We start from the raw sequence: 47,114 nt of genomic DNA on the forward strand, positions 1-47,114 counted from the left end.
GGCAGATGGCGGTCGCGGTGAACCTGCAGAGGTGGAACGGGTTCGACTCCGCCGGCAAGCCGCAGCCCCATCCCATCGACGACGCGCTTGCGACGCTGTATCGCGTGGCGATGTACGGCTGACCGGACCGGGGAGGCCGCGGCCCGGCTGTCGATCTGTCCGGTCTGCCACCGGCCTACCTGCCCCAAGCCCTACACCCGACCAGATCAACGATGACCGCAGAATGGATGTGTCGGCATGACCGTTACCCCGATCGATCTCTTCGCTTCCTTCATCCAACTTGACCAAGACGGCCAAGTGCGCGCCACGCAGCCGGTGTTCGACCCGGAGCGGGACGGCTGGCAGCTGATGACCTTCCATGTGGAGACCGACGCCGACGTCCACGGCGACCACTGGGAAGTCCACTCCGCCGCGGACGAAGTCGTGTCCTGCCTCAGCGGCGGGATACGTCTCTGCCTCCGGCCGCAGCAGCCCGGCGAGAAGGAGGAGGAGGTCGAGCTGGCGGCGGGAACGGCGGTCATCGTCCCGCGCGGCCGATGGCACCGCATCGCACTGGACGCCCCCAGCGACATCATGTCCGTCACCCTTCCGCGCGGCAGCCGCCTGGAGAAGCGAAGCGATGCTTAGCGGGGCCCTCACATCCGGTCCGTATCCGTGGAGGCGCGCTCGGCACAGGCCGCCGCCCACGTCCGCGCCCCGGGCCCCGGCTCCCCGGACCGCCCACATCGCTCCTGATGTGGGCGAGGCCTGAGACAGCGGCAGGATCTAGGAACGGGTGGCGGTCGCGCAGTCGTTGCCCTCGGCCTTGGTGCCGTCGCTCGTGACGATCGGCTTGCTGCGGTCGTAGGGATCGATGCGGTGATCCTCGTCGGTGGACTGTTCGTCGGCCGTGCCGAAGGGGGGCTCGAAGTAGCCGGTCGGGGCGGAGCAGCCGCCGTTGGTCATGTCGAGCGCGTACGAGTCGAGGGACATCGTGCCCGGTTCCGTGATGATTTTGGCCGGGTCGTCCCAGCTCATCACCACCTCGCGCCGCACGATCGTACGGATGACCTCGGCGTCGCGCCCGCCGTCGCCCGTCGGCGTGACCGGGTACACGAAGGTGACGTCCGCCGTCACCTCGACCGCGCCCCGTCTCCCTTCCCGGTACGTGAGCCGGCCGTGCGTCTTGACCACGTCACCGACCGGTTTGGCCTGTTCCGGCCGGAAGCGGCTGAACAACAGCAGCGGGTCCGTCTTGGGAGTGGGCGCCTTCGAAGACAGCGCGGTACGGAGATACTCCTGCACGTCCTTCTGGTGCGGGTTCAGCAGCGCGATCGCCTTCTTCGGGCGCTCACCGCGCAGTACGCGGGAGTTGAGCCCCGTGGCGACCAGGAAGTCCCGGCTCTTGAGCAGGGCCCGCTCCACCTGGGCGGCGTCCATCCAGCCGGTCGCCTTGGCCGGTGGCACCGTGATCCCTGCTGCTCCGTCGGCCCAGCGGGCGGCGGGCGAACCGCGGAAAGGGTCGGCGCGGGTAGGGTCCCGATCCGATTCGGTCGCCGATGGCGTCTCGTCCCGCCCGCTGTCGTTGCCGCCGAACAAGCCGAGGACCTGCTGCGGAAAGAGCCCCACGATCAGCAGAGCGACCGCCGCCACCAGCCCGGCCACGTACCAGCCGGTTCTGCGCCGGGGCCGGGCCGGTGAGTACGTACGCCAGCCCTCCGGCTGCCCGGAGCGATCCCGCAGTCGCCGCTGAACCTCACGGGCGCGCGCCGACGGTTCCACAGGCGCCCCGGCCTCACCCGCCACCGATTCACGGAGGAACCGCTCCCACTCCTCATCGGACACGGACGATCCGTCCTGCCCCCCAGCCCCACTCACGCGCACTCCCGCCCTCGCTCGATTGCTCAACGCCCCCGACGGCCCGCCCGACCGTCCGTCAGATGACGTGTACCGGTCGACCGAGAGCCGCCCGAATGATCGCATGAGCAAGCCGCCGGGCCGAACGTCCGGCAGGGGCCGAGGTGGAGCGCGGCCTTGGAGCGCGGCCACTCCAAGGGGCCTGCGCCGGCACACCACCGACCTCGAGCTCGTCGTGCGTCTCGAAATTCGGTCGACAGGCGGAGGCGCGACCCACTGTGATGGCCCTGGATGCCCGCCACACGGAGCGGGCCGATCACAGGAGCTGTCTTGGCAATCGCGGGAACCGCGGACTCTCGCCCCGAGATCGATGCCGCACTGGTCAGGCGCCTGGTCGACAGCCAGTTCCCGCAGTGGGCGGGGCTGCCCCTGAAGCTGCTCGATCCGGCAGGATCCGACCATGCGATCTACCGGCTCGGCGAGGAGCTGTCCGTCCGGCTGCCCCGCCACGCCGAGGCCATCGGGCAGGCCAGGAAGGAGTTCCGGTGGCTGCCCCGGCTAGCACCGCATCTGCCGCTGGACATCCCGGTGCCGGTGGGGGTGGGAGAGCCCGACTTCGGCTATCCGTGGCCTTGGGCCGTATCCCACTGGCTGGACGGCGAGGTGGCGGCCGTCGACGCACTGGCCGACTCCTCCACGGCCGCCATTGAGCTGGCGCGGTTCTTGGCAGCCCTGCAGCGATTCGCGCCCGAAGACCTTCCGGCCGAGAACACCCACGCAGAGCTCACCGGCGAACCGTTGGCCGAGCGGGACCGCGAGACGCGGGCCGCCATCGCCAAGGTCGACGGCGTGTTCGACGCCGCGGCGATGACCGAACTGTGGGACGCGGCGCTGAGCGCCCCCGGATGGGATCGCCCTCCGGTCTGGTTCCACGGTGACTTCCACACCGGCAACCTGCTGACCGTCGACGGCCGCCTCAGCGCCGTCATCGACTTCGGCGGGCTCGGCATCGGTGATCCGGCCTGCGACCTGATGATCGCCTTCACGCTGATGGCGGCCGACAGCCGAGCCGCCTTCCGCGACGAGCTCGGCGTGGACGACGCCACCTGGATGCGGGGCCGCGGCTGGGCCCTGGCCACCGGCCTGAACGCCTACACCACCTACGCCGCCGTCAACCCCCGGGTCGCCGCGCAGACCACCCGGCAGATCACCGAGGCCCTCATCGGCTAGGGCGTGTCTTTTGGATCGGGCCCGGGCTGATCCAAAAGACACGCCCTAGGGCAGGCCGCCGGGTGCGGTGGCGGCCTGCCCTCGGAACGGTGTGGAACGGCGCGTCAGGGTGCCGACGCGGTCAGCGGAAGTTCACATCGCTGCACAGGAAATAGGTCTGATCCATGTGCGAGGCCTGCCAGATCGTGTAGACGACATGGCGACCGCTGTAACCGGACGTACTCACAGGGATCGTGTAGTTCTGGCTGGGCGCGTACTTGCCAGTGCGGGCCACCAGTTGCAGGTCGCTCCAGCGCAGCGGCTGGGTGGTGGGGTCGAAGCCCTGCCGGGTGACGTAGACCTGGAAGTAGTCCGCGCCGTGACTGGCCTGGTCGTACAGCTTGACGTCGAAGTTGGCGCCGATGTCCGTGGTCTTCCACGCGCCCACGGCGTCCAGTGCGTTGTAGCGACCGCCCTCGGTCCGGCCGCCGCTGCACAGCTGGCCGTCGGGGACGGCTGCCGGGAAGTTGCCGCCGGAACCATTGCGGTACAGGCCGTTCCAGTTCCACATGGCGTTGGGGTCGGCCCGCCATGCCTGCCAGCACATGGGGTCCTGAGTGGCCATGGCCGGATTCTGGAAGTCGCTGCCCCAGCGCTGCCAGCAGCCGTAGTTGCGCGATGCGGGGTCGACGACCGATCCGTGGGCCACTGCTGTGCCACTCCAGGGGATCAGGCCGAGCAGCACGGCGACGAAGGTACTCAGGACGAGCGTCAGACGGCGCTGTTTGCTATGGGCATGTATATGACAACGCATGATCTCCTTCTTTCCGGTCCTTTCCGCGTTCCCTTACGGATACGGATACGGCTACGGCTTGACGCAAGTGATCGAGCCGACCGGCAAGTTGCTTCCGGTCGAGGTGGCGGTGAAGCCGAACGTCACGGTGCCGTCCGGCGGGATGGTGCGGTTGTGGTCGACGTTCTTGACCGTGACCGCGCCGTCGGATCCGGTACTGAGGGTGCCGTTCCAGACCTGGTTGATCTTGGTGCCGGCGCCCGGCTGCCAGCGCACGGCCCATCCGTCACGGGCGGTGGTGTTGTGGTTCATCACCTCGACGGAACCCTGGAAGCCGCCGTTCCAGGCGTTCGTCACCTTGTAGAGGGCCATGCACCCGGTGTGCGGGTCGCTCGGGGTCGGCGTAGGGGTGGGCGTGGGCGTGGGGGTGTTCCCCGGGTCGCGGATCCCGGTCACCTCGCCGTTGCCGCCGTCGAAGACGATGTCGGAGCAGGAGAAGAAGTTCTCCTGACTGTCCGACCGCACCCACTGGATGAACATCATCGCGTCGCCGGAGCGGCCCGAGGGAAGCTTCAGATCCCAGTAGTAGTGACCGGACTCGCTGCCCACCTGGCCGGACTGCGGTGGGTTGGTGACGGTCTGGATGAGCTCCAGGTCGTCCCAGCCCAGCGGCTCGGTGGGCGAGTAGCCGGGCTTGGACATGTACACCCGGAAGTCGCCGGGGTGCGCCGCCCAGTTGCTGTGCTTGATCTTGATCGTCGCCCCGGAGGTGAGGTGCGTCCGGGGCCAGTCGGCGCGCGCGGCGTTGTAGCCGGTGAAGTTGTACGGGGAGCGGTCACCGGCGCTGCACAGCTTGCCGTCTGGGACGTAACCTGGGCCGCGTCCTCCCGCGTTGGAGTCGAGCACGGCGAACCAGTTGTACAGCGCGTTCGCGCCGCTCTCCGCGAGGGCCGCCTTGCACGCCGGGTTCGTCGGGTCCAGCGCGCCGGTGCTGGTCTTGGCGTCCAGGTAGCACAGGTAAGTCCGCGAGCCCGGTGTCATCGTCACACCGTGCGCCTGCGCGCTGTTCTGGCCGAGCAGGGTCAGACCGAGCCCGCTGAGCAGGGTGGCGAACACCGCCAGTAAGGACAGCGACCGTTTCCTGCTGCGGGTGCTGCGGGTGCTGCGGGTGCTGCGGGTGCTTCGAGTGCCGCGCGCGCTTCGGGTACTTCGGGCGCTCAGCGTTCTTCCAGTGGTTCGAGAGTTTCTGATCATGGCGTCTCCTTCGCCGTGGCATCAGGGGCGGTTGGGGCGGCCGGGCCGGTCGGCACGGCCGGGTAGGCGTTCTTCACCAGCATCGAGAACTGGTCGTGGAACCAGTGACCGGCCAGAGGTGCGCCGGGCAGGGCGCCGGTCTTGCTGTTGCCCGCGTTGGGCACGGTGTAGTTGGGGTCGCACATCGGGTCCTTGCGCTTGCCCTCGTCGTTCGGGATGTCCTCGCCGGCTCCATCGGACTCACCCGGCGGCTTGACCCACAGGAAGGCGTCCAGGTGCGAGTCCGGGGCGCCGGACGGCGCACTCCGCGGCGGCTGACCGAGCCCCGCGCCGTCGACGTTGCACCACAGGCCGCGGTGCGCGCGCCGGTCGGCCTTGGACTCGGTGACGTAGGTGTCGAGCGTGGTGCTCGTGCTCTCGGCGGTCGGCCGGGCGGAGCCGCCCCAGCCGTTGCGGGAGGTGTCGATGACCATGCCGGTGGAGGCGGGCCAGCCTGCCGCGACCAGGGCCCGATGCAGGTTCCTGGTGAAGTCCGACTCGTCGAAGTTGGCGTTCCACCCGTAGAACGCGCCGGACTTCACCATGCTGCCGCCGACCACCTTGTCTGGGTCGGTCAGGAACGGCTCCTCCAGCGGCGTGTAGTTGGAGACGTTGGTGACCAGCCCGTCGACGCTGCTCAGCCCATCCGCGGTGCCCTTGGCCACCTCGGTGTACAGCTGCGCGGTCTGCGTGAGGTTGGTGTCCCAGCCGAGCCAGCCGGAGTGGGCGACGTCCAGATACGTGTAGACGTTGGGGATGGCGTGCAGCTTGTCCAGCGCGTACTGGGCTGCCTTCACGTAGATGCCGCTGCTCTTGGCCTGGGCGCATTCCGGGTCGGCTGTGTTGGTCACCAGGTTCGGCAGACCGTCCGGTTCGATGACCGTGGTGATGCGGATGTTCCGGTACTTGGGGTTCTTGAAGACCTTCGCGATGACGTCGATGTAGTCGCTCTTGTAGCGGTCGAGACCGGCCTGGGTCAGCGGCAGTTCACCGTTGGAGGCCAGGGACGCGCAGTCCCGCCCCGGCAGGTCGTACACGACGAACGTGGCCGTGATCGGTTTCCCGCGCTTCTTCTGGGCCAGCGCCAGGTCGAGGTGGTCGGCCAGGCTCTTGCGGCCGGCGTTGGCGTCGCCGCCGTGGATCGCCGCGATCCGGTCCAGCCAGACGGCGGTGGGATATCTCTTGACCTTCTCCATCCTGGCCTTGAGCGCGGTGTCGGAGGTCTTGGCGATGGAGCCCTTGACCTTGGCCGCGTAGTCGGGGTTGACGTAGAAGCTCGCCCCGGCGAACGGGTTGTCGACGTGCGCCTTCGCAGTGCGCGCTTCCGCGGCGGCCGCGGGCCCTCCCGTGACCTGGCCCGCCGCGCCGAGCGTCAGGGCGGCCAGGGCGGTGGCCAATGCGGTGGTCAGGGCCACCGACCGGCGTCGGCGCGAACGCCCCGAGCGCGGGTCGGCCATGCGGTTCGGGTCGGTCATCGTGTCTCCTCAGGGATCCGGAGGGCGTCGGGGCGTGCCCCGGGGCGGGCGGCGGCGCCGGTGAGGACGGTCGACGAGAAGGAGTTCACCGACAGGCCCGTGCCGTTCTGCCACGGCTCGAAACCGGCCTGGACACTCGTCAGGTACCAGTCGTTGCCGGCCATGCCGCGGGCGACGGCCTGCCGGACGAAGTCCATGACGTCGAAGCTCCAGCTCGTGATCGTCGATGGGGCGACGAAGGTCAGCACGTCGTTGCCGCCGTTGTTGCCCGACCAGACCTGCCAGCCGCGGCCGGCCACCGTGGCCGTGCCCACCTGGGAACCCACGGGCTGGACCGGGCCCGTCCTGTTGAACCAGACCATGATCTCGGTCCGGTTCACGCCGTCCTTCCGCGGCGTCGGGTCGAGCCAGATGTCGTACGAGGCGTTGTAGACCGCGTCGCCGACATAGCCGTACGAGATGCTGGTGGGCGCGCTGGAGATGGTGCTGAGCCGCGCCGGAAGGTTGGTGCCGGGCGAACAGTTCGTGTAGTGGCAGCCGTTGAAGATCGACGGGTACGACTTGGGAGCGCCGCTGGTCGGCACGGAACCGTCGGCCCGGGTGACCTTGAAGCCCGTGTTCGAGACGGAGACGCATTGCGTTTCGCTGGTGCCCCAGCGATTGTTCTGGACGACGTAGCGCCCCTGGACCATGGTCGAGCCGTATCGTTCGCAGATCGTGGTGTCGGCCTGCGCCGGTGCCGTCGCGGTGATGAGCGCGGCGACGAGAGCGGCGGCGAGGGCGAGAGCCGTGGGGAGCCTTTCCGACAGGCCGCGCCGGGCGCGGAAGTGCTGCGGTATCGGTCGCATGCGGGGGCCTCTCATGAGAGTGCGGGGGCGACCTCGTGGGTGCGCGCCCGTCTCCCCCATGATGGGAGCGCTCCCACAGGTGGTTCGGTCGGGGACTCTAAGAGGCCCGCATGCTCCTGACAAGAAGAAGCGCGGTAAGTGTGGGACGGTATTTTTGAAAGAGCAGGTCAAAGGAGGCGCAAATACAGGCTCCTTGCACTGTTGACGAGGGCGGTCCTGGTCCTGCCCCTACGATGAGCCCATGCCGGAGCGCGCCAAATCCTCACCTGCACACCATGGGCACCAACGGAGCCCGGGCAAGGAGCAGTTGGAGACCGCCACGACGGTGTTCGCGCTGCTCGCCGACCCGACCCGGCTGCACCTGCTGTGGCTGCTGGCCGGGGGAGAGGCGGACGTGACCGAGCTGGCCACCGTGAGCGAGGCCGCGCGGCCCGCCGTCAGCCAGCATTTGGCCAAGCTGCGGCTCGCCGGCCTCGTCCAGGCCCGCAAGGACGGGCGCCGCATGGTGTATTCGCTGCGTGACGGCCATTTGCGCCGCCTGGTCACCGAGGCGCTGAACCACGCGGACCACCAGGTCACCGGGGCGCCCTGGCACCCTTGATCGAGGAGGGCCTGGCCACCGACACAGGGGACGCCCCATGCGCTCAGTGCTCCAGAACCGCACCTACCGCCGCGCCGCCTGTTCACCGCTCAGGTCATGGCCCTCGTCGGCACGGGTCTTGCGACCGTGGCGCTGAGCCTGCTGGCGTACGACCTCGGCCGACGCCCACGCGGGACCGCACGGCTGGCGGCATGCGCACGACTACGTCATCGACGTCCGTCACCCGCCCTGGCCCGCCCCGGGCCACGCCCCTTGAGCCCGCCGGCTCCCACCTCGGCCAGCTCCTCGCCGTCCGCCAGACGCGCCCGCACCGTCACCCGCGCGTCCTCGGGGGCCCGCACGGCCAGGAAACGGCCGCGTTTTTCGGCGTCGACCTCCCCGGTGACGGAGATCCGGGTGACGTCGCGGCTGCCCGCGGCGAGGAGGTACCGGTGTCCGGAAGCCGCCGTCCACCGAGCGCTCGCCACCACGTGCCGGCCGAACCGGCTGCAGGCGGCGGTCGGCCCGGCCCGCCCGACGACCTTCGCCTGCGCCGTCGAGGACTTCGAGGACTCCGAGGCATCCGCGGACGTGCGGAACCGGAGCAGCACGCTGCCGGGGCCGCGCCACGTCGAGGCGCGCGTGCAGGACCACACGGCGCGACCGCCGTCCTCGGGCAACTCCTGTGCCGCGAAGTCCCATTGGTTGACGGCCCGTACGCCGTCCTCCCGCAGCTCGGAGAGGTGGCACGCGTTCCGCGCCCAGCCTGCCAGCGCCGCACTGCCGGTGGCCTCGCGCGGCTGACGGGCCGGCGCGTCGGTGCCGGGCAGCGGTGTGTGGCTGAGGTGCGCCGGGGCGAGGTCGCCCAGGTCGGCGACGAGGAAGGCGTGCTTCTCCACGATTCTGGCGGAGGACCGCAGGTGCAGTACGGGCAGGCTGTCGCACGCGCCAGCGGCCGACGGCGCGTCGACCGCCTCGGTGAGACCCTCGCCGGACACGTCGAGCGGGCGACTGGGCGCGTCGGGCCGCAGCAGGTCACGCGTGCGGGCCTCCGCGATCCACGGAGCGGTGAGGTAGCGGGCTCTGGCCCCGGCGCGGCTGACGGCGAGTGCCGCCGCCGTGGTGACGTCGGCGTCGTCGGCGCGGGCGAAGTGCAGGGACGCCGGTTCCGTCACGGAGCGCGGCTCGCCGTAGCGGACCACGCGCCGGCCGTCGTGGAACAGTACGACCGCCTCTCCGCCCACGTCGTCCGCGTACAGCAACTGCGTTGCCTTGGGCGGGGGTTCGGTGGTCGTGGTTCGGGTCGCCTCGACGCGGGTGCCGCGCGGCGGGTCGGTCCACGCCGCGAGCGCGCGCGTGAGCAGGGCGCGGTCGCCGACACGGGAACCACGGGCCGGCCACGCGGTGAAGTCCACCCGCGAAGTGTCGGCCCACGCGTCCGGCGAGGCGCGGAGCAACGCGTCGGCGCTGATCGCGGGGCGACCTCCGGAGGGCCGTGCCGGATCGTCCCCGGGCGCGGAGTCGAGCGTCGTCAGGACCGCGCAGCTGAGCGCGGCGATCCCGACGGCGCACCAGCCGAGCCGGAACCGGCGTCTGCGGCGCAGCAGATCGGTGGGCCGGGTCTGCACGGAACACGCGTCGAATTCCTGCGACCGCAGGAGCGCGCCCGCCGCATCGCCCACGGCCTCCTCGACGCGGCAGGCGGCGCGCACCGCCTCATCCGGGTCCGGCACCCCGGCCGACGCCAGCAGCCCGACGACTTCGGAGCGCGGCAGACCGTCCAGGCTGCCCAGCACGAACGCGGCGCGGGCAGGCGCGGAGACCCTGGACAAGGTCTGCGCCAGCGCGATCTCCTCGCTGCCACCTGCACGCGGGAACAGTCGCAGGCCCCAGACGACCGGCAGTGCGGGACCCAGTGCGCGGGGCGGTGGCAGACGGCTCGGCCACCCGCGCGGCCGGCGCTCACGCGCCAGCGCCGCGCCCAGCACGCGCGCCGTCATCCACGCCGTCTCCTGCCCGCGGTCGGCCGTCCGCGGCCGCGGAATCCGCGACGTCGCCCGCCGCGTCCGGAAGCCGGGCAGAGCGCGCTGCACGAGGGCGTGCGCGGCAAGGACGCGGCGGTGACGGCTGAGAGAGCTGGGCAGGGTGAGATAGGCGAGGCGCACGAGCCGGGTGTACTGGTCGACGATGACGGCCTCGGCGCGCTCGAGGGTCGCGGGCGCGGATCCCTTCCTCCGGCGCCGTTGCGATGTGCTCATCGATCGAAGGCCTTCCGAAGGCTGCCGGTGTTATGTCCTGACCTCCGTCAAACGAGTGAATGAAGCGATGGTCACAGCCGGGGAGGCGTCGGGCATCCGCCGGACCACGAGCCGCGCTGTTGCTGTTCGGTGACATGCCGGACAGGGCTGTGACGTCGGAGAGGGCAACGAGCGTACGGGGTCGCTGGTCGTATGGGGTGTGGGACCACAGGGCGGCTGTGAACGCCCGAACAGACAGGCTGATCAAGCGAGATGGGGCACATCATGGAGACGAAGATGAACAGGCGCGGGACCAAGGGGATGTTCGTCATGGGAGCCGTGCTGGCAGCGGCGGGCGTCGCGGCAGGAACGGTGCCGGCTGCCGCAGCGGGCACTCCCCGCTTCCTGTCGCCGTCCGAGCTGCCGCCGCACTCCTCGTCGGCGTGGACCGCGGGTCCGGTCACGGCGGGACAGCCGGACCCGCTGCCGATGTGTGTCGGCGAGGCGCTGCCGTCGATCTCCGTGCACCGCGCCTACCGCACCGACCTCGACACCGGTGCGCTGCAGGTGACCGTGGTCGAGCGCAGCGAACAGCGGGCCAAGGACTTCGCGGCCCTCCTGCGCAAGAACCTCGACGGCTGCGCGGAGAAGGTGATGCAGCAGTACCCCGACATCACCGCGAAGCAGAAGTACTACGGCAAGGTGAGCGCCGAGGAGGGCGCCCACGTCTACGGCGTCCACACCACCGCCACGTGGGGGGCGTCCGACATCAACATGTTCTCCGTCGGCCGTGACGGGAACACCGTGACGCTCGTGCAGTGGGGTCAGATGGGAGGCTTCGCGGACGCTCAGGTCACCGACTTCAAGACCACGACCGCCACGGCCGTCAACAAGCTCTACTGATCTCCCGGCTTCGGCCGGGCCCCACCGTCGCGTGACGCGATCGACCTCGGCATTCGCGGTCCGGGGTGGGAGAATCGGCCGACAAGACCGCGACCCCGCCCGGCTCGCTGCCGGTGCGGTGGTCGCGTCGCACGAGGATTCGGCCGGGGAGAGGCCGGGCGCCGGCATCGCACCCGGCGCCCGGTGTGGGGAGGAATCGACGGTGGTGGAGTGGCGGTACATCGCCAAGGGTGCAAAGGCCGTTCCTGAACCCATGGGCACCCCGTTCGTGTGGACGACGGCCTGCTCGGGCTCCCTGCTGCTGGTCATCACGTTCGACCTGCTCGGCGCGCTCGACCGCCCGGGGTTCGCCCTCGCGGCCCTGTCCGTCCTCGCGGCGCTGGTCGGCATGCTCGGCCGGTTCGCCGCGGCGCCGGGCACGGCCCTGCTCTGCTGGGCGCTCCTTAACGTCTTCGCGACCCATCCGATCGGGGAACTCTCCTGGGCCGGGCACCGGGACCCCGGCTGGGTGGCGTGCCTGCTGGCCGCCGCCCTCATCGGCACGGCGACGGCCCGGGTGCGGTACGCCCGGGCCGCGTACCGCCGTATCACTCCCTTCGACGGGGCGGCCTGAGTTCCACGGGGCGGCCTGAGTTTCCGTATGCGAGCAGCCGATCACAGCCTTCGTACGACCGTCTTTGCATGACCATGCGAGATGATGCATACTCTTCCTATGTCTAAGGTCCTCACCTCCCTCCCCGCCGGCGAGCGCGTCGGCATCGCCTTCTCGGGCGGTCTCGACACCTCGGTCGCGGTCGCGTGGATGCGCGACAAGGGCGCCGTCCCCTGCACCTACACGGCCGACATCGGGCAGTACGACGAGCCCGACATCGCCTCGGTGCCCGGCCGCGCCAAGACCTACGGCGCCGAGATCGCACGCCTGGTCGACTGCCGTGCGGCGCTGGTGGAAGAGGGCCTGGCCGCACTCACCTGCGGCGCGTTCCACATCCGCTCGGGCGGCCGCGCGTACTTCAACACCACCCCGCTCGGCCGCGCCGTCACGGGCACGCTCCTGGTCCGGGCGATGCTCGAGGACGACGTGCAGATCTGGGGCGACGGCTCCACCTTCAAGGGCAACGACATCGAGCGGTTCTACCGCTACGGCCTGCTGGCCAACCCGCAGCTGCGGATCTACAAGCCCTGGCTGGACGCGGACTTCGTGACCGAGCTCGGCGGCCGCAAGGAGATGTCGGAGTGGCTGCTCGCCCACGAGCTGCCCTACCGCGACAGCACGGAGAAGGCGTACTCCACCGACGCCAACATCTGGGGCGCCACCCACGAGGCCAAGACGCTGGAGCACCTGGACACCGGCGTGGAGACCGTGGAGCCCATCATGGGCGTGCGGTTCTGGGACCCCGAGGTCGAGATCGCCGCCGAGGACGTGACGATCGGCTTCGACCAGGGCCGCCCGGTGACGATCAACGGCAAGGAGTTCTCCTCCGCCGTCGACCTGGTGATGGAGGCCAACGCCATCGGCGGCCGCCACGGCATGGGCATGTCGGACCAGATCGAGAACCGGATCATCGAGGCCAAGAGCCGCGGCATCTACGAGGCGCCGGGCATGGCCCTGCTGCACGCGGCGTACGAACGCCTCGTCAACGCGATCCACAACGAGGACACCCTCGCCCAGTACCACAACGAGGGGCGGCGCCTCGGCCGGCTGATGTACGAAGGCCGCTGGCTGGACCCGCAGGCGCTGATGGTGCGCGAGTCCCTGCAGCGCTGGGTGGGCGCGGCCGTCACCGGCGAGGTGACGCTGCGGCTGCGGCGCGGTGAGGACTACTCGATCCTCGACACCACCGGCCCGGCGTTCAGCTACCACCCGGACAAGCTCTCCATGGAGCGCACCGAGGACTCGGCGTTCGGCCCGGTGGACCGGATCGGTCAGCTCACCATGCGCAACCTCGACATCGCCGACTCGCGCGCCAAGCTGGAGCAGTACGCGGGCCTCGGCCTGATCGGCACCGCGGCGGGACCGTCCGTCGGTGCCGCGCAGGCGGCCGCGACCGGCCTGATCGGCACGATGCCGGAGATGCCGCAGGGCGGCGCCGAGGCCATCGCCTCGCGCGGCCGGGTCTCCGCGGACGACGAGCTGCTGGACCGCGCCGCGATGGAGTTCGGCACGGACTGACCGTTCCAGACGCGGGCATACAGGGCCGGCTCGACACCTCCGGGTGTCGGGTCGGCCCTGTGCTTTTGGGTACTCGTGTCGTCCGTTCTTGTGGGGAGGGCTATGACCAGTGGGTTTTACGCGACTGTAGAAGTATCGCTAAGGTGCCCGAGATGTTCTGCGATGACGCGACACCCGCAAGTGACGCACGATGCGGTCTCGCAGGCCCCGGTCCCCTGTGGGAGGCATCTTGAGTGACACCTCACGGCAGACAGGTCGGCACCGTCGGGCGGCGCCCCTGCCTCCCCTGCGGCCCATCGAGCACCCTCCGCCCCCTCCGTCTCCTCCTCCCCCTCCGCACCGTCCTCCCGCTCCGGCCGTCGCCCGGAGGGCGGCCAGGAAGGGAGCGCGGCCCGCCAAACAGCGCGACGCGTTCTTCGACAACGCCAAGTACCTGGCCATCGTCCTCGTCGCCATGGGGCACGCCTGGGAACCGCTCCGCAGTGACAGCAGGGCCGCCGCCGCGCTCTACATCACCGTCTACGCCTTCCACATGCCGGCCTTCATCGTCATCTCCGGCTACTTCTCCCGCAGTTTCGACGCGAGCCCTGACAGGATCAAACGCCTGGTCACCGGGATCGCCGTGCCCTACGTGATCTTCGAAGTCGCGTACACGTTCTTCAAGAGGCGGTCGGGCGACGACCCGGACTACCCCATCAGCCTGCTCGACCCCTGGTACCTCACCTGGTTCCTCGCCGCGCTGTTCATCTGGCGGCTCACCACCCCGCTCTGGAAAGTCGTGCGGTGGCCGCTGCCGCTCGCGCTCGCCATCGCCGCGCTGGCCTCCGTCTCCCCGGACATCGGCGACGACCTCGACCTCCAACGCGTCCTGCAGTTCCTGCCCTTCTTCGTCCTCGGCCTCGTGCTCAAGCCGGAGCACTTCCAGATGGTGCGCCGCCGCGAGGCGCGGATCCTGGCCGTACCGGTCTTCGCCGCGGCGCTGGCCTTCGCCTACTGGGCCGCTCCGCGGATGAGCGCGGCGTGGTTCTACCGCCGAGACAGCGCCCAGGAACTGGCCGCGCCCGGCTGGTCGGGCGCCGTCATGACCCTCGCGCTCTTCGGCTGCTCGCTGGTGCTCGTCGGCTGCTTCTTCGCCTGGGTGCCGGGGCGCAAGCTGTGGTTCACGGTCCTGGGCGCCGGGACGCTCTACGGCTACCTCCTGCACGGCTTCCTCGCCAAGGGCTCCCGCTTCTGGGACTGGTACGAGGCCGACTGGATCCACCGGCCGCTCGGTGAGATCACCGTGACCCTCGTCGCCGGGACCGTGATCACCCTCCTGTGCACCCCACCGGTGCAACGCATGTTCCGCTTCGCCATGGAGCCGAAGATGACGTGGGCCTTCAAACAGGACGCGACCGCCCTCGCCCGAGAGGGCAGAACCGAGTGAGCCGTCCGGCCCGGCCGCCCGCCATCCACTTCGAGCACGTCGTCGAGACGGTGCCCGCGGGCCGCAGGGCCGTCACCATGCTGGACCTCGACCACCGGCAGGTCGGCATCCTCGAATACCAGCTCTGTCACCCGTGCCGGCTCGGCCACATCGCCAACATCGCCGTCGCCGCCCACTGGCAGGGCCAGGGCCTCGGACGGCACGCCGTGCACACGGCCCTCGCCGCGGGCGCGGACTACACCTGGTCCACGTCGCGGCAGTCGTCCGAGGGGCGGCGCTTCTTCGCCGTCATAGAGGACGAGACGGGTGTCGACTTCCCATCGAGCGGGGACCGGTGCGCGCACATGGACCCGTGCGTCCTTCCGCTCGCGGCCGAGGCCGGGCACGGGATCGGCCGCCACGCGGCGCTCTGGTGGCGGAAACGGAAAGCAGTAGAGGACAGAACCTGACCGCAACCTCTGGGACTGTGGTCGTCGACCGGCCGACGGACCCCTGGTCGGACCGACAGACCTCAGGAGCAGCCCCATGCCTGCGCACACCCCGACCGTGCTCGACGCCCGCGCCCTGGGCCGCGCCACGCTCGCCCGGCAACTGCTCCTCGAACGCGTCGACATGCCGGCCCTGGACGCGGTCGCGCACCTCTGCGGACTGCAGGCGCAGGAACCGCAGGAGCCGTTCGTCGGACTCTGGTCGAGGCTGCGCGGCTTCGAGCCGGGGGTCCTCTCCGACCTGCTCGTCGAGCGGCGCGTGGTCCGTACGCATCTCATGCGCCGTACGATCCACCTCGTCACCGCCGACGACGCCCTGGCCTGGCGGGCCCGGCACGACCCGATGCTGCGCCAACGGGTGCTCGGGGTCTACCGCAAGGACCTCGAGGACGTGGACCTCGACGAACTCGCCGCGGCGGGCCGCGAGGTCATGGCCGACGGGGAGCCGCGGTCCATGGCCGAACTCACGCGAGCCGTCGCCGACCGCTGGCCGACGACGGCGCCGCGCGCGCTGGGGGAGATGCTGATCGCCGGACTCGTGCCCATGGTCCAGCTGCCGCCGCGCGGCCTGTGGCGCACCAAGGCCGGCGTACGCAACCTCCCGCTCTCCTCCTGGCTGGGCAGAGACATCGACCCGCCCGCTCCGGACGGCTCAGACCCGGTCGGCAGGCTCCTTGTGCGTCGCTACCTGGCCGCGTACGGCCCAGCCGCCACGGCAGACCTGCGCGCCTGGAGCGGCCTCGCCGGACTCCCGGCCGCGGTCGCCGCGACCCGCGCGGAGCTCGTCTCCTTCCGCGACGAGCGCGGCCGCGAACTCCTGGACCTCCCCGAAGCACCGCGCCCGGACCCCGACACCCCCGCGCCGGTGCGCTTCCTGCCCGCGTTCGACAACGCGATCCTCGGCTACGACGACCGCGGCCGGATCATCGACGACGCCCACCGCGGCCTGTCCGTCGCCGGAGAACGCGTCGTCCTCGTCGACGGGCGCGTCGCGGCGACGTGGTCCGTGGCGGAGGACACCGTACGGGTGACTCAGCTGCGGCGCTTCTCCCGCGCGGAGCGTGCCGACGTCGAGGAGGAAGGCCGGTCGGTGGCGGCGTTCCTCTCGGACAAGGCGAGCGAACGCGTCGTGCTCGACTGAGCGCAGTCGCTCCGGGCCGGGGGCGGTGCCGTGTCGCCCGACTCCGCCTCCGCCGTGGTCAACACCCGGGCGTTCAGCGCGCATTCGATCTGTTTCACCGAGTGGAACACCACCAGGTCCTCGGGCCCTCCCTGGCGGCGCGGCCCGCCTCCGACCAGCATGCCGACGAGCATCACCCCGTACACCTTGTGCCCGTCGATCTCGGTGTCGATCGGCACGAACACGGGTGCGCCGGAGTCGCCCTGCGCCACGATGTTCACGCCTTCCTTGCCCGCGAGGACCAGCCCTCTGGTGCAAATGCGTGGCGGCTCGTCCTCGCAGGACTCGCCGCTGGTGAGGTTGTACACCTCGATGTCGCAGACCAGCTTGGTCACCTTGCCGCTGACACACACCTTCTGGTACTTGACCGGCCCGTCCGCCTTGCCGAGGACGCGCCGGGCCACGGGGGTGCTCGGCGTACCGCCGTTCGTCCAGAGGGTCGGCGCGTACAGCTGTGGTTTGGCGGGGGTGCCGCCGATCAGCGCGGCGTCCACCTCGTTGTCGTGGAACGACCTGACGAACGTGCCGAACGGGTGCTCTCCCGAGGTCGCCTCCGTCGGGGTCGGCGCGCAGTGTCCCGCGGTGGTCATGGCGCGCTTGCCGTCCTCGACCCTGCGCACGGCGAACCCCGACGAACAGGCGTGCGTCCGCCCGCCGTAGGTCATGCGGACCTCGGCGCCGCCACGGTGCGGCGGCGGATCGTTGAACCTGCTCGCCGGCGCACCGGACGCGGGCGAGGACCACAGCAGAGTCAGGGCCAGCGCCGCCAGGCAGCTGACCAAGGGCCGTGGTGACATCAGTTTCCGTCGTGACATCAGCTCTCCCCTAGAGCTCGAAGTCGACGCGGCCCAGCAGGCCGACGCTCAGCCCGAAGTAGTCCGCGTGCACCAGCCGCCGGGCCGCGGGCAGCGCGGTGCCGTTCACGGTCACGGTGTCCGTGGCCGTGTCCTGGTCGGTGCGGTAGAGCTCGTACTCCTGCACCAGGAGCCGGTACGAGGTCAGCAACTGCCCGACGGGAGCGGTGATCCCCCCGCTCCAGGCGAACGCGCCGCCGTCGGGCCGGTACGTCAGCTCCACCGGAGTGCCCACCTGCCGCCAGTCCATCTCGTCCGACTGCAGGTTCGCCCGGCTCTGCACGCTCACGACGACCCGGCGGCTCGCGGCCGCGGCGACCGCGCCGGTGCCGCCGAGCTCACCGAGTTCGTTGTACGTCGCGGGGCCGGTCAGCCGGACGGTGAGCAGGTCGCCCTCCCGGCGACCGGTGACCGACCTTGGCGGGACGAGCTGCGCGAACTCGGCGCGCTCCACCTTCGACAGGTGCAACGGATCCACCGAGTACGGCTGATAGCGGGCCAACGCCAGCCGCACATACGGGAAGTACGTCGTCCCGGCCGCGCGCGCGTCGGCGAAGTCCACGTCGATGTCGGCGTACCAGAGCCGCCGTTCCGGGTGGTACGTGGGCGCGAAGGCCACCGCGTCGACCGCCACCGGCGCGGAGTCGGGCGACTCCGCGAGGCGCATCCCGGTGAGCCGCTTCGCCGCGTTCGGGAAGTGCGCGGCCGCGGGGTCCGGCAGCACCGTCGTGTCGGCCCAGACGGGGTCCACGCCCCAGCGCGTCGCGACGGTGTCCGGCAGGACCGTGCCGCCCGGATCAAGGAGAACGGCCAGCATCTCGTCGTCGCCGGAGGAGAACCACGGCCGGTTCAGATAGACACGGAGGCCGGCGACCGCGCGGTGCCGGGTGACGGAGCCGTGCGCGTCGTCGACGGTCCTGCGCCAGCGGAAGGTCGGCACGACATAGGCCACCGCCGGTGGCTCCGGCCGGCGCGAACTGGGCACGGCCAGGAGCTCGGCGGCCGGGCCGACGCGGGTGACGTTGGTCCGGTCCTCGGTGAGGCTGGGGTGGAAGTACTCGCGGAACCGGGTGACGGCGGTCGGGGTATAGCGGACATTGCGGTGCCTCGTGTCGCCGAACTCGTGGACGCGGTCGACCTCTGCCTCATCGGCCAGGTAGGCCGGCTTGATGTCCTCGAGGTGTGTGTGCCCCGCGATCCGGGCGGGCGCGGGCCGGGTGACGTCGTCCAGCCACTCGCTCCAGTGCGCGTCCAGCTCGACGTGACCGCTGCTGGCGGCATGGCTGGTCAGCGTGCCGGTCAGCTGGGCCGCGGTCTGCTCGGCCGTGCGGTGGGAGGCCAGGCCGCCGAGCCTCGGTGGGCGCACGGGCTTCTCCACCGCGTGCACCAGGGTCAGTTCGACCCACGGCGTCAGCATCCAGTTCTCGCCGTCGGCGCTCGCCCGGGTGACGAAGGCCTTGTCCCGGTCGGGGAGGTCCGCCCAGAACGGCGAAGCGGTGAGCAGGCTCCACTGCCGCAGCAGCGGCAGCTTCCGCGCGTCGACGTAGCAACTCAGCCGGACCGTGGCGATCTCGCCCTTCGTGAGGAAGACGTCGAGCACCCGCTCGATGAGACCGTCGCGCCAGCGGGGTTCTCCGTCGCCTTCCCTGATGCGCAGCTTGAACGGCTTGGCCTGTGGCCACGGGCCGGGGAAGGGGATCTTTCGGTTCTCCGTGTCACCGGGCAGACCGCGCAGCATGACGCCCTCGGCCAGCACGTCCGGCAGATACGGCAGGAGCAGCTGGTCGGCGCTGTGCACCACGAACTCGCCCTGCGCAAGGCAGGCCCCGCGGCGGGGGAGTGGCAGCGGGGTGAGGGGCAGCGGGTCGTGCACGTCGTGTTTGGCGATGTGGATCTCGCCCGCACGCAGCAGATCGTGCTCCCGGTGGGGCCACTCGGGCTCCCGCACCTTGGTGTCCAGGAAGGACCCGGCCTCGCGCGCCGCGACCGCGGCGTACTCCTCACGCACCTGGTCGGACTTGTCCGCGCCGAAGACCGCGTCGAACACGCCGTGCTCCTCGGCCATCTGCAGTGCGGTCTTCGGCGGTGCCACATGCCGCTCGGAGACCGGCTTGTACCGCCGGTCCAGACCGTCCACCTCCGAGCGCGCATCGTGGTCGGGGACGTCCGAGCGCCGCAGGGCGTACTCGTCGGTGGAGACCTCCCGGCCGTCGTCGGTGACGGTGCTGCGGATGACCAGGCGCTCGGTGGACTCGCCTTCGTTGAACGGCAGGAGCGGCATCACCACGGGCTGGGGGACCGGCTCCCAGCGGCCGTACGTGATCGCGTCGGAGTGAACGGCGTCCGGTGTGCTCACCGTGTGGTCCGGGCCGTTGCCCGCCAGGTCGACGATCCGGGCCCGCATCCGGTAGGTGCGGCCGAAGCGCAGCGCGGGCAGCGAGCCGGGCTCCGGGGCGAACTTGGTGTCCAGCGGCACGTCCGGCGACACCGCCGGGGCGGGTGCTTCCGGCTGGTCGTCCAGGCCGATGGTGCGGCCGGGGCGCGGCGCCGCCAGGCTCCAGCCGTCCCAGCCGAACACGGCCTGATGTCCGTACAGTTGGCGGTCGTCGGCCGCGTCGACGGTGACCGCGCTGGCTCGTACGAGGCCTTCGTCCGGGCGGACCTGGATCTCGACGGGCTGCTGTCCCGGGCGGCGGACGGTGTAGCGGCCCCTGCGCCGCAGCAGTGAACGCCACTGGGCGACCCGGCCGGTGGCGGGGTCGACGACGCCGACGTCGACGCGGTAGCCGCGCAGCAGGTCCATGGCGGTCAGGACCGCGTCGTCCGAGGCGACCTGGCGGCTCACGTCGGCACCGATGAGGCCGGCCAGATGCCGGTCGCGGTCGGTGTGCAGGAGAGTGATCCCGGCGCCGCGGGCCGCCGGTGTGCCGGTGCCCGACACCAGCTGCGCCACCGATTCCGGGCCCGTCGGCAGGTCGCTGTTCCACAGGCTGTCGATCGAGCGGGCGTAGTCGACGTGCTTGAGCGCGGCCCCGTCCACGTCGAGCTCGGTGAGGTGCCAGGCCTCCGGGTCGCCGAGGTTCAGCATGCGGTCGCTGATGACAGCGCCCTCCGTGACGGCCGCCTGGAACACGCTGCCCCGGGTGAACCGGATCTGCGTCCAGGGGCACTTGCCCGGAGCGTTGAGCGTGGCCGCGTCGGCGAGGCGGTCGTCGAAGCGCACGCGCACCTTCGCGCCGTCCGCGACCCCGGCCGGCATCGCGAAGCTCAGGTCGAGCACGAGCCCGAACCGGCGCTGCAACTCCGGATAGTCGCCCAGCAGCCCGCACGCCTCATGGAAGTCGATCCGGTGCACCGGCTCCTCGGCGAGCCCCGGGGAGCCCGTTTCCTTGCCCCGGTCGTAGAAGCGGGCGGCCTCGGCCAGCGGCAGCATCCTCTTGTTGTCGCCGGTGTACGCACCGCTCGTACGATCCATGAAACGCGGCCGGTGACCGTCGTCGTCCGCCGCGTGCACCCCGCGCGGACGCAGCGCGTCCTCCAGAGCCGTGTACCCGCACCGCAGGTCGCGCCCCAGTTCGAGCACCCGGTCCGAGATCAGGTCGGTCACCCGGAACAGCGCGGGCAGCTCCCAGCCGCGGTGGTCCGTCGGCGGCTCCTCGCACAACAGCCGCTCTTCGCGCGCCCATTCGCTCCGCAGCCTGCTCTGTGTGGTGTACACCGCGACTGCCTCGTACAGCCCTGTGACCTCGTCGTGCACCAGCTTGCCCGGATACGAGCGCAGCGTGCGCCGCTCCTCCGCGGCGAGCGTGGCAGGCGGCCGCCGCGGAGGCCGCACGAAGGTGTCGTCGTTGAACAGGGTCCGCCACAGGGTGGGATCGGCGGCCGGGTGGCGGCCGGTCGGCCGGAGCGTCTTCACGACCGTGCCCGCCGGGCTGTCGAACTGCAGCCACAGCGCGGGCAGCAGAGTGGCGAGCCGCTCCGGCCACTTTGCGAAGTACGCGGACTGGCCGAGTGCGTCGATCCCGGTCAGGCTGGGACTGACGAGCACGGACACACGTACCGTGTCCGTGTCGGCGACGCCGTCGGGCAGCACGGTCCAGCGGATGCTGTCCATGGTCAGTCCACCTCCGCGAACGCGGTGCAGTAGTCGAAGACGGGGTCGACCAGGGCGCCGGTCACCGGGTCGGTGTACGGGGACATGAGGTCGACGAACGAGGGCGGGCTGATGGCGGGGCACTCCGTGCCCGGCGCGAACGCGGTGGCCCCGGTGCCGCTGCCCGCGAACTTCTTCTCGCAGCGGATCGTCACCGACGTCTCGAAGAAGCCGATCTCGATGCTGATGGTCAGGCTGGCCCGGCCGATCGCGTAGCCGTCCTTGTAGCCCAGCTCCATGTAGAGCTCGATGGAGGCGGAGATGATGCCGAGGACGTCGACCTCGCCACGGGCGCGGAGATAGCCGACGAGCGTCACGCTGTTCTGGGCGAGGTCGAGCCGGAAGTAGATCCCGGCCATCACCGACAGGCTGCCGCTGGCCACCCCGAAGTTCATCGACACGGCGGCCCCGAACTCCAGGGCAGCGTCCAGTACGGCGATCTCTTTCGGGTTCAGTACGATCCCGAAGTAGCCGCCGCCGCCCAGCATCGACACCGTGAGGCGGAACGGCGCCTCACGCCGGCAGAAGGCGAACCCGGCCTGCAGCGGTGTGTCGCCGATGAACGGGATGGAGATCGCGGCGTTGAGCGAGAGGTTCTCCAGGCTGAAGACGCCGACGGCCGCGTTCGGCAGCTGCATGGAGTAGTTCGCGTGGATCCCTGACCCGTCGACGGTGATCGCCGGTGGATCACTGAATCCGTCGAGCGGAATGATGTTGCGCAGGGTCTGGACGAAGTCGAGGTTCCCCACGAAGTCGACGCCGCCGAACTTCACCTCGACATCGGGCTTCTGCCCGGCGCGCATGCTGAACCGGATCTGGTCGAAGTGCAGCACGATCGCGTCGAAACCGGGCACCATGCGCAGATCGAACTTGCCCAGGGTGCACGTGACGTCCGCGGCCTGCGGCACGTCCGGGCGCAGCGAGCCGCGCAGGTCGGTGACGAGTGTCAGCTTCCCCGTCGGCCAGAACACGGCGTCCTCCGCTCTGGTCGGCGTCGGCTTGCCCGGCGTCCACGCCTTGATGTCGGGCTGCCACTGCAGACGGGAGTTGACGACGTCCGGCAGCTTCGCGCCGAGCGCGGCGAGTTCCACCGCCTTCTTCAGCGCGAGGGCCTGGCCGACCGCGCTGTCCCAGGTGGCGGCCTGGTCGGCGATCCGGCCGAGCAGCTGCCGCACCCCGGTGTCCACCGCGGCGGGCAGACCGGCACGCAGCGCGGCGAGAGCGTCGGCGAAGGCGGCGAAGGCGTTCTCGACCTCCTCGATGGTGGGGTCCGGTGCACCCTCCAGCTGGCTGACGATGTAGTCCACGAGGATCTGCGCGAAGGCCGCCGCGGCATCGGTCGCGCGCAGCACCAGGTCCACGGTCTCCGGGAACTGCTCCTCGACGGATGTCAGCAGATCACGCAGCCCGCGGAGGTCGCCGAGGAAGCCGGTGACCGCGTCGACGGTCGCGGTGAAGAAGTTCGGCGCCTTCAGATTGTCGAGGCCGATCTCGCTCAGGATCTCGGTGAGCGGGAACATCCCGAAGAGCTTCGCCCCGGCCAGCTCCCCGAAGTAGTCGAGGGGGTTGAACCTGCCCTGGGCGAGCTTCGCCCACTTGTCGACGGGAGCGGCGCCCGCCGACGGGCTCGGTGTCGCGGCGACCGGTCCGGTGAGACGGGAGAGCCCGGCGACGGGGAAGTTGGGCTGGGCGAGCGCGCCGGCGGTCTGACCGGCGTGTCGGAAGGACAGGTCGACGGGCGCGGCCAGCTCGACGAAGACCTGCCCCTTGTTCGCCTCGGCGAAGGCGCTGCGCACGTACGGCTCGGGATAGAACACCGACTGCGTCAGGTCACCGACGGAGCCGCCGAACCGGGAGAGCGCGGGGATCACGGCCCGCGCCCAGCGCACGGTCGGCAGGAACCGTGGCTGGTCCGTGGGGTCCAGCGCCAGGATGGAGTCAGTGGTCGCGGCCCCCCAGATCAGCTGCCCGGTGGAGAGTGTCGTGTCGCCGGGCTTGCGGCTGGGCGCGTAGGCGATGGACTGGCCGCGCACGTCGGCGACGGTACGCCTGACGTTCGGGCTGTTGAGGTCCGGGGGCTCCGGCGCCGGCTCGGAAACCAGACTCCGGTAGTGGTCGACGACGACCCGCACATCGGCCTTGTTCTCGTGGACGAGCTTGCCGACGAAGGCCATCGGCGTGCGGAACTCCACGAGGCGGCCTTCCAGGTCGGTCATGCTCACCTGGAACTGGAAGGGGTCCTCGGTGGCGGACGCGGGGAAGAAGGCGAGCTTCTCGTCGGGGTCACCGCCGATCGAGGAGAGGCCGGGGATCGTCTGCGGCTTCTGCAGATCCGGCGTGACCAGCGTGAGCAGCCGCACGGCGGTGAACGGGAACAGCCGCCGCAGCCGCTTCTGGTCGTCGTTGTCCCCCAACTCCCCGTAACCGCGCACCGGTTCGCGCACCATGATGAAGAACCGCTGGTTGAGGTAGGCGGCGTGGTCCGGCCGGGTGTGGTCGAACTTGCGCTCGGTGACCCTGACCAGGTCCGCGAGGTGCCCGAACGGAAACAGCCGACCGCGGTACATGACGCGTACGTAGTGGTCCCGGCCCAGCGCGGCACGGTGCCGCCACTGGGTGACGTCGAAGCCGGTCGGCGGCCTGTTCCACTGGCCGAAGGAGTCGAGCCAGCCGCCCATGGCGGACAGGGCGAGATGGCCGACGTCGAGCGGTGCGGGGAAGAAGCCGCCCGGCAGGTTCCGGTTGGAGCTCAGGTGCACCACCGAGGACCGGTCCTTGCGGTCCAGCGCCATCGTGAACTCGTTGCCTCCGGCGGGCAGGGCGCGCGGGTCGGCCGGGTCGAAGCCGGGGTCGCGGGTCCACACGGCGCGGGCGTGGCCCGCCGCCATCCGGGTGTGCCACAGCTCGACCCGGTCGTCCGGGCCGCCCGGGTCGGGCAGCGAGGTGGTGTGCGTCCAGGTCGCCGACCGGGGCGGGGACAGGAGCAGCCGGTAGGGCAGTTCGATGCCGGTGCGCGGGTCGGCGGGGTCCGCCAGCGGGTTCTCCGGGCCGGGGCCCGCGGCGGAGTGTGGGATGGAGGTCGGGCCGGTCGCGGCGAGGAGCCCGGCCGCGAGGGGCGCGTCCGGCCCGTACCGCGCGGTCATTTCCGCCGTCGTACGGGCCAGTCGCAGCGCCTCGAACACATCGAGGGACCGGCCGGTCACGGTAGGGGCGAGGCGGGCGGCGGAGGCGGGTTCCGCGGCGGCGTCCACCACGCGCAGCGGGAGGGCCCGCATGGCGGTGAGCAGGCCGGATTCGGTGTACTCGACGACGGCGTCGGTGGCGACCGTGAACACCAGGAGGCTGCGGCCGCCGATGCGCGAGGCGACCGGTGGCGGCTTGTGCGGTTCACTGCCGGCCGGCGTCGCGGGTTCCGGCAGGCCGGGGCTCACTTCGAAGAAGGCTTGTTCGGCGACATGCTGAGGCCCGAACGTGACCACCAGGAAGGCCGGTTGGGCCGGGTCCTTGCGGACCAGCTGGCGCGGTCCGAGGAGAGGGCGCTCCAAGCGCAGCCCCAGGAACGCGAAGTGCAGATCGAGCAGGTCGGTCGCCCGCAGCAGCCGGTACGGCTCGGGCGAGGGGGACGCGGCCATGTGACTCTCCCGTCAAGCGAGTCAGAAAAGCTTCGGAGCGTGCTGTCCCGTACCGCGCAACGCCGACTGCGCAATGGCGTCCCTCAAGGCTCCCGGACCCGCCCGACGTCACCCCGGTCGGCCCCCTTTTACCACCCGAACGAGTGACGGCGTCGCGTGCGCGCGGAATACCGGCCGCTGCAGGGGAGTTGGGGATCACCAGCAGCGGAAACCGTCGAAGGAGACACGCATGCCCCTCAGCGTCGAAGAGCGTGAACAGTTCCTGGCCGAACCGCACATCGGAGCGCTGGCCGTGACGGCGGGCGAGGGCCGGGCGCCGCTCACGCTGCCGATCTGGTACCAGTACACCCCGGGCGGCGAGCTGTGGGTGATGACGGGCCGGCACTCCAAGAAGGGCCGGCTGATCGCCGCCGCGGGGCGCTTCTCGCTGATGGTCGACCGCCTGGAGCCGACCATCCGGTACGTCTCCGTGGAGGGCCCGGTGGTCCGCTCCGAGGACGCGACCATCGAGCAGCTGCGGGAGATGTCGGCGCGCTATCTACCGGCTGAGAAGGTCGAGCCGTACGTGGAGTTCGCCCTGAAGGAGCACGGTGAACAGGCCGTCTACTACCTGCGGCCCGAGCACTGGTACTCGTCGGACCTCGGCTCCGTCTGACTCCGGGCACGGCTCACCGGGGCGTCACGGCTTGCGGGCGAGACCGCCGTGTTCGCCGATGGGCTCCTGGGCGGGGGAGCCGGGGTCCGGGCGCCAGAAGGGCACCGAGACGACCCCCGGGTCCAGGAGCTCCAGGCCGTCGAAGAATGCCTCGATCTTGTCGACGGGGCGCAGAAAGTACGGGACGGCACCGGACGCGTTGTAGGCGTCCTGAGCCTCTTCGTAGGCCGCGTCGACGCCCCGTGAACCGTCGTTGACGGAGAGGTAACTGCCCGACGGCAGACCGTCCATGAGCGTTGCGACGATGGCGCGTGCCTGGTCGTAGTCGGCGATGTGTCCCAGGATGTTGCTGAGGATCAGGGCGGTGGGGCGGCTGAGATCCAGCGTCTCGGCGGCGGCCGCCAGGATGCGGTCGGGGTCGGACAGCTCGGCGTCGATGTAGGCGGTCGCCCCCTCCGGGGTGGAGGTGAGCAGGGCGCGGGCGTGGGTGAGGACCATGGGGTCGTGGTCCACGTAGACGATCCGGGCCTGCGGGGCGAGGCGCTGGGCGACCTCGTGCGTGTTGTCCACCGTCGGCAGTCCGGTCCCGATGTCCAGGAACTGCCGGATGCCTGCCTCGGAGACGAGGTGTGTGATGTTGCGGCGCAGGAAGGCGCGGCTGCTGCGGGCGACGGTGACGATGCCGGGGAAGACGGCGCTGTACGCGTCGCCCGCCGCCTCGTCGACGGGGTAGTTGTCCTTCCCTCCCAGCCAGTAGTTCCAGATCCGGGCCGAGTGCGGCACCGAGGTGTCGATCTTCTGGTGCGCCGCGGGACCGGGCGTCGTGGCGTGGTCGGTCATGGGTACCGTCCGTCTTTCAACCGTGGCGTGGACTGTTTGACGCACAACCTACGTCGCAACAGCTGTGCCGTGCACATCAGTTCACGTACCCGTACTGCTGGTACTCCCGGACTGGCAGTACCAGCGGTACTCAACGAGTCATGTACGCACCCCCGTTGACGTGCAACACCTGACCGGTGATGTGACGAGCTCCGGGGGAGGCGAGGAAAGCGACCGTTTCCGCGATGTCCTCCGGCGAACCGGCGCGACCGGTCGACGTCGCGGCCACGAGCTGCTCGCGCCGTTCGTCCGCGAGGCGGTCCCGGAAGAACTCGGTGTCCGCGATGTAGCCGGGCGCGACGATGTTGGCGGTGATGCCGCGCGGCCCGAGCGCACGGGCCAGGTCCAGGTTCCAGGCGGCGAGCCCGGCCTTGGCGGCGCCGTAGGCCCCGGCACCGGACCCCTGGGCTCCGGCGATCGACCCGATGTGCACGACCGCCCCGCCGGCCGCGAGGCGACCGTCCAGCGCCCTGGTGGTCAGCGCGGCGCCGACGAGATTCGCGTCCAGGTTGTCGCGGAAGGCCTGCGCGTACGCGGCCAGGTCGGCCTCGCCGCCGACGTCGAGCTCCTCCTTCGGGTCGGCGTCGAAGTCGGTATTGCCGCCGGCGTTGTTCACGAGGACGTCGACCTGCTCCGGCAGTGCGGAGAGGAGCGCGGTGAACGCCTCGGGGCGAGTGTGGTCGCACACCACACCTCGTACGCCGGTCTCCGCCGCCAGCCGGTCGAGCGGTTCGGCGCGGCGGCCGGTGACGAACACGGTGTCGCCGTGCTCCGCGAAGTGCCGGGCCGCCGCGCGGCCGATGCCTGTGCCGCCGCCGGTGATCAGGACGGTGCGGGTGCGTGCGCGTGCCATAAGCTGAACTCCAGACGTCCATTGAGGCCTAAATTTAGACCTAAACGTACCACTGGAGAGGCGGGACATGAAGAAGGGGCAGGGCAAGAAGGGGGCAGGAGAGGCCCGGCGGGATGACGGCGGCGACGCCGTGCCGCGCGGGACCGCCGCGTACACCGCACGGGACATCGCCGCCGCCTGGGAGCGCGAGCGCCCCGGCACCCCCGCCACATCGATCGGGATCGTCACGCCGATCTGGCAGCTGGCCAAGCTCTTCGGTGACGACCGCCGACGGGTTCTCGCCCGCGCCGGTGTGGACACGGCGACACTCGACCTGCTCAGCGTGTTGCGCCGCAGCGGTACGCCGTACACGCTGACGACCCGCGAACTGGGCCACCTCTCCATGGTCACGGCGGGCGCCGTCTCCCAACGAGTGGCCCGCGCCGAACGCGAAGGGCTCGTCACCCGCCGCCCCGGCGAAGGCCGCCCCCGTACGGTCGAGGTCACCCTCACCGAAGCCGGTCACGCACTCGTGGAGTCGACGGTGGACCAAGTCCTTGGCAGGGAGGCGGACTTGGTGAGCGGCCTGACGCCCGCCCAGCAGGCGAAGCTCACGGAGCTGCTGGGTCTGCTCCTTGAAGACGTCCAGCGGAACCTGGGGGACGAGCGGATCACGCAGGTGGGGGACGTCTGAGGCCGTGACGGCGCCGAGCGGGAACGGCCGCCGACCGACAGCGGGCGCCGCCGGAAATGCGCGATGCGATGGGGGAGACCCCGAACCCGCCCTCACTGCCCGGATCTGCACGTGGTGATGTGCTGTGCACTGTGCACTGTCACCTGTACGCGGTGCTGAGCTGCACTGTCATCGGGGAGTCGAACCCCCGCGTTGCTCTTCACGCGCCAGGCGTGGGCCGGAAATCCGCCGGCCCTCGGTGTGTGCACGCCTCCGGAACAGCTACCTGCTCCCCATCGTCATCGTCCGCTCAGTCCAGCAGGTCGGCCTCCCAGTTCGCGCGCTGGATCCGTACGTCGATCTCGCGTATCTCCCGGGCGAGCGCGTCCGCCTGACCACGCAGTTCCGCGACCGGGAGGGCCGAGAGCATCAGCAGCTCGGACCGCAGCTGCCGCCCGTAACCCCGGTCGCCCGTACCCGCCGCCGCGTCCGCCGCCGCGGTGACCACCGAGTGGCGCAGCCGCAGCACGTCCCGGCGCGCGAGCGCGTCGGTGAGCGTGCCGACCTCTCCCAGATCCACAGACGCGTTGGTCCGGTTGATACGCCGGATCAACGACTCGAGGGTGTCCAGTACTTCACCGGCATCAGCCAGCAACTGGGCCGCGTCTTCGGGAGGAGTTTCACCCTCCTGGTAACGCGCACTGCTGACCACACGCGCCCGCAACTGCTCCACGCGGCGTGTCGCCTCCGCGCGCTCTGCCAGCGCCTCGGCAAGTTTCACCGTCTTCCCCCGTTCTCTGAGCTCGCACGAGTATACGAAGTCAGGTCGCCCCGTCCGCACGAGCCGCTGCACGGGGCCACGGACGGGTCCTACTTCTTCGGCTCCCGGAAACGCCCGAACGCCTTCGTCAGCGCGTTCAGCGGCGAGCCCTCGGTCTTGGCCGGGCCCGCTGCCGGCGGCCGGGGCACGCCGTCTCCGCCGGTCACCTCGGCCAGTGCCGCTTGCGCCGCCTCGGCCGCCTCCCGGTACAGGTCGCGGGAGGTCGTCATGGCGTCGAGCGCCTCGGCGTACTTGGTGACCATGTCCTGGGCGTGGACCAGCTCCTCGTCGGGGGTGAGCAGGTGCCAGCCCTGGCGCAGCCGCGTCAGAGCCCGCTCGGCCTCGGGTGACATGGGGCGGGGGAGGGCGGCGAACTCCCGCACGCGGTCGAGGAGTTCGGTCGGCTCGGACCCGTCCAGGAAGACCGTGCGTACGGTGAAACGCTCCGCTTCGTAATCCGCGCCCTGCGGAACCGTGGGCAGGATGACGGCGCCGCCGCGCGGCATCCGCACGCTCAGCTCGCGCTTCATCGCGAAGTCCGCGATCTGTGCCTGCTCCGGCGTGCCCCGGTGCTCGACCACCCGGTGCCGCAGGCTCGGCGGCAGGAACGTCGAGATCGGCTGCTGCCCCTTGGCGTCCGGGGTCATCGCCTCGTGCACCACGACGTGGATGAACCAGCTCTGCCGGGTGCAGTCCCGCAGCAGGTGGCGCAGCTCGTCGTCGTCCTTCGGCAGATGGTTCGTGGTACGCAGGCGCACGCCCGCCACCGTGTCGTGGTCCCAGGCGACCTGATCGCTGTCGGGCCAGAACATGAGCGCGGGCGAGGGCCAGTGATCGTCCCACGCCTGCTCCGCCTCGGCGGCGAGGACCCAGGTGACGCCCTCGTCCTCCTTGCGGCGCGCCTCGGGATCGTAGGTGGTCAGCTGGGCGCGCACCGTGACGTCGTCGGCCACGCGCCAGCGGGCCTCGAAGAGGCGGCGGGCCGACGGACCGGGGTCCGCGGACTCGTCGCGCGGGTGCAGGACGGTGGAGGCGGCCGCCTCTACGGGGTCGAGGTCCAGGAAGTCGTCGAGCACCCCGGCCGCCTTCAAGGCGATCAGGTTGCGCCGGACGTCCTGCTCGGGCTCGGGGCCGAGGTGGCGCCCGCGCCCGAGCCACGCGGTGTCGGGGACGGCGGTCGATGAGGTGCTGTTCTTGGCCATGGATTCGTTCTGTAGGCGATCGGGGCCCGACCAGTATGGTCCGTTGAGCTGTCGATGGAAGACGCCGGTGGAGGTCGGTGTCATGGTTTGGGGGCGGTTTGTGGGGTCTCGCTCGACTTCTTCGGTGTGAGCGTGGGGCGACGGCCGCGTAACCGCCGATTGACGGCCAGGTGTCACTGCCGGTGGCAGCGCCGTTCGGTGCGTGAACCGGGTGGGATACCCGACAGTTGTCGGGCGATCTCGGGGCGGTCGCCGATGAGGATGGCCGGTATGCACCCCGACCTCGAAGCACCTCAGCCCAGGCAGGCCGCGCCGCCACCGAGCGTCGCGTCCCTGCTCCGCCCGTACGCCGGGAGATTCGCTGCCGTCGTGATGCTGCAGGTCATCGGCGCTCTCGCGGGCCTGGCGCCGCTGCTGGCCGTCGTCGAACTGGGCCGGGCCCTGCTGTCGCCCGCTCCGGTCGATCACGACCACGTCTGGTTCGCGGTGACCGCGGGGGCCACGGGTCTGTTCGTCCGCCTGCTGTGCACGGCCGCGTCGTCCGGGATCGGGCACCTGCTCGACGGGCAGGTGCAACTGTCGTTCCGCCGTCGGCTTGCCGCGAGCCTCGGCCGCGTACCGATCGGCTGGTTCTCCCGGCGCCGGACGGGCGAGGTGGCCAAGGTGGTGGGGGAGGACGTCGGCGCCGTACACCCGTTCATCGCGCACGCCCCCGGCGAGCTCGTCTCCGCGTTCGTGGTCCCTCTGGCGTCCCTGGTCTACCTGTGCACGATCGACTGGCTGCTCACCCTGATCACGCTGATACCCGTGGTGCTCGCGGTGGCGCTGGTCCCTCTGATGATGACTCCGACCCGGCTGCGGGAGCAGGAGGAGTTCGACGCGGCCATGGGGCGCGTCTCGAGTTCCGTCGTCGAGTTCGTGCAGGGCATAGCGGTGGTGAAGACGTTCGGTGGTTCCGGCCGCGCGCACCGCAGGTTCCTGACGGCCGCCGACGATTTCGTGGCCACCTTTCGACGCTGGGTGCACGGCCTCTCCAAGATCGCCGCGGGGATGCAGCTCGTCCTCTCACCACCGTTCGTACTCCTGGTCGTACTGACCGGCGGCACGGCCCTGATCACCAGCGGTGACCTGGCCCCCGCCGACCTGCTGCCCTTCCTGCTGCTCGGGCTCGGCCTGACCGCTCCCGTGGAGGCCTTGGGCCACGGCTTCGACGACATGCAGGCCGCGCGGCGCGCCGTCGGCCGCATCCGCGACGTACTGGAGGTGCGACCCCTGCCGGAACCCACGCACCCCGTCACGCCACACGAACACTGCCGGGGACGAGTCGAACTGCGGGACGTCCGATTCGGCTACGAAGCCGATCACGAGGTCCTGCGCGGCATCGACCTGGTACTCGAACCGGGAACGGTCACCGCGATCGTCGGCCCGTCGGGCAGCGGGAAGTCCACGCTGGTCCAGCTGCTGCCGCGGTTCTTCGACCCGACCCACGGTTCGGTCCTCCTCGGCGGCGTCGACCTGCGTGAGCTGGACAGTCGGGAGCTCTACCGGACGGTGTCCTTCGTCTTCCAGGACGTACGGCTGCTGCGTGCGTCCGTCGCGGACAACATCGCCCTGGCAGTACCGCACGCCGGCCACGACGACGTCGTACGCGCCGCCCGGGCGGCCCACATCCACGACCGGATCCTCGAGCTGCCCCGCGGCTACGAGTCGGTGATCGGCGAGGACGCCGGACTGTCGGGCGGCGAGGCACAGCGCATCTCCCTCGCCCGCGCGCTGCTCGCGGACACGCCCGTTCTCGTACTCGACGAGGCGACGGCCTTCGCCGACCCGAAGACGGAACAGGCGGTACGCCGGGCCCTGGGGGAGCGGACGGGATCGGCGGATGAGCGGACGACCGTCGTCATCGCCCATCGCCTGGAGACCATCGCGGACGCCGACACCGTCGTGATGCTGGACGGCGGAACGATCGTGGAGCGCGGCCGCCCGGGCGAACTGCTCGCACGAGGAGGCAAGTTCGCCGACTTCTGGCACGCGCACCGCTCGGCTCAGCCGGAGGCGGCCATGGGGTTCGCGGAGCCACTCGAAGCGCACGACCACATACCGAACGGTGATGTACGGAGAGGAGGCGAGCCCCGATGATTCAGCTGCTGCTACGCGTACTGGGACGCGAGTACGGCCGGCCGCTGCGCCGCGCCGTGGCCCTGATGACGACGACCGCGGTGGTCGAGGGCCTGTCCTACGCCCTGCTGGTCCCCGTACTGCGGGCACTGTTCGGGAAGACGCCCGAAGACGCCTGGCCGTGGCTGCTGGCCTTCGGCGCCGCGGTGGCGGTCTGCGCCGGGCTGCGCTACGTCAGCGAGCTCGCCGGGTTCCGCGTCGGCGCCGCGCTGCTCCGCGGCATGTACCACCGCCTCGGTGACCACCTGGCCCGCCTGCCCATCGGCTGGTACGGCGCGGGCCGCATCGGGGAAGTGTCCGTCCTGGCAAGCCGCGGGGTCCTGGAGGCGATGGGCGTGATCGCGCACCTGCTGGTGCCGTTGATCTCGGCCGGTGTGACACCGCTGACGATCGTTGCCGTGATGCTCGCCTTCAACTGGCAGATGGGACTGGCCGTGCTGGCCGCGGTGCCGGCCGTGGCGGCGATCCAGCTCTGGACGGCGCGCTCGATGGCCACGAGCGACGCGGAGCGGTCCGCGCGCGACGACGAGGCCACCGGCAGGGTCATCGAATTCCTGCAGGCCCAGCCGGTACTGCGGGCCGGCGGACGCACGGCCGAACGATTCCACCTGCTCGACGACTCGCTCCGCGAAGTCGAACGAGCGTCTCGCCGAACCACCCTGTCGGCGCTGCCCGGTGTCGTGGGCCTGACGCTCGTGGTGCAGGTGGTGTTCACCGGAACGCTGGTACTGGGCGCCCATCTCGCACTGGGCGGGAACATCGGGACCGCCGAGGTCCTGACGCTCCTGGTTCTGGCCGCCCGCTGCGCGGATCCGCTGCTCTCACTGGCGGACCTCGGCGGCCAACTGCGCGGCGCGCGAGCCGTGTTGACCCGCCTCGACACGGTGCTGCGCACCGAACCGCTGCCCGAACCTGCCACGCCGGTCCTGCCGGTACGGCATGACGTGGAGTTCGAGTCGGTGTCCTTCGGGCACGGTGACTGCCCGGGCGGGGCCGGCGGGACAGGTGGCCGCGCCGGCCGGGGGAGCCGGAAGGTGATCGACGGCGTGTCACTGTCCGTGCCCCAGGGACAGCGCCTCGCCATCGTCGGCCCGTCGGGCGCGGGCAAGAGCACACTGCTGCAACTCCTCGCCCGTTTTTACGACGTGGACGCGGGGGCCGTACGCGTGGGCGGTGTGGACGTACGCGCGATGGACACGGAGGAGCTGATGGCGCAGATCTCCTTCGTCTTCCAGGACGTCTATCTCTTCGACGGCACGATCGAGGAGAACGTACGCCTCGGCCGCCCCGACGCGGACGGCGCCGAAGTGCACGCGGCAGTCCGCGCGGCGCGGCTGGACGAGGTGATCGAACGGCTGCCAGCCGGGTGGGCGACGAACGTCGGCGAGGGCGGCGCGCTGCTGTCGGGCGGTGAGCGCCAGCGCGTCTCGATAGCGCGAGCGCTGCTGAAGGACGCGCCCATCGTGCTGCTGGACGAGGTCACCTCCGCACTGGACCCGCTGAACGAGGCGGCCGTCCACGAGGGCATCGACCGCCTGATGGCGGGCCGGACGGTCGTGATGGTCGCACACCGGATGCGGACCGTCCGACGCGCCGATCGCGTCGTCTTCCTCGACAGGGGCCGCATCGTGGAGGAGGGCAGCCACGACGAGTTGCTGTGCCTTGGCCGCCGCTACGCCGAGTTCTGGAACGTGTCTTCGAGGGCGGAGGCAGAGTCGGTGGAGGCGGTGGGCGGCGAGTGAGCGGGTGATGGTGAGCCCCTCGTGAGCTCCGCGTTGTCAAGAGGGGCTCACCGCACGCTCGGACGCACTGCGCAGAACACAGAACTCGTTGCCTTCGGGATCGGCGAGGACGGCCCAGCCCGTGCCATCCGGCTCCCGATGGTCGCTGACGAAGGTGGCTCCAAGGCCCAGCAGCCGTTCGACTTCCGCGTCGCGCGTGGTCCTGGGCCGCAGGCACAGATGGAGCCTGTTCTTCCCCGTCTTCGGTTCGGGCACCTGCTGGAAGTACAGGAGGGGCCCGGTCGGCAGCATCACCTGGGTTTCCACGTCACCCGGCCTGTCCTCAGGGTGCAACGGATGCCCGGTCGCCGCACTCCAGAAGCGCGCCAGCCCATAGGCATCCGCACAGTCGACCGCGACGTTCTGCAACTCTGAGACCACGGCGACTCCACACATCCTCGAACCAGTACCAGGAATCAGGCGGCGACGAGCTCCCGCTCGCGGTCCGGCATTTGAACCTTGGGCTTCTTGTTCGGCAGCGAGAGCCGGAAGACCTTGTGCCACGCGGAGAATACCTGCTTGGGCAGCGGGCCGGTGACGTACTCCAGCTCGTACTTCTCGAACAGTGCGCGCACCTTCACGGCGACCTCGGCGTACCGGTTGCTCGGCAGGTCCGGGAACAGGTGGTGCTCGATCTGGTGCGACAGGTTGCCGGTCATGAAGTGCATGGCCTTGCTGCCGCTGATGTTCGCCGAGCCCATCATCTGGCGCAGGTACCACTGGCCGCGCGTCTCGCCCTTGATCGACCGGCGCTCGAAGACCTGTACGCCCTCGGGGAAGTGCCCGCACATGATCACCGAGTGGGACCAGACGTTGCGGACCAGGTTCGCGGTGAACGTGGCGGCGAGCGTGGGGAGGAACGACGGGCCCGAAAGGAGCGGGTGGATCACGTAGTCCTTGAGCACCTGCTTGCGGATCTTGCGGCCCACGGCCTTGGCCCGCGCGCGGAACTCCGGGTTCTTGCGGCGGCGCTTGTTCAGGTTCTTGCCGAGTTCAAGGTCGTACGCTGCGATGCCGTACTCGAAGAAGCAGGCGTTGATGAAGTTCCACAGCGGCTGGCCGAGGTGGAACGGGTGCCACTTCTGGTCCTCGTCGACGCGCATGATGCCGTAGCCGAGGTCGTTGTCCTTGCCGATGACGTTCGTGTACGTGTGGTGCAGCTCGTTGTGCGAGTGCTTCCACTGGTCGGACGGCGAGACGTGATCCCACTCCCAGGTGGTGGAGTGGATCTTCGGGTCCCGCATCCAGTCCCACTGGCCGTGCAGGACGTTGTGGCCGATCTCCATGTTGTCCATGATCTTCGCCACGGACAGTCCGGCGGTGCCGAGCAGCCACGCGGGAGGGAAGATCGAGAACAGCAGTACGCCCCTGCTGGCCAGCTCGAGCTTGCGCTGCGCCGAGATCACCTTGCGGATGTAGGCGGCGTCCTTCTCGCCGCGGCCGGCGATCACCTCGTCACGGATCGCGTCCAGCTCGCGGCCGAGCTCCTCGATCTGTTCCGCGGTCAGGTGGGCGGTGGGGTCGATGGCGGTCAAAGTGCTCCTACCGTTCGATGTCGCAGGGGCCCGCCGCGGCGGACACGCAGGTCTGGATGAGGACGCCCGGTTCGGCCTCGGTGATCTCGCCGGTGCGCAGGTCGCGGACGACGCCCGCCTTGAGCGGCGTGACGCAGCCGAAGCAGATGCCCATGCGGCACCCGGAGGGCATGAGCACGCCGGCCTCCTCGCCGACGTCCAGCAACGGCGTGGCGCCGTCCGCGTCGACGGTCTTGCCGGTGGCGCTGAACGTGACCTCCCCGCCGCCGTCGCCGGCGACGGCGATGCTGGGACGGAAGCGTTCGGTGTGCAGGCGCTCCTGTACGCCGTGCTCGGCCCAGTGCTTTTCGGCGGCGTCGAGCAGACCCGCGGGCCCGCAGGCCCAGGTCTCGCGCTCGGCCCAGTCGGGCACGAGTTCGTCGAGACGGGCGATGTCGAGCATGCCGTCCGTGTCGGTGTGCACCTCGGTGAGCCGCAGCTTCGTGTCCTTGACCAGGTCGTGCAGTTCGTTGCGGAAGATCACGTCGTGTGGCCGTGGCGCGCAGTGGACCATGACGACATCGTCGAACTCGGTGTCGCGCAGCATGCCCATCACGGGCGTGATGCCGCTGCCGGCCGTCAGGTAGAGCACCTTGGCGGGCTTGTCCCGCGGCAGCACGAAGTCGCCGGTCGCCTGGTCGAGCTGGATCAGCGTGCCCGGTTTCGCCCTGCGGACCAGGTGATTGCTGACCTTGCCGTCCGGGATCGCCTTCACGGTGATCGTGAAGCGGCCGTCCCGGCGGTTCGTCGGTGAGGTGATGGAGTAGGCACGCCACAGGCGCACCCCGTCGACGTCGACTCCGATCCGCACGTACTGACCGGCCGTGTGGCCGCGCCAGCCCTGCCCCGGCCTGATCACGATGGTCGCGGCGTCACCCGTCTCGGGGTGCACGGCCTCGATGCGTCCCCGAAGGTCGGCGCCCGCACGCAGTGGGCTGACCAGGTCGAGGTAGTCCGACGGCAGCAGCGGCGTCGTGACCATCTCCAGCAGTTTCCACGCCCTGCTGCGCAGGGCTGTACTCGTCATGGCACCAGCTTGCTGTGCCTCAGGGCGTAAAGTCCTGACCGCAGGACGTAAATCTGGTCGGCTGAATTGTTCGCAGGGAATAAAAAGTGAGCCATGTGATCCGCAGGGCGAGTGAACTGGACCTGGATGAGACGACGGTCACGGCACTTCGGGCAGCGCTGAAGGCCACCGCCGACGAGGTCGTCCAGGCGATCATCGACGAGGTCCCTTCCTACGCCAACGCCCTCTCGGGCCATATGGGCGCCACCATCCGCCGAGCCGTCCGCACGGCCCTGGGGCACTACCTGGACCTCGCGAGCGGGAACGCCACGGGCGGCGACGGCGGCGACGCCGCCTACGAGCTGGGCCGCGGCGAGGTCCGCGACGGCCGTTCGATGGACGCCCTGCTCAGCGCCTACCGCGTCGGTGCCCGCGTGGCCTGGCGATGCCTGGCAGCGGGGGCCGTACCCGCAGGTCTGCCCGCCGCCGAGGTCGCCAAGTTCGCCGAGCTGACCTTCGCCTACATTGACGAGCTCTCCGCCGCCAGCGCCGCGGGCCACGCCGACGAACTGGCCGCCCGGGGCAGGGCCCACGAGCGCCATCTGGAACACCTGGCCCGCGACCTCCTCGCCGGCGCGAGCCCGGACGTGCTGCTGGTCTCCGCTCAACGAGCCGGGTGGCAGCCTCCGGTTTCGCTGACCGCGGTTTTGCTGCCCGCCGCCCAGGCCCGGCCCGCCTACCGCGCGCTCGACCCGAGCACCCTCGTCCTCGACGATCTGCCGGATGCCACCGGGGTGCTGCTCGTCCCCGATGCCGACCGCTCACATCTCTTGCGGCAGCTGACCGACCGCACCCCCGTCGTCGGCCCGGCCCGGCCGTGGACTCGTGCGTCCGCCTCGTACGCACGAGCCGTACGCGCGCGCTCCCTCTCCTCCGACATTCGCGACACCGAGGACCACCTGCCCGAGCTGGTGCTGAGCGCCGACGCGGACGCGTTCGCGGATCTGCGTGCCCGAGCCCTCGCACCGTTGCGGACCTTGCCTGCCGCGACCGCACGGCGGCTGGAGGAAACATTGCGGGCATGGCTGCTGCACCAGGGCAGGCGGGACGAGGTGGCGGCGGAGTTGTTCGTCCATCCCCAGACAGTCCGGTACCGGATGTCGCAGCTGCGGGAGCTGTTTCCGGATCTCGCATCGCCGCACCGGGTCCTTGAACTGACGCTGGCGCTCGGCCTCCGGGCCGGCTGACACGCCGCGCAAGGGATGATGGGGGTGGAATGACGGAACGTGAGATCAGGAGCTTCCATGGCGAATCGGATTCACCGCCCTCGTGAGGACGCGGAGTTCGATTTCATCCTCGGGATGAGCGGAGTTCCGGTCCTCGCATACTTCATCGGGACATGGCCCAAGGCGATCGAGCCCTGCCGGGTGATGGACCTCGTCGTGGGCGATATCGCCGACGACTACACGGGCCGCCTGACGGCCGTCCGCACGGACATCACGCGTTGTCCGGCCGCAACCGAGCGCTACGGAATCACCGGAGCCTCGTCCTATGTCCTGCTGAAGGAGGGAGAGGCGGTGGCGCACGGCACGGGACCCATGACCGTCGCCGAGATGCGGAAGTTCCTGGACGGCCACCTCTGAGCGGCCGTTCGTGCACCGACGCCTGACGAGTTCCGGCTCGTTGCCGGGCAGCTCAACATTCTGGCTCCCAGGGGCGGAGCCGGCGATGCGCCGGCCGAAGACTTGCGCCGCTGAGCACGCCCAACCGATGTCCGGGCGGGGGCTCACGGGACATGGCCCGGCACCCGGCTCAGGTTCCGGGGAGGATACGGCGCGTTTCGTAGGCCCACATCGCGATCTCGACCCGGTTGCGGGCGCAGAGTTTGGCCATCAGGCTCGCCAGATGCGTCTTCACCGTGCTGAGGCTGATGTGCAGCGCGTCGGCGATCTCGGTGTTGGTCAGCCCGTGAGCGACGGCGAGGAGCACCTGCTCCTCCCGGGCGGTGACGGGGGAGACCGGCTGGGCCGCGGGCCGGCCGGCGGGCAGGTCCGCGAATGCCTGGAGCAGACGGACGGTGACGCTGGGCGCAATGAGCGCCTCACCGCCGGACGCCGACCGTACGGCCTGGGCCAGAAGGTCCGGTCCCGTGTCCTTGAGGAGGAATCCGCGGGCGCCGGCACGCAGCGCGCCGTAGACGTACTCGTCGAGGTCGAACGTGGTGATGACGACCACGGCCAGCGGGTCGGCGACGCCCGGTCCTGCGACCAGCCGGGTCGCCTCGAGCCCGTCGAGTACGGGCATGCGGATGTCGAACAGGCAGACATCGGGCCGCAGTTCGCGGGCCAGACGTACCGCCTCCCGCCCGTCGGCGGCCTCGCCGACCACCTCGATGCCGGGCTGGGCGTTCAGCATGATCCGCAACCCGGTGCGGATGATCGTCTGGTCGTCAGCGACGAGGACGCGAATGGACACCGCTCTCGCTCCTCGCTCTCGGCAGTTCGGCGTCGACATGCCAGCCCCGGTCGGTATCCGGGCCGGCTCGTAGTGTGCCGCCCAGCAGCGTCGCGCGCTCGCGCAATCCGGTAAGTCCGTATCCGTCGCGACCCCGGCCGGTGCGCCGGCCGTTGTCGCGCACGCTCACCCGCACCATGTGCCGTTCCGCGGCGACCCGGACGACGACCTCGGTCGCGTCGACCGCATGGCGCAGCGCGTTGGTCACCGACTCCTGCACGATCCGGTAGACGGCCGCGTCCACGGCCGGGGGCAGCGCGTCCAGTTCGCCGTCGAGCCCCAGGTCGACCCTGAGGCGACCACCCGGGGTGCGCACCAGGCGCTCCAGATCCGCGACACCGGCAGGCGGCGCCAGCTCGGCGCCGACCCCACGGTCGCGCAGCGCGGCGACCATGGCGCGCATTTCCTCCAGCGTGCGCGCCCCTTCCTCCTCGACCCCCTCCAGCGCCTCCACGGCGGCGGACGGGTCGGTGCCCGCGAGCACCCGGCCCGCCTGAGCGCTGATCACCATGGCCGACACGTGGTGGGCCACCGTGTCGTGCAGTTCCCGGGCGAGCTGCTCGCGCTCGCGGGAGCGCACCTGCTCCAACTGCCGCTCGCGAGCGGTCACCCAAAACCGCACGGCAGCCCCGACCACGCCGGGCAGCAGCAGGAAGACGAAGCCCACGACCTTTTCGACGACCGGGGACTCGTACGTGACGACACACAGCGCGCCGACCGTGACGATCACCGCGCCGCCCAGCACGATCTCGCGTCCCGAACCCCACCGGGGCAGCGCGTACACCAGCACCAGCACGACCACGCCGGTGTCCAGGCCGACGGGCTCACGCGATGCGGCGACGAACGAGGCCACCGGAAGCAGGAGCACCGAGCCGAACGCCAGCGTCACCATCGCCAGCGGGCGGGTCCGGCGCCACAGGAGCAGCAGGCACAGCCATACGGCCAACACCACCGCCACCGGCCGCCACACGACGTTCTCGCGCAGGGTGGCCTCCAGCGCCACACCGGCAAGGCCCGCGGCGAGCAGCACCCAGTCCCGCCGCACCCGGGCGGGCGCGTCGGGCGGCCGGGGTTCGGTCCACAGGGTTCGCAGGTCGTCTCGGAGCACGGTTCTCAGCCTAGGGACTGCGGCGTGCCGCGCATCGGCCGAAAGGACGGGGCGTCACTCGGCCCCGGGGCCGACGGATCCGCGGCCCGCGGGCCGATGCCGCGGAGCGCCGTGGCGACGAGCCTCGGCATCGGCGGCCGTACGTGGACGGCCGACGAGGTGGTTGGAGGACCCGATGCTCTCGAAAGCCCTGTTGCGCCTGGGCGGGGGCGCCGCCCGCCATCCCTGGCGGGTGATCGCGGCATGGCTGATCGCCGCCACGCTCGCCGTCCTCGCCGCCGTCGCCTTCGGCGGGCGGACCGCGGACTCGATGACCGCTCCGGGACTGGACTCCCGACGGGCCGCGGAACTGATCGAGCGGGCAGGCACCGGCCAGGAGGGGATGACCGCCCAAGTGGTCGTCATCCCCCTCGACGACGGTGCGACGTTCTTCGGCGACGACGGCGCGCGCACCGCTCTCACGCGGCTGCGGGCCGAGGTGAACCGGCTGCCGCACGTGCTCGGCACGAACGACCCGGCGGGGGCGCTCGACACGGGCCGGGACACCGCTGTGCGCGGCGGCCTCGTCTCGGCCGACGGGCGGATCGCGGTCGTCCGGGTGCAGTACCCCGACCAGAGTCGGCTGTCGGCCGAAGACCTCGACGCCCTCGTCGATCTCGGCGACCGGCTGCGCGCCGAGCTGCCGCTGCGCATCGAGATGGGCGGGGACCTCTTCTACGCCTTCTCCGGCTCCGACGGCGGCGCGAGCGAGCTGATCGGCCTCCTCGCCGCGGCCGCGATCCTGTTCCTGGCCTTCGGTTCGCTCGTCGCCGCCGCGCTGCCGATCGGCATGGCGGTCTTCGGGCTGACCGTCGGGGTCGCCACGATGACGGTACTGGCGGGGGTGACAGAGGTCCCCACTTTCGCACCGGTCCTGGGCAGCATGGTCGGGCTCGGAGTGGGCATCGACTACGCGCTGTTCGTGCTCGCCAGGCACCGGGAGTACCTCGCGTGCGGGCTCGATCCGCAGGCGGCGGCCGGACGAGCGGTGGCAACGGCGGGGCGGCCGGTGGTCTTCGCGGGCGGCACCGTCGTCGTGTCGATCCTCGGCCTGGCGGTCGCGAACGTGCCGTTCATGACGGTGGGCGGGGTTGCCGTCTCGATCGTCGTCCTGACGATGGTGCTCGCGTCGGTGACGCTGCTGCCGGCCTTCCTCGGCGCGGCGGGCCCGCGCCTGGCCCGGCCCGGCCGGATCGGCCGGGCTCTGCGGACCAGGAAGCCGGGCCGATTCGTACGGCGGCGGGACCCGGCGACAGGCGCCGCCCACGCCGCCGGGTGGCGTCGCTGGATCAGGCACGTCAGTCGGCACCCGGTGCCGTACGCGGTCGGCGCCGCGGCGCTGCTGCTGACGGCGACGCTGCCCGTGCTCGGCCTGCGCGTCGGCCTGCCCGACGACGGCTCACTGCCCCACAGCCGTACCGAGCGCCGGGCCTACGACCTCGTCGCCGAGGGATTCGGCCCGGGCACCAACGGTCCCCTCGTCATCGCCGCGGACCCCACCGGTGGTCCGGGAGTGCTGGACCGACTCGTCGGGGCGGTCGCGGCGGATCCGGGCATCGCATCCGTCGCGCCGGCGCACCTCGACCGGGCCACCGGCATCGCGACCCTCGTGGTGTTCCCGACCACCAGCCCTCAGGACAAGGCCACGGCCGACACCATCGCCCGGCTGCGCACCGACGTGCTGCCCACGGCGATCGGACACGGCCAGGCCAGGGCCCACGTCGGCGGCGCCGCCGCGAGCCTGTCCGATGTGGGCCAACGCACCAGCCAACGCCTGCCGGTGATCGTCGCCTCCGTGCTGGCGATGTCGTTCCTGCTGCTGATGCTGGTCTTCCGCTCGATACTCGTACCGCTCAAGGCGGTACTGCTGAATCTGCTGAGCATCGGCGCGGCCTACGGCATCATGGTCGCGGTCTTCCAGTGGGGCTGGGGAGGCGCGCTCATCGGGCTGGAAGCGACGGTTCCGATCGTGTCGTTCATCCCGACGTTCCTCTTCGCCATCCTGTTCGGCCTGTCGATGGACTACGAGGTGTTCCTCCTCTCCCGCGTACGCGAGGAGTACCTGCGCACCGGCGACAACGGCACGGCGATCGTCGAGGGCGTCTCCGGCACCGCCCGGATCATCACCTCGGCCGCCCTCATTATGGTGGCGGTCTTCCTGTCCTTCGCCGTCGCCGAGGACCCCTCCACCAAAATGTTCGGACTCGGCCTGGCCACCGCGATCTTCATCGACGCCACGGTCGTACGCATGGTGCTGGTACCGGCGACCATGACACTCCTCGGCCGGACCAACTGGTGGCTGCCGAAGTGGCTGGACCGGGTACTTCCCCGCGGCCCGGTCGGCCCCGACGACACCGACGCGGAATCCACGGGTGAGTCCCCGTCTCCACGGCTGGTTGACCGTTGACTCAACTCCTGCCCGCCCTTGGCGTCCGGCACCTCAGAGCGTCACCCACGGGCATATCGAGTCGTGATCCTCGGGTGGTCCTGGTGAGGTCCTTGATCCAGATCATCGAGGCGCACAGGTGGAGACCGGCGAGGTAGCTCTCAGGAGTCTTGTCGTACCGGGTGGCGATGCCTCGCCACGCTTTGAGCTTATCGACGTCATGACTGACGGGTCGGTCGGCCACCTCTGACCTGGCCTTCTCCTCCTCGGCCGCGGCTTTTTCCAGGGCGGTGACGACGTCCTCGTCGAGGTGCATCCCGGCCGCGTCGTGGTGGGCTCGGGCGGTAGTGGAGTCGACGCTGACCAGGGACAGGTGCACCTCACCCCGCTTCACGGCTTCCGTGATCAGACCCTCCAGCAGGGCCTCGAAAACGCCGGCGTCACGCCACCGCCGGAAGCGGTTGTGGACGGTCGGCCAGGCGCCGAACTCCGTCGGTATCTCCCGCCACTGCCCGCCCGTCTTGAACCGCCAGATCACGCCCTCGAACTGCTACCGCAGTCGCTCGGGATACGGGCGGTACTCGCCGATCGGCAGGTAAGGCTCGATGAACTCCCAATCCCGATCGGCCAGTTGCACTCGCGCCACGTAAGACCGTCTGTCGGACCGGACCGGACCGGACCGTGCCATGAAGGCGCATCCCGCAAATTGATCACGACTCGATACGCGCCCTAGTGCTGTGCCCGGGATGGTTCACCGTGGCCGGGAGGCGGCTCACGGGAGGAGCGCGGGCCGCGAGGCGACTGGTATTACTGGTGCATGCAGGAAGAGCAGGAAGAGACCGCGCGGTCCGCGATCGACACGTTCATCTCCGCGTTCAACGCCTCGGACGACAGCTATGTGACTGCGCTGCTCTCCCAGGCCCTCACCTCGGACGTGGTCTTCTGGGGACCGTTGGGCCGCAGCGAGGGGATCGAGGCGGTCGAGCGGTTCGTGCTGGACATCCGGCGCCACCCCGCGGGGACCGGCACGATGGTGCGCTGTTCGGCGGTGGACATGCCGAACGAGTGGGCCCGGTACCAGTGGGTCTTCACGACGCCGGATGGAGGCCCCCGCCTGGCGGGAACGGACGTCGTCCATCTGCGGCGGAGTCTCATCGACCAAGTCATCGTCTTCGCGGGGGAGATCGAGCCGTCCGCCTCCTGAGTCATTCCCCTCCGGCACCGTCCTTCTCCTGAACCGGCCTCGTTCGGGGCTCCCGGTCTGCCCGGCCGAGATCATCGTCACAACGCTTCGGTCGTCCGCGCTTGGCTACGAGCGGACCGATGATGCGCTGTGGCTGTGTAAGTTCGCGGTTGGTCAGGCTGCGGTGTTGCAGGGGCGTCCGCCCCAACGGATGCCCTTCTCGCTTCGGATGCGGGCGCGTTCCTTGCGTTCGGCGCCAGGACATCGCGGTGGCGGGCGTTGGCGTTGCGGTTGCGCAGGCGTGGATAGGCGTGCAGGGCATGTGTCTGCACGGGGTGGTTGGGGTGGTTGGGGTTGGCCAGGTGGCCGGCACCTGTTCCCGCCTGACGGGATATACCGCTGCTCGGCTGTTTGCTTGCAGGTCAGATACGTGTGGCGTGGTCTGCATGGCGGTGGATATCAGAGCGCTCCGGGATGGTCGGACATTTCGAACTGCCTTGGTGTTCGGATCTCCGCGCCGGAAGTCAAGGCTCAAGCTGAGAGCCCTGCGAGGTCGCGCAGTTCGCTCAGGGCCGGGTTGTCGCCGAGGGGCGGATGGTGGGTCACCAGGTATTCGGTGCCCCTCGTGATGAATGCGCGCGCAGCCGTGGCGTACTCCTCGAGCGGGCACCGGGGAGGCGCGGACGGTGCGCGGTGTGAGGAGGTGAAGCGGACTTGGTCCGCGTCGATTGCGAGGCGGATCACGTAGGAGTTCTCGGTGAAGTCGATTTCCGCCGAGCCCCTCGACCGCAACTCCCGCAGGGAGTGGGCCAGAGTGAACATGATGTCGAGCAGCGGCGTCGACGACGCGGACAGGAAAGCGTGGGAGCTCACCCGGAAGTCCACCGGGTAGTCGAAGTATCCGTAGCGCAGGTTCGTCGCGCGCTGCGTGGCGAGGTCGATGCGCCCAGCCTGCCAGGCGCTTTCGGCGCCCGCGGGGATGTCCCGGGCGCTGTCTGGTGTGAAGTCGATCGGCAGCACGTCATGTCCTGTTTCCTTGTGCTTGGTTCCGAGTGCTACCGGGAGGGCGCCGGGCGCTGAAGGGCCTCTGGTCGCCTCCGCGTCCGGTGCCGCATCCCGGCCGGGTCCGGCATAGACCGGGTGGGCGGTGCGCAGGGACCCGTCCGGAGGTTGAGGATCACCCAAATGCCCGTCGAGATACCTCTTCCTTTTCGCGTGAGCGGGCCATCTCTCGTAGTCCCCGATCCCAAGATCAGTTTCGGCTGGGGGGCCTGGTCGCCACAGGCTACGAGTGGAGGCGTGGTCCAGTGCGTGGTCACTGTCGGATACGGTGGCATGCTGTACACCTGCACAGTCGCGAAGCTTGAGCTGAACAAGGTGAGTAAGAAGAAGTGCTGACAGGCCCCCACTACGAAGGATCTTCCCTCATCCTGCGCGCACCCTGGTGGCTCAATCTGATTGCGCTGGCAACTGCGATTGCCCCCTGCCTGGTCCTCGGCCTCCCCTGGTACGTCGCCGCCGTCGCGGCGTTGATCACCGGAACCATCGCCGACCGTACCTGGGCGGCGATCAAACGCCGACGCGGCCACAACGGCTAGGTCGTTTCCTTCGGGTCAGAGGCGGGACGGCCGGTGTTGGGGTCACCGGCAGGTGATCGACGCGATCGGTTCAAGTACCGGATCGCACGCCGTGGATGGACCTGCTCAAGCACTTCGGGGCGTGGAAGGGCGCCCACAACCGGCTGCGGATCTGGGCCCCCGTCGGTGCAGGGGAGAAGAACCCCCTCACCGTCAAGGACGAGAACCGCTCCGGTTGCGAGCGCACGAGCTTCAAGCACTGGGTCGAGAGGCGCCCCACGGCAGTCGGCCGGCACTGGGAAAACATGGGACGTGGCTACGCCCGCCGCTCCTCATCGACAGGCGCCTCCTGGAGCTGGCGGCCAGTGAGAGCCTGTACCGCATCCTGTTCCAGGCCTATGCGGCTCTCGGCGACCACGACGCGCTCACCCGAGCCGCGGACGCCCTGGAGGACATCAACATGAGACTGGGCACGGAGACCGAGGACGAGACCATCGCCACCCTGAACGAGCTGATGACTCGGGCCTGGGGAACTGCGCTCAACTCCGCTGATTCGGTGCGAGCTTGGGCCACTTGCTGTTCGTCACTGGGCGTCCCGTGTATGCGTCCAAGAGGATGCGGCTGCCGAGCGGGCGGTCCAGCTGCACATTCATGTCCTTGGCACGCAGCTCGGTGGTGCAGTCACCGTCCTTGGCCTGCACCGTGGATGCGGACAGCACCACACTCTCGTTCGTTTCGTAAGCGTCCACCGCGGGGCGGTTGCAGGAACCATACGTAGCCACGACGGCCACGGTCCTGCCGCCTCCGGCCACCTCGACCAAGCCTCCCAGGGGCGTCAGTACGTCGGTCGGCACCTGGCCGACGGATTTGACGGGCGATATGGGAAGCGGCGACGGGCTGACGGCCGCCAGCCTCAGGGGGGTGTCATAGCCCCCCAGGGTGAAGAGCCAGGCTGGCACCGTGGCCTGGCCCCGGCTGGTGTGGACGGTCATCGTGCCCAGCTTCGCCCCTGTCACCGTCAGGCGGGGTCCGGGGCTGCTGTCGTGGTCGAACGCCTGGTACGTCGCTCGTGCCGTCACGAGCGGCAATGTGAGCGAGCCGCCGTTCTGCCATGTCACCCGCTCGTTCTCGCGCGGAGCGGACGGAAGCTTGGCGCGAAGGTCGAAGGTCCCGGCCTCGTAGGCACGTTTGTCGGCTGCGCTGTGAAGCCCGTTCTCAGGCAGTTGCACCACTGCCGCCATGGGGTGGTAGCCCCTGCGCCAGTCCGCGGCGGCCCCGGAGTGGTCCCAGGCTTCTGCGACTTGGCGCGCGCGGTCCTTCAACTGCGCTGCCTGCTTGGCCCGGTGACTCGTCCCGACGTAACCATCGTCTTCGTCGCTGCCGCACCCGGAGACGGCGGTGACTCCCACAGCAGACAGGGTGAGGACCAGGAGCAGGCGCGCGGGACAGATCGTGTTGGCACCCATGGATGGGTCTCCCAAGGATGACGACCAGTAGTGCCGGCCGGGGAGGGCGGCACTACAGCACACCAGTGACGCCGCGTCCCAGATCGGCGGTCGTCGCAAGATGCGCGCAGGTGAGGTGGGTTTGTGGTTCGGTTGCGGGGGGTTGTGGCGCGTTGGGGGGTTGT

At 70.4% G+C, this 47,114-nt stretch carries 37 protein-coding genes and 4 pseudogenes (1 of these 41 cut by a window edge); 19 read left to right on the top strand and 22 right to left on the bottom strand.

Annotated features, from left to right (window positions below; genetic code table 11):
- Together ACI2L3_RS13180 and ACI2L3_RS13185 are read left to right on the top strand one after the other, a co-directional pair.
- Positions 1-122 (top strand): annotated as a pseudogene (locus ACI2L3_RS13180) (serine hydrolase domain-containing protein) (it extends 999 nt beyond the left edge of the window).
- Between the two features lie 115 nt (positions 123-237).
- Complete coding sequence (locus tag ACI2L3_RS13185; protein WP_404752428.1) at positions 238-627, top strand: cupin domain-containing protein; 390 nt, start codon at positions 238-240, stop codon at positions 625-627.
- Between the two features lie 138 nt (positions 628-765).
- Here the strand turns inward: ACI2L3_RS13185 and ACI2L3_RS13190 are convergent, their stop codons facing one another.
- Entirely contained in the window at positions 766-1,824 is a 1,059-nt protein-coding gene (locus tag ACI2L3_RS13190) for a hypothetical protein (protein ID WP_404752429.1), read from the bottom strand.
- A gap of 342 nt (positions 1,825-2,166) precedes the next feature.
- Between ACI2L3_RS13190 and ACI2L3_RS13195 the strand changes: the two genes are divergently transcribed.
- A complete protein-coding gene (locus ACI2L3_RS13195; RefSeq protein WP_404752430.1) occupies positions 2,167-3,066 on the top strand; it encodes an aminoglycoside phosphotransferase family protein in 900 nt (299 codons plus the stop codon).
- 121 nt (positions 3,067-3,187) lie between these two features.
- On the opposite strand, the gene ACI2L3_RS13200 is transcribed toward ACI2L3_RS13195, so the two are convergent.
- The 4 genes and pseudogenes from ACI2L3_RS13200 to ACI2L3_RS13215 all read right to left on the bottom strand — a co-directional run.
- Positions 3,188-3,859 (bottom strand): lytic polysaccharide monooxygenase, encoded by a 672-nt coding sequence (locus ACI2L3_RS13200; RefSeq protein ID WP_404752431.1) that lies wholly within the window; start codon positions 3,857-3,859, stop codon positions 3,188-3,190.
- A gap of 51 nt (positions 3,860-3,910) precedes the next feature.
- Entirely contained in the window at positions 3,911-4,954 is a 1,044-nt protein-coding gene (locus tag ACI2L3_RS13205) for a lytic polysaccharide monooxygenase (RefSeq protein ID WP_404752432.1), read from the bottom strand.
- A 134-nt stretch (positions 4,955-5,088) separates the two neighbouring features.
- Positions 5,089-6,606: a glycoside hydrolase family 6 protein gene (locus ACI2L3_RS13210; protein WP_404752433.1), complete on the bottom strand. Its 1,518-nt coding sequence runs from the start codon at positions 6,604-6,606 to the stop codon at positions 5,089-5,091.
- Positions 6,607-6,644: 38 nt separating this feature from the next.
- Positions 6,645-7,454, bottom strand: a pseudogene (locus ACI2L3_RS13215) (glycosyl hydrolase family 5); the annotation flags it as partial.
- Positions 7,455-7,695: 241 nt separating this feature from the next.
- Here ACI2L3_RS13215 and ACI2L3_RS13220 point away from each other — a divergent pair.
- On the top strand, positions 7,696-8,055 hold the full coding sequence (locus ACI2L3_RS13220; protein WP_404752434.1) for an ArsR/SmtB family transcription factor: 360 nt from the start codon (positions 7,696-7,698) through the stop codon (positions 8,053-8,055).
- Between the two features lie 206 nt (positions 8,056-8,261).
- Here the strand turns inward: ACI2L3_RS13220 and ACI2L3_RS13225 are convergent, their stop codons facing one another.
- Positions 8,262-10,292, bottom strand: a complete 2,031-nt coding sequence (locus tag ACI2L3_RS13225; RefSeq protein ID WP_404752435.1) for a hypothetical protein — start codon at positions 10,290-10,292, stop codon at positions 8,262-8,264.
- Positions 10,293-10,568: 276 nt separating this feature from the next.
- On the opposite strand from ACI2L3_RS13225, the gene ACI2L3_RS13230 reads away from it, so the two are divergent.
- From ACI2L3_RS13230 to ACI2L3_RS13255, 6 genes are all read left to right on the top strand, one after another.
- A complete protein-coding gene (locus tag ACI2L3_RS13230; protein WP_404752436.1) occupies positions 10,569-11,174 on the top strand; it encodes a hypothetical protein in 606 nt (201 codons plus the stop codon).
- A gap of 253 nt (positions 11,175-11,427) precedes the next feature.
- Positions 11,428-11,787: a hypothetical protein gene (locus ACI2L3_RS13235; protein ID WP_404752437.1), complete on the top strand. Its 360-nt coding sequence runs from the start codon at positions 11,428-11,430 to the stop codon at positions 11,785-11,787.
- A 99-nt stretch (positions 11,788-11,886) separates the two neighbouring features.
- On the top strand, positions 11,887-13,344 hold the full coding sequence (argG, locus tag ACI2L3_RS13240; protein WP_404752438.1) for an argininosuccinate synthase: 1,458 nt from the start codon (positions 11,887-11,889) through the stop codon (positions 13,342-13,344).
- A gap of 229 nt (positions 13,345-13,573) precedes the next feature.
- Positions 13,574-14,770 carry an acyltransferase family protein gene (locus ACI2L3_RS13245; RefSeq protein WP_404752439.1) on the top strand — a complete coding sequence of 399 codons (1,197 nt, stop codon included), beginning with the start codon at positions 13,574-13,576 and terminating at the stop codon, positions 14,768-14,770.
- The gene (locus ACI2L3_RS13250; protein ID WP_404752440.1) at positions 14,767-15,219 is read left to right on the top strand and encodes a GNAT family N-acetyltransferase; all 453 of its coding nucleotides are present in this window, start codon (positions 14,767-14,769) and stop codon (positions 15,217-15,219) included. Before ACI2L3_RS13245 ends, ACI2L3_RS13250 begins: the two co-directional genes overlap by 4 nt.
- Positions 15,220-15,295: 76 nt before the next feature.
- Positions 15,296-16,399: a winged helix DNA-binding domain-containing protein gene (locus tag ACI2L3_RS13255; RefSeq protein WP_404752441.1), complete on the top strand. Its 1,104-nt coding sequence runs from the start codon at positions 15,296-15,298 to the stop codon at positions 16,397-16,399.
- Here the strand turns inward: ACI2L3_RS13255 and ACI2L3_RS13260 are convergent.
- From ACI2L3_RS13260 to ACI2L3_RS13270, 3 genes are read right to left on the bottom strand one after another with little or no spacing between them, the layout of a single operon-like run.
- Positions 16,291-17,253: a hypothetical protein gene (locus tag ACI2L3_RS13260; protein WP_404752442.1), complete on the bottom strand. Its 963-nt coding sequence runs from the start codon at positions 17,251-17,253 to the stop codon at positions 16,291-16,293. The genes ACI2L3_RS13255 and ACI2L3_RS13260 overlap by 109 nt on opposite strands.
- Positions 17,254-17,263: 10 nt before the next feature.
- Positions 17,264-21,406, bottom strand: coding sequence for a hypothetical protein (locus tag ACI2L3_RS13265; RefSeq protein ID WP_404752443.1), 4,143 nt, complete (start codon positions 21,404-21,406; stop codon positions 17,264-17,266).
- Between the two features lie 2 nt (positions 21,407-21,408).
- Complete coding sequence (locus tag ACI2L3_RS13270; protein WP_404752444.1) at positions 21,409-25,077, bottom strand: hypothetical protein; 3,669 nt, start codon at positions 25,075-25,077, stop codon at positions 21,409-21,411.
- Positions 25,078-25,306: 229 nt separating this feature from the next.
- Here ACI2L3_RS13270 and ACI2L3_RS13275 point away from each other — a divergent pair, with 229 nt between their 5' ends.
- Entirely contained in the window at positions 25,307-25,732 is a 426-nt protein-coding gene (locus ACI2L3_RS13275; protein WP_404752445.1) for a pyridoxamine 5'-phosphate oxidase family protein, read from the top strand.
- Between the two features lie 24 nt (positions 25,733-25,756).
- Here the strand turns inward: ACI2L3_RS13275 and ACI2L3_RS13280 are convergent, their stop codons facing one another.
- Positions 25,757-26,572: an SAM-dependent methyltransferase gene (locus ACI2L3_RS13280; protein ID WP_404752446.1), complete on the bottom strand. Its 816-nt coding sequence runs from the start codon at positions 26,570-26,572 to the stop codon at positions 25,757-25,759.
- Between the two features lie 130 nt (positions 26,573-26,702).
- On the bottom strand, positions 26,703-27,464 hold the full coding sequence (locus ACI2L3_RS13285) for an SDR family NAD(P)-dependent oxidoreductase (protein ID WP_404752447.1): 762 nt from the start codon (positions 27,462-27,464) through the stop codon (positions 26,703-26,705).
- Positions 27,465-27,531: 67 nt separating this feature from the next.
- Here ACI2L3_RS13285 and ACI2L3_RS13290 point away from each other — a divergent pair, with 67 nt between their 5' ends.
- The gene (locus ACI2L3_RS13290; protein WP_404752448.1) at positions 27,532-28,137 is read left to right on the top strand and encodes a MarR family winged helix-turn-helix transcriptional regulator; all 606 of its coding nucleotides are present in this window, start codon (positions 27,532-27,534) and stop codon (positions 28,135-28,137) included.
- Positions 28,138-28,426: 289 nt separating this feature from the next.
- Here ACI2L3_RS13290 and ACI2L3_RS13295 read toward each other — a convergent pair whose 3' ends face one another.
- Both ACI2L3_RS13295 and ACI2L3_RS13300 read right to left on the bottom strand, forming a co-directional pair.
- Positions 28,427-28,897 (bottom strand): DIP1984 family protein, encoded by a 471-nt coding sequence (locus ACI2L3_RS13295; protein WP_404752449.1) that lies wholly within the window; start codon positions 28,895-28,897, stop codon positions 28,427-28,429.
- An 89-nt stretch (positions 28,898-28,986) separates the two neighbouring features.
- Positions 28,987-30,138 (bottom strand): hypothetical protein, encoded by a 1,152-nt coding sequence (locus ACI2L3_RS13300; protein WP_404752450.1) that lies wholly within the window; start codon positions 30,136-30,138, stop codon positions 28,987-28,989.
- A gap of 372 nt (positions 30,139-30,510) precedes the next feature.
- Between ACI2L3_RS13300 and ACI2L3_RS13305 the strand changes: the two genes are divergently transcribed.
- Both ACI2L3_RS13305 and ACI2L3_RS13310 read left to right on the top strand, forming a co-directional pair.
- The gene (locus tag ACI2L3_RS13305) at positions 30,511-32,277 is read left to right on the top strand and encodes an ABC transporter ATP-binding protein (RefSeq protein ID WP_404752521.1); all 1,767 of its coding nucleotides are present in this window, start codon (positions 30,511-30,513) and stop codon (positions 32,275-32,277) included.
- Complete coding sequence (locus ACI2L3_RS13310; RefSeq protein WP_404752451.1) at positions 32,274-34,058, top strand: ABC transporter ATP-binding protein; 1,785 nt, start codon at positions 32,274-32,276, stop codon at positions 34,056-34,058. The genes ACI2L3_RS13305 and ACI2L3_RS13310 overlap by 4 nt, the downstream gene beginning before the upstream one ends.
- 36 nt (positions 34,059-34,094) lie before the next feature.
- On the opposite strand, the gene ACI2L3_RS13315 is transcribed toward ACI2L3_RS13310, so the two are convergent.
- The 3 genes from ACI2L3_RS13315 to ACI2L3_RS13325 are packed head-to-tail and all read right to left on the bottom strand — an operon-like array spanning position 34,095 to position 36,698.
- A complete protein-coding gene (locus tag ACI2L3_RS13315; protein WP_404752452.1) occupies positions 34,095-34,478 on the bottom strand; it encodes a VOC family protein in 384 nt (127 codons plus the stop codon).
- Positions 34,479-34,513: 35 nt separating this feature from the next.
- A complete protein-coding gene (locus ACI2L3_RS13320) occupies positions 34,514-35,632 on the bottom strand; it encodes a fatty acid desaturase family protein (RefSeq protein WP_404752453.1) in 1,119 nt (372 codons plus the stop codon).
- Positions 35,633-35,639: 7 nt separating this feature from the next.
- A complete protein-coding gene (locus ACI2L3_RS13325) occupies positions 35,640-36,698 on the bottom strand; it encodes a ferredoxin reductase (protein ID WP_404752454.1) in 1,059 nt (352 codons plus the stop codon).
- An 86-nt stretch (positions 36,699-36,784) separates the two neighbouring features.
- On the opposite strand from ACI2L3_RS13325, the gene ACI2L3_RS13330 reads away from it, so the two are divergent.
- Positions 36,785-37,924, top strand: coding sequence for a PucR family transcriptional regulator (locus tag ACI2L3_RS13330; RefSeq protein ID WP_404752455.1), 1,140 nt, complete (start codon positions 36,785-36,787; stop codon positions 37,922-37,924).
- A gap of 57 nt (positions 37,925-37,981) precedes the next feature.
- Positions 37,982-38,320, top strand: coding sequence for a thioredoxin family protein (locus ACI2L3_RS13335; protein ID WP_404752456.1), 339 nt, complete (start codon positions 37,982-37,984; stop codon positions 38,318-38,320).
- Positions 38,321-38,489: 169 nt separating this feature from the next.
- Here the strand turns inward: ACI2L3_RS13335 and ACI2L3_RS13340 are convergent, their stop codons facing one another.
- Both ACI2L3_RS13340 and ACI2L3_RS13345 read right to left on the bottom strand, forming a co-directional pair.
- Positions 38,490-39,152, bottom strand: a complete 663-nt coding sequence (locus ACI2L3_RS13340) for a response regulator (protein WP_404752457.1) — start codon at positions 39,150-39,152, stop codon at positions 38,490-38,492.
- Positions 39,127-40,299: a sensor histidine kinase gene (locus ACI2L3_RS13345; protein ID WP_404752458.1), complete on the bottom strand. Its 1,173-nt coding sequence runs from the start codon at positions 40,297-40,299 to the stop codon at positions 39,127-39,129. Before ACI2L3_RS13345 ends, ACI2L3_RS13340 begins: the two co-directional genes overlap by 26 nt.
- Positions 40,300-40,474: 175 nt before the next feature.
- Between ACI2L3_RS13345 and ACI2L3_RS13350 the strand changes: the two genes are divergently transcribed.
- On the top strand, positions 40,475-42,745 hold the full coding sequence (locus ACI2L3_RS13350) for an MMPL family transporter (protein ID WP_404752459.1): 2,271 nt from the start codon (positions 40,475-40,477) through the stop codon (positions 42,743-42,745).
- A 70-nt stretch (positions 42,746-42,815) separates the two neighbouring features.
- Here the strand turns inward: ACI2L3_RS13350 and ACI2L3_RS13355 are convergent.
- Positions 42,816-43,370 (bottom strand): annotated as a pseudogene (locus ACI2L3_RS13355) (transposase); the annotation flags it as partial.
- Between the two features lie 171 nt (positions 43,371-43,541).
- Here ACI2L3_RS13355 and ACI2L3_RS13360 point away from each other — a divergent pair.
- Entirely contained in the window at positions 43,542-43,928 is a 387-nt protein-coding gene (locus ACI2L3_RS13360; protein WP_404752460.1) for a nuclear transport factor 2 family protein, read from the top strand.
- 153 nt (positions 43,929-44,081) lie between these two features.
- Here the strand turns inward: ACI2L3_RS13360 and ACI2L3_RS13365 are convergent.
- Both ACI2L3_RS13365 and ACI2L3_RS13370 read right to left on the bottom strand, forming a co-directional pair.
- Positions 44,082-44,269: pseudogene (locus tag ACI2L3_RS13365) on the bottom strand (IS630 family transposase); the annotation flags it as partial.
- A 169-nt stretch (positions 44,270-44,438) separates the two neighbouring features.
- Positions 44,439-44,927, bottom strand: a complete 489-nt coding sequence (locus tag ACI2L3_RS13370) for a hypothetical protein (protein WP_404752461.1) — start codon at positions 44,925-44,927, stop codon at positions 44,439-44,441.
- A 371-nt stretch (positions 44,928-45,298) separates the two neighbouring features.
- Between ACI2L3_RS13370 and ACI2L3_RS13375 the strand changes: the two genes are divergently transcribed.
- Positions 45,299-45,505 carry a hypothetical protein gene (locus ACI2L3_RS13375; protein ID WP_404752462.1) on the top strand — a complete coding sequence of 69 codons (207 nt, stop codon included), beginning with the start codon at positions 45,299-45,301 and terminating at the stop codon, positions 45,503-45,505.
- A gap of 518 nt (positions 45,506-46,023) precedes the next feature.
- Here the strand turns inward: ACI2L3_RS13375 and ACI2L3_RS13380 are convergent.
- Positions 46,024-46,950 carry a hypothetical protein gene (locus ACI2L3_RS13380; protein ID WP_404752463.1) on the bottom strand — a complete coding sequence of 309 codons (927 nt, stop codon included), beginning with the start codon at positions 46,948-46,950 and terminating at the stop codon, positions 46,024-46,026.
- Positions 46,951-47,114: the final 164 nt, after the last annotated feature.

Source organism: Streptomyces sp. NPDC029674, from assembly GCF_044903205.1.
In the GTDB taxonomy this organism is placed as follows: domain Bacteria; phylum Actinomycetota; class Actinomycetes; order Streptomycetales; family Streptomycetaceae; genus Streptomyces.

Coding starts and splice junctions, on each gene's coding strand:
- ACI2L3_RS13185 (WP_404752428.1), top strand. CDS start 238: ATGACCGTTACCCCGATCGATCTCTTCGCTTCCTTCATCCAACTTGAC.
- ACI2L3_RS13200 (WP_404752431.1), bottom strand. CDS start 3,859: ATGCGTTGTCATATACATGCCCATAGCAAACAGCGCCGTCTGACGCTC.
- ACI2L3_RS13210 (WP_404752433.1), bottom strand. CDS start 6,606: ATGACCGACCCGAACCGCATGGCCGACCCGCGCTCGGGGCGTTCGCGC.
- ACI2L3_RS13220 (WP_404752434.1), top strand. CDS start 7,696: ATGCCGGAGCGCGCCAAATCCTCACCTGCACACCATGGGCACCAACGG.
- ACI2L3_RS13225 (WP_404752435.1), bottom strand. CDS start 10,292: ATGAGCACATCGCAACGGCGCCGGAGGAAGGGATCCGCGCCCGCGACC.
- ACI2L3_RS13230 (WP_404752436.1), top strand. CDS start 10,569: ATGAACAGGCGCGGGACCAAGGGGATGTTCGTCATGGGAGCCGTGCTG.
- ACI2L3_RS13235 (WP_404752437.1), top strand. CDS start 11,428: ATGGGCACCCCGTTCGTGTGGACGACGGCCTGCTCGGGCTCCCTGCTG.
- argG (WP_404752438.1), top strand. CDS start 11,887: ATGTCTAAGGTCCTCACCTCCCTCCCCGCCGGCGAGCGCGTCGGCATC.
- ACI2L3_RS13255 (WP_404752441.1), top strand. CDS start 15,296: ATGCCTGCGCACACCCCGACCGTGCTCGACGCCCGCGCCCTGGGCCGC.
- ACI2L3_RS13260 (WP_404752442.1), bottom strand. CDS start 17,253: ATGTCACGACGGAAACTGATGTCACCACGGCCCTTGGTCAGCTGCCTG.
- ACI2L3_RS13265 (WP_404752443.1), bottom strand. CDS start 21,406: ATGGACAGCATCCGCTGGACCGTGCTGCCCGACGGCGTCGCCGACACG.
- ACI2L3_RS13270 (WP_404752444.1), bottom strand. CDS start 25,077: ATGGCCGCGTCCCCCTCGCCCGAGCCGTACCGGCTGCTGCGGGCGACC.
- ACI2L3_RS13275 (WP_404752445.1), top strand. CDS start 25,307: ATGCCCCTCAGCGTCGAAGAGCGTGAACAGTTCCTGGCCGAACCGCAC.
- ACI2L3_RS13280 (WP_404752446.1), bottom strand. CDS start 26,572: ATGACCGACCACGCCACGACGCCCGGTCCCGCGGCGCACCAGAAGATC.
- ACI2L3_RS13285 (WP_404752447.1), bottom strand. CDS start 27,464: ATGGCACGCGCACGCACCCGCACCGTCCTGATCACCGGCGGCGGCACA.
- ACI2L3_RS13290 (WP_404752448.1), top strand. CDS start 27,532: ATGAAGAAGGGGCAGGGCAAGAAGGGGGCAGGAGAGGCCCGGCGGGAT.
- ACI2L3_RS13300 (WP_404752450.1), bottom strand. CDS start 30,138: ATGGCCAAGAACAGCACCTCATCGACCGCCGTCCCCGACACCGCGTGG.
- ACI2L3_RS13305 (WP_404752521.1), top strand. CDS start 30,511: ATGCTGCAGGTCATCGGCGCTCTCGCGGGCCTGGCGCCGCTGCTGGCC.
- ACI2L3_RS13310 (WP_404752451.1), top strand. CDS start 32,274: ATGATTCAGCTGCTGCTACGCGTACTGGGACGCGAGTACGGCCGGCCG.
- ACI2L3_RS13325 (WP_404752454.1), bottom strand. CDS start 36,698: ATGACGAGTACAGCCCTGCGCAGCAGGGCGTGGAAACTGCTGGAGATG.
- ACI2L3_RS13335 (WP_404752456.1), top strand. CDS start 37,982: ATGGCGAATCGGATTCACCGCCCTCGTGAGGACGCGGAGTTCGATTTC.
- ACI2L3_RS13350 (WP_404752459.1), top strand. CDS start 40,475: ATGCTCTCGAAAGCCCTGTTGCGCCTGGGCGGGGGCGCCGCCCGCCAT.
- ACI2L3_RS13360 (WP_404752460.1), top strand. CDS start 43,542: ATGCAGGAAGAGCAGGAAGAGACCGCGCGGTCCGCGATCGACACGTTC.
- ACI2L3_RS13380 (WP_404752463.1), bottom strand. CDS start 46,950: ATGGGTGCCAACACGATCTGTCCCGCGCGCCTGCTCCTGGTCCTCACC.